Genomic DNA, 56,537 nt, shown 5'->3' on the forward strand with positions numbered 1-56,537 from the left:
GTGTCTCCACTCGCGAGGACCCCCACGAGAGAACCCTCACCCGCCGCTTCGCGACGACCTCTCCCGCAAGCGGGAGAGGTGAACGGAGCCCGCAGCGACAACCATCAACCCATCGAACAAGCGTGCTCGCAGCGCTGATTGCAGCGAGCATCGCACTCCCGATCAGCGCGGAAGCACAAGAACTCGTGCCCTACACCATCGTCGGCGACGGCATTCCCGCTTCCCTCACCGGCTCGCCCGGTGATGCCGTGCGCGGACGCGCGCTGGTGCTGGCGCGCACGACGACCTGTATCCTCTGCCATTCAGGCCCGTTCCCGGAAACCCGGTTCCAGGGCGATCTCGCGCCTGACCTCACCGGCGCCGGGAACCGGTGGTCGGTGAGCCAGTTGCGGCTTCGACTGGTCGATGCCTCCAGGTTCAATCCAGAGACCATCATGCCGTCCTATTATCGCAACGACGGCCTCGTGCGCGTCGGGCGCAACTTCGTCGGCAAGCCAATCTTGTCGGCCGCGGAGATCGAGGACATCGTGGCTTATCTTGCAACGCTTCGGGACTAGGACTGCGCATGCCAACCACGCGACGACAATTTCTCAGTCTTGCCGGCAGCGTGACGGCCGCCGGCGCGATCCCGATCCTCACACTGCAGCCGGTCGAGGCGACGCCGGCCATGCTCACCGCCGCGATTCGCAATGTCGTCGGTGAAGCGCAATTGCGCACCGGCAAGGTCAAGCTCGACATTCCGCCGCTGGTCGAGAACGGCAACACCGTGCCGATGACGGTCAGCGTCGCAAGTCCGATGACGGCGGACGATTACGTCAAGTCCATCCACGTCTTCAACGAGAAGAACCCGCAGCCGAACATCGGCAATTTCCACCTCGGCCCTTCCTCCGGCCGCGCCCAGGTCTCGACCCGGATCCGCCTCGCGGACACCCAGAAGGTGGTCGCGATCGCGCGCCTGTCCGACGACACGTTCTGGCAGGTCGCCACTGAAGTTGTCGTAACGCTGGCGGCCTGCACCGAGGAAATGAACTGATGGCCGCGCTCATCAACGTTCCCGCCAAGGCCAAACGCGGCGAAATCATCGAGATCCGCACGCTGACCTCGCACATCATGGAGACAGGCTTCCGCCATACCGCGGACGGCAGACTGGTGCCGCGCAACATCATCACGAGCTTCACCTGTCGTTACAATGGCGCCGAGATCTTTCGCGCCGATCTCTTTCCGGCGATCGCCGCAAATCCCTATCTGTCCTTTTTCACGGTGGCCAAGGAGAGCGGCAAGTTCGAATTCGAATGGATCGGCGACAACGGCTATTCATCCACCGCTTCGGCATCGATCATCGTCGAATGAGCCTTCGGCGCGCGATAGCGGCGGCAACAGTCTTCGCCGCGGCCCCTGCCTTACTTGCCGGCGAAATCGCGCCCGATGCGCGCCGGTCCGGCTACTCCTTCATGGGGCCGGACACGCGCGCGATGCAGGACGACGACACGTCCAATCCGGGCATGCTGTTCGTGCTCGACGGCGAGGCGCTGTGGGGAAAGAAGACAGGTCGTGTGCAGAAGTCCTGCGCGGACTGCCATGGCGACGCCCGCGGCAGCATGAGGGGCGTCGCCGCGCGCTATCCCGCCTTCGACAAGGCGCTGGCGCGTCCTGTCACGCTCGACCAACGCATCAATCTCTGCCGCGCCGATCACCAACAGGCGACGCCGCTATCTTACGAAAGCCGCGACCTCCTGGCGCTCTCCGCCTTCGTCGCCCATCAATCGCGCGGCATTCCCATCGCCGCCGGCGACGATCCGCAGCTGAAACCCTTCGTCGAGCAGGGGCGCGATTTGTTCATGCAGCGCGAGGGGCAGCTCAATCTTGCCTGCACCAATTGCCACGACGACAATTTCGACAAGCGCCTCGCCGGCGCGCCGATCACGCAGGGACAGCCGACCGGCTATCCGCTCTACCGGCTGGAATGGCAGACGCTGGGATCGCTGGAGCGGCGGCTGCGCAGCTGCATGACCGGCGTGCGCGCCCAGGCCTACGATTACGGCTCGCCCGAGCTGGTTGCGCTCGAGCTCTATCTGATGTCGCGGGCGCGCGGCCTGCCGATTGAGACGCCGGCGGTGCGGCCTTAGGCGATCAGGCCTGGACCGGTCGTCGTCTAACCCGTCGAAGTCTTCATCGCCTCCAGCACGGCGGCCGAGTCCGCGACCCAGCCGAAGATGCCGCCCTGGGCCTTGATCATCTTCAGGCCCATCTCGTGAAACTCGGGAAAATAGGATGCGCAGCCGTCGGAAATCAGGATGCAGCGATAGCCGCGGTCATTGGCCTCGCGCACGGTGGTGTTGACGCAAACCTCGGTGGTGACGCCGCACACCAACAGGTTCTCGATGCCGTAGCTCTCCAGGACCTCGCCAAGCTCGGTGGCGTAGAACGCGCCCTTGCCCGGCTTGTCGATCACGACTTCGCTGTCGAGCGGATAGAGTTCGGGAATGATGTCGTGGCCGGCCTCGCCGCGAATGAGGATACGCCCCATCGGGCCGGGATCGCCGATGCGCAAGGATGGCGCGCCGCGCTCGATCTTCGCCGGCGGCGCGTCCGAGAGATCGGGCAGATGGCCCTCGCGGGTGTGGATCACCAGCATGCCGGTATCGCGCGCAGCCTTCAGCACCGCGCCGATCGGCTTCACCGCGCGCGCGAGCTGGCTGACGTCGTTGCCCAGCGTCTCACCGAAACCGCCGGGCTCCATGAAGTCCCGCTGCATGTCGATGATGAGAAGGGCCGTGGCGAGCCAATCGAGCTTGATCGGCTCGGGCTCGGCGTTGATGACGCCCGGTGCCGGGTTGGTCGAGTTCAAGATGATGCCCCCCGCGAGAAATGCTCCCGGTACGTTTGCAAGCGCCGTGCCATTCAGGCCGACGCTCTCCCATACAACTGCCGATACTCCTCCTCATAGGGCGCGTACGAGTCCCTCAGCGTCGCCATGTTGAGCAGCATGGTAGCGACCAGCGTATTCGCCTTGTCGAATACGCGCGTCTTGACCCAGGCGCTTTCGGTGCGGCGGCTGCCGGAGAGCGCGACCACCTCGCGCTCGACCTCGTACTCCTCGTCGACGAAGAGTGGCCCCTTCACCAGCCTGATCTCCTGATCGGCAAACAGGCCGACCGCCGGGCCCTTGGCCGGCAGCGGATCGTCCTTGGAGCGATACTGGAACAGCACGCTCAGCATCTCCATCGGGATGATGGGCCCGCGCCAGGGATTGTCGGCGCCCGAATAATACGGCGAGTTCTCGGTAATGACCGCGAGCTTCTGCCGCAGCGAAAACGGATAGAGGTCGCCCATGTTCTGGTCGAAGGCCATCCGGACCGACTGGCGCTTGCTGGTCTGGGCCACCTTCACATCGCGCAAGATGACGGGATCAGTGAGCGGCTTGAGCTCGCCAAGGCGCGCTTCGAGCGCCGTCGCTGCGTGCGGCTCGCCGACCGAGGCCGTGCCGCGCAGCACCTCGGTGCCGTCGCGCTTGACCATCTGGATCTGGCACTGGCTTGTGGCAGGCAGCGGCTTCGACAGGACCGCCTGCACCTCGTCGCCTTCGTAACAGACGCTGCGGTAATGCGCGGAGAGGCACCCCGTCTCGAACCATGCGCGCCCCCACAGCCGTTCACCGAGCGGCGCAAACTGGCTGAAATGGGTCGGGCCCTCGATGGTGCCGCCCTTGAAGCCGAGCTTCTGCGCGGTGGCATCGTCATGGATCGAGGCGTGCGCGTCATAGGTTTGCGCCTGCAGCATCTGGCGCGGCCGGCGCCACGGCCCGATCAAGGCCTCCGCCGTCTCCGTGATCTCGGTGTCGAATGCGTTAGCAGTCATGGTGCTCTCCACAGGCAGCCATGACTAGCAGGAGCGCCACGGATGCGGCCAGCGATATTGACTTCGCCGGTGCATGCTTTTGACTGTCACAATTCGCGTCGCGCAGCCGCAATCCCTTCCCGCAGCGCAAACCCCGAGAGCCAAGGACTTCCGAAATGACGCTGATGCAGGTCGAGCTGGACGATAAATACCGGCTCGAATCGAAGCGGATCTTCCTGTCCGGCACCCAGGCCCTGGTCCGACTGCCCATGTTGCAGCGCGAACGCGACCGGCTCCAAGGGCTCAACACCGGCGGCTTCATCTCGGGCTATCGCGGCTCTCCGCTCGGCATGTATGACCACGCGTTGTGGCGCGCGAAGTCGCACCTCCAGCAGCACGACATCGCCTTCGTCCCCGGCCTCAACGAGGATCTGGCGGCGACCGCGGTGTGGGGCAGCCAGCAGGTCGGCCTGTTTCCCGGCGCCAAGGTCGACGGCGTGTTCGGTATCTGGTACGGCAAGGGGCCCGGCGTCGATCGCTCCGTCGATGCGCTCAAGCATGCCAATGCAGCCGGCACCTCACGCAATGGCGGCGTGCTGGCGCTCGCCGGCGACGACCACGGCTGCCAATCCTCGACGCTGGCGCATCAGAGCGAGCAGGTTTTCGCGGCGGCGCTGATCCCCGTAATCAATCCCGCCACGCTCCAGGATTATCTCGACCTTGGTCTCTACGGCTTCGCGCTGTCGCGCTTCTCCGGCTGCTGGGTCGGCTTCAAGGCGATCAGCGAGACCGTCGAGAGCTCGGCCTCGATCTATAGCGACCCTGAACGCGTCAAGATCGTGCTTCCCGATGATTTCGAGATGCCGCCCGGCGGCCTCAACATCCGCTGGCCGGATCCGCCGCTCGAGGCCGAGAGCCGCCTGTTCGGGCCGAAGATGGCGGCGGTGCAGGCCTTTGCCCGCGCCAACCAGCTCGACCGCATCGTGCTCGATTCCAAGCCGGCTCGGCTCGGCATCGTCGCCACCGGCAAAGCCTATCTCGATTTGCGCCAGGCGCTGGCCGACTTGGGCATCACCGACAAGGACGCGCAGGACCTCGGCTTGCGCATCTACAAGGTCGCGATGACCTGGCCGCTGGAGGAAAGCGGCGCCAAGCGTTTCGCCGAGGGTCTTCAGGACGTGCTGGTGGTCGAGGAAAAGCGCGGCTTCATCGAAGACCAGCTGATGCGCATCCTCTACAACATCGATGCCTCGAAGCGTCCGACCGTCACGGGCAAGCGCGACGAGACTGGCGCGCCGCTCTTGCCGAGCGAGGGCGAGCTGACGCCGACCATCGTGGCGGGCGCGCTGGTGGCGCGACTGCGCAAGCTCGGTCATCACAGCCCGGTGCTGGAGCAGCGCCTCGCCCGGCTCGAGGCCTTCGACAATCCCGTCACCACGAGCACGCCCATCAAGCTCGCGCGCACGCCGTTCTTCTGCTCGGGCTGTCCGCACAACACCTCGACCCGGGTGCCGGAGGGCAGCCGCGCCATGGCCGGAATCGGTTGTCACGGCATGGCCCTGAGCATGCCGACCCGCCGCACCGATCTGATCTCCCATATGGGCGCCGAGGGCGTGAACTGGATCGGCCAGTCTCCCTTCACCAGCGAGACCCACATCTTCCAGAATCTCGGCGACGGCACTTATACCCATTCCGGTCTTCTGGCGCTGCGCGCTGCGTCCGCCGCCGGCATCAACATCACCTACAAGATCCTCTACAACGACGCCGTCGCCATGACCGGCGGCCAGCCAGCCGAGGGCGCCTTCAACGTCGCGCAGATCGCGCATCAGGTCTGGGCCGAAGGCGTCAAGCGGCTTGCGATCGTGTCGGACGATCCGAGCAAGTACCCGCAAGGCAACTACTTCCCGCAAGGCGCCACCATCCATCACCGGCGCGAGCTCGATGCCGTGCAGCGCGAGCTGCGTGAGATCAAAGGCCTCACCGTCATCATCTACGACCAGACCTGCGCTGCGGAAAAGCGCCGCCGCCGCAAGCGCGGCCTCTATCCCGACCCCGCCAAGCGCGCCTTCATCAACGAGCTGGTCTGCGAAGGCTGCGGCGACTGCTCGCAGGCCTCGAATTGCGTCTCGGTGCAGCCGCTGGAGACCGAGTTCGGCCGCAAGCGCCAGATCGACCAGTCCAACTGCAACAAGGACTTTTCCTGCGTCGAGGGCTTTTGCCCGAGCTTCGTCACCGTGCATGGCGGCAGCCTGAAGCGCATGAAGACGTCGGCCGTCGATTCCGGCCAATTGTTCGCCGACCTGCCGCTGCCGCCGGCGCATGAGCTGGACGCCCCCTACAACATCCTCGTCACCGGCATCGGCGGCACCGGGGTCATCACCATCGGCGCCCTGCTCGGCATGGCCGCCCATGTCGACGGCCGCGGCTGCTCGGCGCTCGATTTCACCGGCCTGTCGCAGAAGAACGGCGCGGTGATGAGCCATGTCCGCATCGCCCCGAGCCCGGAGGACATCTCCGCGGTCCGCATCACCACGGGCGGCGCCGACGTCATCCTGGGCTGCGACATGATCGTCTCGGCCGGCCCGACCGCGCTCAGCCGCGCCGAGCGCGGCGTGACGAAAGCGTACATCAACGCCGATTTGCAGCCGACCGCGAGCTTCGTGCAAAATCCCGATCTCGACTTCGAGATGGGTGCGATGCAGACCGTGCTGCGCGACGCTATCGGCGACAAGAACCTCGACATCATCGACGCCACGGGCATTGCCGCGGCCCTGATGGGCGACAGCATCGCCACCAATCCCTTCATGCTCGGCTTCGCCTTCCAGAAGGGCGCGATCCCGCTCTCGCTGGAGGCCCTGCTCCGCGCCATCGAGATCAACGGCGCCGCGATCGAGATGAACAAGCTCGCCTTCACCTGGGGGCGCCTTGCCGCCCACGATATGTCGCGCGTGCGCAGCGTGCTGCAGTTCAAGAACAGGGCATCGGCGCCGACCAAGTCGCTCGACGACGTCATCGCGACGCGCGCCGAATTCCTGACCGGTTATCAGGACAAGGCCTATGCCGACCGCTACCTCGCCGCCGTCGAGAAGGTGCGCAAGGCGGAGAGCATGGCTTCGCCGGCGTCCACGGAGCTGACCGAGGCGGTCGCGAAGAACCTGTTCAAGCTGATGTCCTACAAGGACGAATATGAAGTCGCGCGGCTCTATACCGACGGCAGCTTCGCCAAGAAGGTGTCGGAGAAGTTCGACGGCGAGTTCACGCTGAAGTATCACCTTGCACCCCCGATCTTCGCAAAGCGCGACAGGGCGACCGGCCGGCTCCAGAAGCAGGAGTTCGGCGGCTGGATGATCCATGCCTTCCGCGTCCTCGCGAAGCTCAAATTCCTACGCGGCAGCGCGTTCGATCCGTTCGGCCGCACCGAGGAGCGCCGGAGCGAGCGCAAGCTGATCGAAGGCTATCTCGGCATGATCGACCAGCGGATCGCCGGGCTGAAGGCAGAACAGATCCCGCTGCTGTCACGCCTCGCGCGCGTGCCCGAGACGATCCGCGGCTTCGGCCACGTCAAGGAAGCCAATATCAAGCTGGCGGCCGCCGAGACGGCGCGGCTGGAAGCGGAGCTGGAGAACAGCCGTTTTGCAGTTGCGGCGGAGTAGCGGAGGCGCGACGCTTTCTCCGCGGGTCATTGCGAGGAGCCCTTGCGACGAAGCAATCCAGAGTCTTTCCGCAGAGACAGTCTAGATTGCTTCGCTTCGCTCGCAATGACGAGATCGTGGGACGTGCTTACCACCCATTCTGTGTCATTGCTTAACTGGGCGATTGGTACGGCTTAGCGCGCCGGCTTGCGCTCCACCGGATCGATATCGATCGCCCGCAGGCGGCCCAGCCGCAGTACGTCCATGGCCAGCCGCCGGCCGATGCGGTCGCGGTCGAGCACGCGGATCAGATCGTCGACGCCGTTGATCTCGATGCCGTCGAGCCTGATCACGACGTCACCGGACAGCAGGCCCGCCTTGGCCGCCGGCCCGTCCGGCTCGATCTGCATCAGGAGCGCGCCCATCTTGTTCTCAACCCCAGCCAGCACCGCATGCCGCCGCGGAACGGGCGCGGTCTGCCCGGCGACGCCGATATAGGCGCGGCGGACATAGCCGTGGCGGATGATCTCCGCCAGCACGAACTGCGCGGTGTTGCTGGCGACCGCAAAGCAGATGCCTTGCGCGCCGTTGATGATGGCGGTGTTGATACCGATCACCTCGGCATTGGACGACACCAGGGGCCCGCCGGAATTGCCGGGATTGAGCGCGGCATCGGTCTGGATCACGTCCTCGATGGTGCGCCCGCTGACCGAGCGGATCGAGCGCCCGAGCGCCGAGACCACGCCGGCGGTCACGGTCGACTCGAAACCGAGCGGATTGCCGATCGCGATTACGAGCTGGCCGCGTCTCAACGTCTTGGAATTGCCGAGCGCGGCGTACGGCAGATGGCGCACGCCATTGGCGCGTAGCAGCGCAAGGTCGGTGTCGGGATCGACGCCGAGCACCTGGGCGTCGCCGACATGGCCCTCGACGTCGCGCAGCCGGATCTCCCTGGAGGAGCCGACCACGTGGCTGTTGGTGAGCACGAGTCCATCCGGCGAGATCACGATGCCGGAGCCGAGCCCGCCGCGCTCGCGTCTATCAGGCACTTTCGGCCCGGTCTCGACGCGCACGACCGCAGGTCCGACGCGGTCGGTCACGTCGATCACGGCATTGGAATAGGCATCCAGCAGGGCCCGGTCATCGACCGGCGCAGGCGCCGTCGTTCGCGATGACGCTGCGTCATCGGCGATATCTGAGGTGAAGTCCAGCATGGCAAGAGTCCTTGAAGGCTCACACAGATGGTGGCCTGCTCCCTGCCGCGCAAGGTGCGCGGCGGGAAGCGCAGGGCTGGACTGCCCAGATGGCTAGGGCGCCCGCCTCAGCGAGCCGCCTCTTGCCTTGACCGGGTCGAGCAGCGACCAGTCCCCGTCCGGAAGCACATGGCCCTTCGGGAATGGCGCGCGCAGCTCGATCCCGAGCGAGCCCAGCACGCGGTCGTCGCGGTAATAGCATTGCAGCACGACGCGGACGAGCGTGACCGCGGCAGCACCGCCGCTCTTGCGAAACTCCTGCGCCACCGCATCGCGCGTGGCGGCATCGAGCTCAGCGAGCGGCGCTCCGGCGAGCCGCGCCAGATGATCCAGTGCCGCAACCACCAATTTGGTGTCGCGGCCGAGCGTAGCGACTATGTCGCCCTGGATCGCGGGATCGTCAGCGCCCGGCACCTTGTACGCGTCGCTGGCGGGAATGATCATCGCGGCGATGGTACGCAGGTCGTCGCGCTGCCTGCGTGTCAGTTGGTCGTCTGCGGACATCACAGCCTCAATCGAACAAATTGGCGAGGCGCTGCTTCATCTGGTCGGCGATGTAGAGCGCGAGGGCCTGGATGGTGGAGGTCGGGTTCACGCCGCCCGAGGTGACGAAGATGCTGCCGTCGACGATGAAGAGGTTCTTCACGTCGTGGGTGCGGCCCCATTCGTTGACGACGGAGCGTTCGGGGTCGGTGCCCATCCGCGCGGTGCCGAGCAGGTGCCAGCCGCCCCAAGGGATCGGCGAGTTGACGCAGATGTCGGTTGCGCCCGCGGTCTCCAGAATTTCGCGGCCGCGCGCCAGCGCATAGTCCATCATCTTCTGGCTATTCTCGCTGATCGTGTAGCTGATCTTCGGCGCGGGAATGCCGTGGCTGTCCTTGAGCACGGGGTCGAGCGTGACCTGGTTGTGCTCCTCCGGCAGGTCCTCGCAGATCGCGGAGAATCCCAACCGATGGCCGTTCAGCTTGCGGAACACGCGGTGATGATCTTCGCCCCAGGGCAGAATGCCCTTTTGCTCGCTGACGACGGCCTCGAACACGGGCCCGGCGCCGCGCACGAACTGGACCCCGAAGCCGCGCACAAAGCCGCGCGACAGATCCGTGTCATACCATTCCTTGCTCCACAGGCAGGTCGGCGGCGCGCGGTTGCTGTCGGTCGGCTCCTTCACATAGCCGTAGATCTGCGCATAGGGATGGAACATCAGGTTCTTGCCGACGAGGCCGGACGAATTGGCAAGGCCGTTCGGAAAGCGCTGGGACGCCGAGTTCAGCAGCAGCCGCGGCGTGCCGACGCCGTTGCAGGCGATGATGACGACGTGCGCGGGCTGAAACTGCTCGACACCGTCCTTGTCGTAATAGACCACACCCGAGGCCATGCCGTTCTCGTCGGTGGTGATCTCTCGCACGCGGCAATGCGTGCGCAGCTCGACCCCGGCGCGGATCGCCTGCGGCCAATAGGTGATGTCGGTCGAGGATTTCGCGCCTTGCGCGCAGGCCGGCGTGCAATGGCCGAGATTGATGCAGCGCGCCCGGCCCTCATAGTCCATGGTCGCGACCGTCGTGTCCGATGGCCACCAGTGCCAGCCGAGCTTGTTCATGGACTTGGCGATGATGGCGCCGGACAATCCGAGCGGCTGCTGCGGCATCGGCGGATGCGTCAGCGGCGAGAGCGGATCCCCCGACAGGCCCGAGGTGCCCATGATCCGGTCGTTCTCCTCGAAGAACGGTGTCAGCGCGTCGTAATCGATCGGCCAATCGTCGGCGACACCGTCGAGCGTCTTCACCTTGAAATCGGAGGGATGCAGCCGCGGCCAATGCGCGGTGTACATCACCGTCGAACCGCCCACCGCATTGTAGTTCACCACCTTGATCGGCGAATCGTCGTCGTTGATCGGATAGTCCTCCGGACGGCCTCGAACATTGGGGCTCGACGACCACTCGCCATAGAACTTGGCCTCCCAGTCGCGGCCCGTGCTGGGATATTCCGCCGGCTTCATCCAGCCGCCCTGCTCCAGGCAGAGAATGTGCATCTTGGTTTCGGCCAGCGACCACGCCACCGCCGCGCCGGAAGCGCCGGCGCCGATGATCAGGACGTCCACGGGGTCTTTCATCGCAACCTTTTCCTCCCCCTCGCCGCTTTCCGGGCGATTCGGCCTTTCGCGGTCCGCAAAGGCCGGCGAACGATAGGATCAGAGCAATGGTTGAGTAAAGCCGCGAGGCCGGAATGTCACACTTCGCGGGGCGCAGACCATTGGTATCGCCCCATCCGGATGCTAGGAACAGGGCGCCCGCGCCATCGATAGCGAGACCGTATGTCCTTCCAGAATTTCTTTGCCGCCGCCCGCGCTTTTGCGCTCGTTTCGTTGTTCGCCTCGTCCGGATTTCTGGCCTCAATCGGGCCGGCCTCCGCGCTGACCGGCGCCGCGACGGTCCGCGACGGCAACTCGGTCCAGGTCGGCGACGTCACCTACCGGCTCGACGGTGTCGACGCGCCCGAGCTGGACCAGGTCTGCATCGACAACCAAGCCGATTCCTGGACCTGCGGCATCGAGGCCCGTGACCAACTGTCCAAGCTCATCAGCAAACGAACGGTGCGCTGCGACGATGTCGGACCGGAAAAGAGCTTCGGCAAGCGGCACCGTGCCATCTGCACGGCCGAGGGCGACAAGGCCAGCCTGAACGAGCAGCTGATCAAGCTCGGCTTCGCGCTCGCGCGCGAGCCGGTTAGGGTCAACGTCAAGCCGGCGGCTACCGAGGCCAAGACGGCGGCGGCGGGCATCTGGAAGGGCTGCTTTGTTGCACCGCAAGATTTCCGTAGCGGCAAGAAGGACGCTGCCCTGCTGGGCGCTGCCTGCCGGCCGGACCGCGACAAGGAAATCCGCGCCGTGCTGTTTCCGGAGGAGCTCGTCATGCCGCCGAGTTGCAGCATCAAGGGCAAGCTCGCGGTGCGCGCGCGCGTCACCGGCAACATCGGCATCTATCATCTGCGGGGCTGCCCGAGCTATCCGGCGACCACCAAGCCCGACCGCTGGTTCTGCTCGGAGGACGACGCCCAGGCGGCCGGCTTCCGCAAGGCCTATAATTGCCGCCGGCCGAAGTGAACAATTCCTCACGCATCCGTGAGTGGTAGTCCGAGACCGTATTGATCCGGAATTGAACTCCTTGGCGAGTTGCTGCACTTATGAACATACGCAAGCGCTTCGCGCGAGCGTTTCCTTGGCAGCAATCCGGCTTCGGTCCGATTGCCTTGCTCGGGCGTTTCCTCCCTAGACTTGGGCCGCTTGTCATCACAAGCGGCTCTTCTTTTTTGTGCCCAGCTCCAAATCGAGCCGGGCCATGACGACGCAGAGACGTCGTCGCTTAAGTGCCCTCGTGGCCTTGGCACGCTTGTTCGATGCTATCACTGCATCCGCATGATGTGGTCCATCGGCGCCATGTTGGCATTCATATTCGCCATGATCCAGACGCTGCCTCCGATCACGAGGAAAACGACGAAGAGGCCGAAGGCGAGAGCCAGCACATTGTTGGTGTTGTCGGGGCCGGTGGTGATGTGCAGGAAGAACACCAGGTGCACGCCCATCTGCGCAATCGCCAGCACGATCAGTGCGACGGGAATCGATGGTTGCCAGACCAGATCCGTGCCGGCGATGAAGAACGACGTCGCCGTGAGCAGCAGCGCCAGGACGAGGCCGACGACATAGCCGAGGATGCGGGTGCCGACGCTGTGCTGTTCTTCCTCGCCCGGTGCGAGGTCACGGTCGGTCCGTGCGTGCGCCTGATCGCTCATACGCCACTCCCAAGCAGATAGACAACGGAGAACACCGCGACCCAGATGATGTCGAGCGCGTGCCAGAACAGCGCAAAGCACGTCATCCGGCGCAAAATGTCGGCACGGAAGCCCTTTGCGAACACCTGGGCCATCATGGTGAGCAGCCACAGCACGCCGGCCGAGACGTGAAGGCCATGGCAGCCAACCAGCGAGAAGAACGCGGTCAGAAACGCACTTCGCGACGGGCCATAACCACGCGCAATGAGATCGGCAAATTCGCGAAACTCGAGGACGAGGAATATCAGCCCGAGCACGCAGGTCACGCTCATGCTGAGATAGAACCAGAACCGGTTGCGCACATCGGCCGCGATGCTGGCCATGCCGCAGGTGAAGCTCGACAGCAGCAGGCAGACCGTCTCGATCGCGACGTATCTCGGCTCGAAGATCTCCGCACCCTTCGGGCCCCCGGCAGTCTGGCCGACCAGCACCGCGTAAGCTGCGAAGAAGCAGGAGAACATCACGATGTCGGAGAGCAGGAATATCCAGAAGCCGTAGGCGGTCACGATCCGCTTCGGCGCCGGACCGGGATGCTCGATGACGAGCCCGATGTGATGGGGATCGGCGTGCGCGTGGCCGGCGGTCGCAGTCATCGCCATCAGACTGTTCCCGCCATGCTGACGAGGCCGCGCCGCTCCTCGAGATTGACCCGGTCTATCGCCGCGACTTCGGCGGCCGGAATGACGTATTCATCGTGGTCGCGCCAAGCGAACACGACGAAGGTCGCCCACGCGCCGAGGCCGCCCAGGATCACCATCCACCAGATGTGCCAGATCAGCGCAAAGCCCATGATGGTAGCGAAGAACGCGCAGACGAAACCGGTCGGCGAGTTCCGGGGCATTTCGATGTCCTGATATTCCGGCCTGTCGGCAGCGAGCGCTTCATTTCTGGCTTTGGCCTTCATGTCCCAATAGGCGTCCTCGCCGCGCACGTCCGGATTGAAGGCGAAATTGAACACTGGCGGCGGCGACGACGTCGCCCATTCCAGCGAGCGCCCGTCCCAGGGATCGCCGGTGCGGTCGCGCAAGGCCTCACGGTTGCGGACGCTGACGACGATCTGCACGATCTGACAGATCACGCCGATCGTCAGCACTGCCACGCCGACCGCCGCAACGATCATCCACGGCCGCCATGCCGCGACGTCGTAATGCTGCATCCGCCGCGTCATACCCAGCAGGCCGACGATGTAGAGCGGCATGAAGGTGACGAAGAAGCCGGTGAAGGTGAACCAGAACGCAGCCTTGCCCCAGCGCTCGTCGAGCCGGAAGCCGAACGCCTTCGGAAACCAGTATTCGAAGCCGGCGAAGGCGCCGAACAGCACGCCGCCGATGATGACGTTGTGGAAATGCGCAACCAGGAACATACTGTTGTGGAGGATGAAGTCGGCCGGCGGCACCGCGAGCAGCACGCCCGTCAATCCGCCGATGATGAACGTCACCATGAACCCGATCGCCCACAACATCGGCGTCGCGAAGCGGATGCGGCCGCCATACATCGTGAACAGCCAGTTGTAGATCTTCACGCCTGTTGGCACCGCGATGATCATGCTGGCGATGCCGAAGATCGCGTTGACGTTGGGCCCTGCGCCCATCGTGAAGAAATGATGCAGCCAGACCATGAAGGAGATGACGCAGATCGCCATGGTGGCCAGCACCATCGAGCGGTAGCCGAACAACGCCTTGCCGGAGAAGGTCGAGACCACCTCGGAGAAGATGCCGAAGGCCGGCAGTACCAGGATGTAGACCTCGGGATGGCCCCAGGCCCAGATCAAATTCATGAACATCATGACGTTGCCGCCGGCCTCGTTGGTGAAGAAGTGGAAGCCGAGGTAACGATCGAGCAGCAGCATCGCGAGCGTGGCAGTCAGGATCGGGAACGCCGCGACGATCAGCAGGTTCGAGGCCAGCGTGGTCCAGCAGAACATCGGCATGCGCAGGTAGTTCATGCCCTTGGTGCGCAGCTTCAGCACCGTCGTGACGAGGTTGATGCCGGCCACGAGTGTCCCGACGCCGGAGATCTGGAGCGACCAGGCGTAGTAATCGACGCCGACACCCGGCGAGTAGGACAATTCCGACAGCGGCGGAAAGGCGAGCCAGCCGGTGCGTGCGAATTCGCCGACCACGAGCGAGATATTGACCAGCAGTGCGCCGGTTGCGGTCAACCAGAAACCGACCGAATTTAGCGTCGGGAATGCGACGTCGCGCACACCGAGCTGGAGCGGCACGATCAGGTTCATCAGCCCGATCACGAACGGCATCGCCACGAAGAAGATCATGATGGTGCCGTGCGCCGAGAAGATCTGATTGTAGTGCTCGGGCGGCAGATAGCCCTGCGACTGGTAGGCCACGGCCTGCTGGATCCGCATCATGATGGCGTCGCTGCCGCCGCGCAGCAGCATCACCGAGGCCAGCAGCACATACATGACGCCGATGCGCTTGTGATCGACGCTGGTGATCCATTCGTTCCAGAGATAGGGCAGATGTCCCTTCACAACGACCCAGGCCAGCACGGCAAGGATCGCGACCAGCACCACCCCGCCTGCGACGAGGGGGATCGGCTGATCGAACGGGATGGCCGACCAGTCGAGCTTACCGAGCATCGTGGCCTCCGCTGTGCGACCGGCCTGCTTCGGATGCGAGCTCCGGTCCTGGCCCCGGCGGAATGTGCTGGGTCGCGATCAGGTCGAACAGCCGTGGGTCTTCGAGACGGTAGACCGGCCGGCCCTTCTCGATGCCCTGCTGCATCAGCTTCTTGTAGCTGTCCTCGTTCAGGACGGCATCCGTCTTCGCCGTGGTCGCCACCCACTCCGGAAAGGCAAGCGGCGAGACCACGTTGACGTCGAACATCATGTCGGGGAAGCCGTCGCCGGAGAAATGCGCCGACAGGCCCTGCAGCTTGCCCTCATTGTCGGCGCGCAGGTTCAGCTTCGTCACCATGCCGTTCATGGTGTAGATCATGCTGCCGAGCTGCGGGATGAAGAACGTGTTCATCACGCTCGACGACGTCAGCTGGAATTTCAACTCGGCACCGGCCGGCACCGTCAAGGTGTTGATGGTCGCGATGCGCTGGTCCGGATAGATGAACAGCCATTTCCAGTCGAGCGAGACGGCCTGGATCCGCACCGGGCTGCCGGTGCCGGGCACAGGGGCAGCGGGATCGAGCTGGTGCGAGCCGATCCAGGCGACACCGCCGAGCAGGATCACGGTGAGCGCGGGAATCGACCACACCACCATCTCGACACGGCCGGAATAGACGAAGTCGGGTTGGTAGCGCGCTCTTGGGTTCGAGGCGCGAAACCAGAACGCAAACCCGAGGATCACGATGATCGTGGGCACCACGATCACGAGCATGATGAAGACTGAATCGATCAGGATGGTGCTGTTGCCCGCAGCCACGGGCCCTTGCGGATCGAGCAGATTCATCGACAAGCCACTAGCGGTTGGGAATCCCCGGAGACAGAGCCTAGCGCGGGAAAGGCTCGGCGACAAACGCCGCGACGACGCAACGGTTCCTCGGCAGCAAAGGGCCGCCATGCGCGACGGGCCAACCGCAACATGCAATTCCATGTGATCTCAATGACATGAACGCAGGATTGGCGGCCTTCTCTCCGAATGGGGCGATTGCTAATCTGCACGAAAATAATCAGGGAGTGAACCGGGATGCGCCTCAAGGACAAAGTTGCGATCGTGGTCGGCGCCGGCCAAAGCCCCGGCGAAGGCATGGGTAACGGCCGCGCCACGGCGCTCACCTTCGCGCGCGAGGGGGCGAAAGTCTTGTGCGTCGATCATCATCTGGAATCGGCTCACGAAACGGTCGCGATGATCACGGCGAAGCAGAGCACGGCCGCGGCTTTCAAGGCCGACGTGACCAAAGCTGCCGAGATCAAGGCAATGGTTGCGGATGCGCAGTCGCGCTGGGGCCGGATCGACGTGCTGCACAACAATGTCGGCGTCAGCCTGTCCGGCGGCGATGCCGAATTGCTGCAACTGACCGAGGAGGCGTTCGACCGCGTCGTCGCCATCAATCTCAAGAGCTGCATCCTCGCTGCGAAAGAGGTGATCCCGATCATGCGCGCGCAGAGAAGCGGCGCCATCATCAACATCTCCTCGATGGCGGCGATCACGACCTATCCTTACGTCGCCTACAAGGCGACCAAGTCGGCGATGATCGCCTTCACCGAACAGCTCGCCTACCAGAACGCCGAATACGGCATCCGCGCCAACGTCATCCTGCCCGGGCTAATGAACACGCCGATGGCCGTCGACACCCGCGCCCGCGAATGGTCCAAGACCCGCGCCGAGGTCGAAGCCGAGCGCGACGGCAAGGTGCCGCTGCGCAAGAAGATGGGCACGGGATGGGACGTCGCGAATGCCGCGCTGTTCCTGGCGTCGGACGAGGCGAACTTCATCACCGGGGTGACGCTGCCGGTGGATGGCGGGGCCAGCGTGAGACGGGGATAGGTCGCTCTTCCTCCTCGCTCACCGCGCCGCGCGCGTCACGCGCCAGATCGTGCCGTTGCCGTCCTCCGACACCAGCAGCGATCCATTCTTCGCCACCGCCACGCCCACCGGCCTGCCCCACACTTCGCTGTCGTTCACTACGAACCCCGTCACGAAATCCTCATACTCGCCGGTCGGCTTGCCGTCCTTCATTCGGATGCGGATCAGCTTGTAGCCGGTGCGCTTCGACCTGTTCCAGGAGCCGTGCTGAGCGGCGAAAGCATCGCCCTGGTATTCGGGCGGAAACTGCGCGCCTTGGTAGAAGGTCATGCCGAGCGAGGCCGAATGCGGCTGGATCAGCACATCCGGCACCGTCACCTTGTCCTTAAGGTCCGGCCGCGCGCCGGCATGGCGCGGGTCTTCATTGTTGCCGATATAGAACCAGGGCCAGCCGTAGAAGCCGCCCTCCTTCACGCTGGTCACGAAGTCGGGCACGAGATCATCGCCAAGCCCGTCGCGTTCATTGTTCGAGCACCAGGGCATGCCGGTCTGGGGCTGGATTGCAAGGCCGACGCAATTGCGGATGCCGGTGGCGTAGAGCTTGCGCTCCTTGCCGTCAGGGGTGAAAGCGAGCACGGCGGCGCGCTCGGTTTCGCTGGCCCATGTGGCGCCGAGCGGTTGCGCTCTCGACCACGCCTCCAATCCGCCCGGCGGCGTGCCCATGCCCTCGGCGACGTTGCTGAGCGAGCCGACCGACACCAGCATGCGCCTGTTGTCGGGCGTGAAGACGATGTCGCGGGTGGAATGACCGCCATCGTGCGGCAGGCTCGCCACGACCGTTTCCGCCTTGCCGCGCGCCTTGAGATCGCCGGCCTGGTAGGGAAAGCGGACGACGCTGTCGGTGTTGGCGACGTAGACCCATTGGGGATTGTCGCCGTTCGGGAAGAAGGCGATGCCGAACGGCTGTCTCAGTCCGCTGGCGAACACCTCGTTGCTCGCGACCTTGCTGCCCTCACCTGCACGAAGTACGCGAATGGTGCCGGCCCGCGTCTCCGCAACGAAGACATCGCCGTTGGGCGCGACCCTGACGATGCGTGGCGCCCGCAGGCCCTCGGCGAACAGCTCGATCTTGAAGCCGGCCGGCACCTGAGGCTCCGCGTCCGGCGGACGCGGCACCACACGCGACGAGCTCGCGACCGACCGCGTCGCGCCGGGCCTGACCAGATCCTGCGGCCGGATCAACCTGACCGTGCCGGGCTTATCCGCCCGCCAATCGCCATAGGCGTCCTTGCCTTGCAACACCGGTTCGGCCTGCGCGCCGGCCGCAATCGCGACCAGCACCACTGCCGATGTCGCTGCGGACGAAATCCTGCTCTTCACGTCGCCCTCCTCCCCACCTCTAGCTGCCGACCATCAACGCCGATCATCTGCAAACGCTCTACCGCAACTCGGGCCTGCCGCATCCCACGTCAGCTCATGCCCGCACGATGTGCATCGGGTGCGCCCCATCGTACTGGAAAACACCGCAGATAGATGCGACACATTGTAAGGGCGGAAGTTGCGGTCATCAAAGCTGCGGCATCGCTGTCGCGACTGTTGGGAAGATCATGTGGGGATCCGTCATATCGGAATGGGCGAGCCTGCTGCTCCGCTGGCTGCACGTGGTTGCCGCGATCGCCTGGATCGGCAGTTCCTTCTATTTCATCGCCCTCGATCTGAGCCTCAGGCCCAAAGCCGATCTCCCCAATGGCGTGCAAGGCGAAGCCTGGCAGGTGCATGGCGGCGGCTTCTACCGGATCATGAAGTACCTGGTCGCGCCTTCCCAGATGCCGGACGAGCTGACCTGGTTCAAATGGGAGGCCTACACCACCTGGCTGTCCGGCTTCGCCCTGATGGTGGTGGTGTATTATCTCGAGGCCGATCTGTTCCTGGTCGACAAATCCATCCTCGACCTCTCGCCATTGCAGGCCGGCCTGTTCAGCTTCTGCAGCCTCGCGCTGGCATGGCTGCTCTATGAAGCCGCCTGCCGCAGCGGGCTGGCGCAGCGCGAGTTGCCCTTCGCCATCGGCGGCTATTTGTTCCTGGTCGCGCTGACCTACGCCTTCACCCATGTGCTGAGCGGCCGCGGCGCTTTCAACCAGATCGGCGCGATCATCGGCACCATCATGGTCGCCAACGTCTTCGCGCTCATCATCCCGAACCAGAAGAAGATCGTGGCCAGCCTGATCGCGGGACAGGCGGCGGATCCGAAGCTCGGCAAGGCCAGCAAGGAGCGCTCGGTCCACAACAATTATCTGACGCTCCCCGTGGTCGTGCTGATGATCAGCAACCACTATCCCCTGCTTTACGCCACGCGTTACAACTGGATCATCGTCGCCATCATCCTGGCGCTCGGCCCGGTGATCCGCCATTTCTTCAACGAGCGACACGCGGGCCGCAAATCGCCGTGGTGGGTGTGGGGCGTCGCGGCAATCGGCGTGATCGCGATCCTCTTCCTCTCCGCGGCCGGCCCGCGCGAGATCAAGTCCGCCGCACTGCCGGCACCACCGACGCTTGCCAATGTCGAGGACATCGTGATGTCCCGCTGCAGCATGTGCCACGCCGCCGAGCCGGTCTGGGCCGGCATCGTCACCGCACCGAAAGGCATCCTGCTCGATGCGCCCGAGCACATCCATCGCAACATCCGCCTGATTGGCCGTGTCGCCGCCTGGTCGAATGCCATGCCGCCGGGCAACATCACCGAGATGACCAGCGAGGAGCGCGCCATCCTCGCCGCTTATATCGAGCAGGCCCGTTGAGGCCGCCGCGCGTCGACGGATCATTTCGCGGAATGAAATTCCGCATCTGCCGCTGAATTGAAAATGACTTGGCCGTCCATCCGGCGTAGACAGGAGCCGTCGCCGCTGCCGCGGCCAGAGACTCAGCTTGCAAGTGCGGGAAAGAACAGTGGCCCTCAAGAACGTCATTGGTATCGACCACGCCGTGGTCATGGTGAAAGACCTCGACAAGGCCGCCGAGAATTATCGGCAGCTCGGATTCACCGTGTCCCCGCGCGGCACCCACAGCGTCCACATGGGCACGGGCAATTACACCATCATGTTCGATCCCGACTATATGGAGCTGCTCGGCGTGCTCGCCCCAACCGAGCTCAATGCCCCCGCGCGCGCCTTCCTCGACAAGCGCGGTGAAGGCATCGAGCGCATCGCCTTCACTGCAGTCGATTCCGCTGCCGGCGCCGAGGAGATCCGTGCACGAGGCCTGGAGCCGATCGGCCCGACCGATTTCGAGCGGCCTGTGACGCTGCCCGATGGCAGGGTCTCGGCGGCAAAATTTCGCACCTTCATGTGGCCGACCGCGGAAGCGCCGGGCGGCGTGCGCATCTTCGCCTGCCAGCACAAGACCCGCGAGACCGTGTGGATTCCCGAACTGATGAGGCATGCCAATGCGGCGAAGCGGATCAGGCAGACGCTGATCGCAACGCCCGAGCCTGCGAAGGAAGCCGCGCATCTGGCACGCCTGATCGACCGTGAGCCGACGACCGATGCGGACGGCGCGGCCACCGTGCCTTCCGGCGGAGATCGCGCCGACTTTGTCTATCTAACGCTGGACCAGCTCGGCAGACGCTATCCCGGCGTGCCGCTGACCGGTCTCTCCGAACGCGGCGGCGCGGCGCTGGTGCTGGTCAGCGGCGATCTCCCAGCAACCGAAACGGCGCTCGGTTCGGCCGCCATGCGCAGTCGGAACGCGATCTGCGTGCCGCCGGCCAAGGCCAACGGCACCCTGCTCGCCTTCGTTGCTGGCTGACTCAACTTGATACTCGACGCGTGTCACGAGATTCGATGCGCAAGAGGACTAGTTCGAGGCGCGCTTCGCCGCGGGCGCGCCCTGCTGCCTTGAGGACGTATCGGTCGGTGCATCGAGGAAAACCACGGGGGTGCCGCGCTTGACGTTCTCGCCGAGCACACGCGCGTCCCAATTGGTCAGCCTGACGCAGCCGTGAGACGCCGACTTGCTGACCCTGTCGGGTTCGGCCGTTCCGTGAATGCCATAGCCCTGCGCCGATAGGCCGATCCAGTACGATCCCACCGGATTGTTCGGCCCCGGCTTGATGTCGAACGGTCTCTTGGATTTCACGCCTTTGAACTTGTACTCGGGATTGTAGCGATAAGTCGGCTGCTCGTGGGCGGCAGTGACCTTCAGTGCCCCCGTTGGTGTCGGACGATCTGCACTGCCGACTGACGCCGGATAATAAGCGATCAGCCGGCCGGTCTCATCAAACGCCTTGAGCGTTTCGCTCGCTTTGTCGATCTCCACCCGCGCAATGCGTGGAAGCTCCCGTCGCGCCGGAATGTTGGCCACGATGATCGTCTCGCCCGCCTTGTCGAAAGCCTTCTTTGGATTGAGCGCCTTCAACAGCTCCTCGCTCATGTGGAATTTCTCCGCGAGCCCTTCGAGCGGACTGGTGTAGCTCAGCGCCTCCAGCGACTTCATGTCCTCGAGCTTCGTCGGCAGCTTCTTGAGAAATGGCCCCTTAACATCTGCGTCGGTGATTTTGTAGTCGACGAGAACAGACCCTTCGCTCGCAGCATTCAGCTTGTCCCAGAGTTCGGGGGCGATCGTCTTGTCGAAGCCGAGACCGTTCTGCTCAGCGAACGCCTTCAACGCCTTCTGCGCGTTTTCTCCGAACTTGCCATCGATCTGACCGGGGGAGAATTGCGCACGATCGAGCAGGATCTGAAGCTTCGCCGTGGATGCGCTGATCTTGTCCGTAGCCGGCGGCTTTTCGGAGCGCGCCGCATCATTGACAGCTTTCGCATCGAGATTGCCCGCGAGCACCGGGCAGATGAACCACAGCAACATCACCGCGCCAAGCATCCATCGCATCATGATCATTCGTCCCGATTCACAAATGATGACCGCAAAGCCGCGGACAGTTTCTCATTGGGAACACCGTAGTAACACCGAAGGAACCGACGAGATCGCAGCTTTGCCGCAATCAGACGGTTAACAGCTTCCTATCGCCGGCGCATCGCTGGCAGTTCACCCCACAGTTCGAGGTTGCCCCAGCAAATGCGATTTGTCGTCGCGGCTTGCGCCGCGTTTCTGATTCTGATGTGCGACCTGAATTCGTCGGCGTCCCGGCAAACATCGATTGTCGATCGCACCGTCCTTGTGAACACTCAGGTCTCGCCACTAGTTCCAGTGGTCGAACTCTTCCTTGTCAGTGTGCAGGCCATCGAGGTCGCCAACGCTCGTGCAGCGCATGAGCAGGTGATCGAGCCTCCACGCGCAATCGAGCCTGTCGCCGAGGGGCCGGTTTCACCGACAGACAAATTTTGTCATGCGCTTCGCGGGGCCGCCGAGGCCAGCGGCATTCCGGTGCCGTTCTTCGCGCGCCTGATCTGGCAGGAGAGCCGCTTCAAATCCCACGAAGTCAGCCACGCCGGCGCGCAGGGCGTCGCCCAGTTCATGCCGGAGACCGCCGCCGAGGTCGGGCTCGACGATCCCTTCGATCCGATGAAGGCGCTGCCGGCATCGGCAAAATTCCTGCGCAAGCTGCGCGACGATTTCGGCAATCTCGGCCTTGCCGCAGCCGCCTACAACGCCGGCCCCGGCCGCATCCAGAAGTGGCTCGCCAAACAGAGCGAACTGCCGCGCGAGACTCGCGACTATGTGCGCATCATCACGGGCACAAAGGCCGAGGACTGGACCGAACGCGCCGAAGCGCTTGCGATCCGGATCGACCTGCCGCGCGAGGCGCCTTGCGAAGGCATCGGCAGTCTTTCGAAGGCCAAGGATGTCGCCTGGGTTCCGGTCAACCTGACCCCTTCGGTGGTGACCATCATCCGCAAGTCCGAGCAGCTTGCCGCGCGCCAGACGACGAGCGCAGCGCGGAAGCGGTTCGCATCGCTGCTTCGGAAGAATGTCACCGCGAGCAACAAGGCGCGCAGCATGATCGCAGCGCGCGCTGCCGGAAAGAGCGCGAAAGCCCGCGCCGTTCGCCTCGCATCACGCGAACGGCCGTCGGGTTAGCGTTCGGAGCCGCCAGGTCTGGCGGCTCCGATATCCGCTGCGCTAATCGATCTCCTCGATCACGCGACGCTCACGCGGCTCGATGACATAGGTCCGGGTGTCGCGGTGGATGTAGCGATACTCGCGCAGATCAGGCGCATCGCGATAGACCGTGGTCGGGAACTCCTCGACCTCGACACTTTCGGGAAGACGGTCACCGACGCGGATTTCACTGCGCGCGGTGCTGCCGGTGGTCCGCACTTCCTTGCGCCCCTCGGTACGGGTTTTCGCATGCTTGCGGATGGCTTCGCGATCGCGGTCCGAGAACTTGCTGGCGCTGCGCTCGCGCGTGGTCGTCGTCGTTGCCGTGGACTGTCCCGAATAGGGCAGCACCGTCACGATCTTGTACGTCGCGGGATCGACCACGACGATCTCATCCTTCACCAGCGCAAAGCTGTAGCCGCGATATTGCGGCACGATCTCGACGACGTCGGGCGGTAGTGTCGACAGATGAATGTCGCGCGGCACCACCGTGCCGACATTCAGCGAGAAATTGACATTGGTCACGGGCCGGACGTTCAGACGCGAGATCGAGGTGCTGATCCTGGTCTCCTGCTGCTTGTTGAGGTTGACGTCGGTCTGCGCGGCTGCTTGTGAGTTGGCTCCGGACCGTTCACCCTGCGCCTGGTTGCTGGTCGGCGCCTGCTGAGCCTGATTGGTTCCGGATGCGGCGGGCGCCTGCTGGGCCTGATTGCTATTGGCCGGCGGTGGATTGGACCGATCCTGCGCCTGGTTCGTGCTCGCGGGCGGGGGGTTGGCGCTCTGCTGGGTCGCGGGTTGGTTACCGGTGGTGTTCGAGCTAGCGGTGCCGCTCTGCGGCCGCGATGTGTCCGAGTTGTTCGCGGCATTGTTGGAGGTGCCGGAGCCGGAATTGGCGGTCCCGGTGTTCTGCGTATTCTGCGCCGAAGTTCCCGTCGCCGGTGATTGCTGCGGCTGCGATGTGGTCTGCTGCGAGGCAGATGGCGAGGCCGTCGAAGGCGCCGTGGAATTCGATGGGGATTGCGGGGCCTGCTCGGGCTTGGTCGTCGTGCTCGGCGATTGCGCATAAGCGGCGCTCGCCAGCACCAGCCCTAATGCGGTGGTTGCCAACAGGCGGATCATGGTTCACTCCCTTTCATCAAATGAAACTTGGCTACTAACCTGCGCTAAAACGCCAAGTTCCACTTTTTCCCGAGAGGGCGGACCGCTTCTGCAGGAAACTTGCGATGCCATCGAAGAGTGCCGGGATCCTCGCCTATCGGAAGCGGGACAGGCTCGAAGTTCTCCTGGTTCATCCCGGGGGGCCGTTCTGGCGCACCAAGGATCTCGGCGCCTGGTCGATCCCGAAGGGCGAGTATGCGGATGAGGAAGATGCGGAGATCGCCGCGCGGCGAGAGTTTGCCGAAGAGCTCGGGCTCGAGCTGACCGTGCCGCTGATGACCCTAGATCAAATCAAGCAGCGCGGGGGCAAGCGCGTCACCGCGTTTGCCGCCAAATTCGACATCGACACGAGCAGCATTCGCAGCAACACATTCGAGATGGAATGGCCGCCACGCAGCGGCAAGCGGCAGGTTTTCCCGGAGGTCGACCGGGCCGAATGGTTCACGCTCGACGAGGCACGGAAGAAGATCAACGCCGGACAGCGCCCGCTGCTCGATCGGCTGGCGCAGATGATCGGCGATGAATAGGAACGTCGTTCCGGCCTGCGCTCGCCGCCCTCGCCTCACTCCGCCTTGATGTTCGCCGCGGCCACGACCTCGGCGAGATCCTTGGTCTCCTTGGCGATCTTGGCGGCGTACTCAGTGGGACCGAGCACCGATACGACGCCTTGCGAGCCGAGCTTCTCCTCGGCAGCCGGATCCTTGGCGGCCGCGACGATCTCCCGGTGCAGCGTCTCCAGGATCGGCGCGGGCGTTGCCTTCGGCATGAAGAAGCCGACCCAGAACGAGATGTCGAAGCCCGGATAGCCGGCTTCCGCCACCGTCGGCACGTCGGGCAGCGCCGGCAGCCGCTCGGCCGACGACACCGCGAGCGCGCGCAGCTTGCCGGCCTTGACCAGCGGCACGGCGGAGAGCGGATCGAACACCGCCAGCACCTCCTGCGCGAGAATGCCAACCTCGGCCGCCGAGCCGCCGCGATAGGGCACGTGGATCATCTTGATGCCGGCCTTCTGGCTGAGCAGCTCCATGGCGAGATGGGCGAGATTGCCGTTGCCGCCCGAGCCGTAAGCGAGCGCGCCCGGCGCGGCCTTCGCCGCGGCGACGAGATCGGCGACGGATTTGATGTTCGCCGTCTTGGGATTCTCGGGATTGACGACGAGGACGAGCGGCGCCGACACGACTGTGGTGAGCGGCGCAAAATCGACTTGCGGATCGTAGCGGATGTCCTTGAACAGTGTCTTGTTCAGCGTGATCGTCGACGAGTTGCAAGCGAGGATGGTGTAGCCGTCCGCATCCGCACGCGCCACGCCCTCGGCTGCGATCATGCCGTTGGCGCCGGCGCGGTTCTCGACCACGAAGGGCTGGCCGAGCTTGTTGCTGAGCCGATCAGCGACGATGCGCGCGACGACGTCGACCGGGCCGCCCGCGCTGAAGCCGACCACGATCTTGGCCGGCCGTGCCGGATATTTCTGCGCGAGGGCCTCTGTCGTCACGCACAAGGCGGCGACAATCGCCAGCAGGCGAAGCGTTCGTTGCATTCGTTCCCTCCCTAGGCCTCACCGCGCCGCCTGTGCATGCTTGTTGGTGCGGCGCGTCGACGATCATGAATAGCGGTCGTGCCGAAATTCGCAATCGCGTTTGTGTGCCCGCATTCCGCCGCGCGGCACGAGAGTGCAATTCTCAAACACGAAGTGCGAAAACAACCCCATGCACAGTAGCCGACCACTGTCGAATCAATGACTTGCGAGTCTTTCGGATACGACGAACCTAATTTGACTCGTCGGGCAATACAGGGGCATAATGCCACCATCGCAACAAGCGCCTGCGTCCCCGCCGCCCGGCCCGCGGATGCCTCGGCCTGGTGCGCGCAACCCCTCCATCAATATCCGAAATTCGCATTCGCGCGCGACGGGCGAAGGCTCGTTCGCACGCCTGCGCCTGCAAAGGACAAGAGCCATGACGATATCTCCGAACCGCCAAATCACCTCGCCGCTTGCGGCCGACAATCGCAGCCTTCCCGCCGCGCGCCCACGGGTAAAACTCTACAAGCATCGCATCGCGATCAGCCATGCCGACCCGCAAAGCGCCGAGCAGCTGCTGGCTGAGACGCTCGGCGCCGCCGATCGCGACGCTCTGCACGGCATGCTGAGGCAATTGGCCAAGGCGAGCGCGGTCGCGCAGAAGCCCGATGAAGCCAATCTCGCCTTCATGATCTCGATGATCGGGAGCATCGCGCCGAAGGATTCCATCGAGGCCATGCTGGTGTCTCAGATGGTCTCCATCCATGTGGCGGCCATGCGCTGCGCCTGTCGCCTCGCCTGCACCGAAGATCCGTTGCAGCAGGAAAGCCTCACGCGCGCATTGACGCGGCTCTCCCGCACCTTCTCCGCTCAGGTCGAGGCGCTGAGCCGTCACCGCAACAACGACGCGCGCGCGATCACGGTGCAGAACCTGTCCGTGCAGGACGGCGGACGCGCCATCGTCGGCAACGTCACTCAGCATGCCAGCATGATCGTTGCGGAGACCGGCGCGGCAGAGACCGATGCCAAAGCTGCTGCAGACCGCAAGAGTCATCGCGGCAACGACCGGCTCCATGTGGAACACGGCGCCGGCGCATGAGCAGCGATCACGTCCGTAACACCGATGCCATGCAGTCGAGCCCGCGCTGCGGTGCGCGAACGCGCGGCGGCACGATTTGTCGCGCGCCAGCGTTGCACGGCAAGGCCCGCTGCCGCATGCATGGCGGCGCACGGCGATCAGGCGCTCCGCGCGGCAACCAGAATGCCCGGAAGCATGGAATGTTCGCCAAGGATCGGACCACCGAGCGACGGCAAATTCGGGACTTGCTGGATGAATCCTGGAAGCTTCTGGACGGGTTGAAGTAGCTCGCGGCGTGTTCCAAGTCACGACCGTCCATCGCGAGGTCGCCGTTCAACTCCCGTTTCATGGCGACCATCGCTCGTGCTCCTCGCGATAGGCCTGCTCGTTAAGACGTTCGGCGATCTCTTTGGCCACGGGTGTGCTTTCGGCGTCTGCGAGTGGCTTGCCGTTGTTGGTCGTGACAGTGGTCTCGTTCGCTTCGACCGGGAAATCGTCAGGATGGATCGTAGGCTTCATGACGATCTCCTTTGCCTATTGGTTTCATGTCGACGCCCGGCGCGGCCCGTGCCTACTCAATCCGACGCAATCCTTGCCGAATCCGCCCGGCTCTCCGCCCCCCATCGCTGTTGTCCAGCCGATAGAGCGCAGCGGCGCCGGCGAGGACCAGCGCGATGACGAGAACTGCAATGACATTCATGCGGCTCAAGGGAGCCTCGTTTGCTTGTGCTGTGCTGCTCATCAATCGGCCACGCTTGCGCCGCGTTCCGTGCAGTTTCCATGACTTGCAACCCGAGGACAGTCGAGCTGACGTATTCACGACATCGGAACTTCCGGTGACGGCGTCTCATTGAATTCGGCAACCGAAAGAGTTCGCCATGACCACAGAAACGGAACTCAAATTTCGCATTGCGCCACGCAAATTATCGTCAATATTGCTAAGCGGCGGCGCGAGCAGGCGGCGTCCGGACGTGTCCAGGCAGTCGCTGATCTCGACCTATTACGATACGACCAAGCACAAGCTCAGACGCCATGGCCTGACGCTGCGCGTCCGTAAGGTCGAGGACCGCTATGTGCAGACCGTGAAATCAGGCGGCACCGGCGGTGTGACACGCGGCGAATGGGAGCACGAAGTTTCCGGTGCACGGCCGGACCTGAAGAAGACGAAGCATACGCCGCTGCGAGACCTTGCGACCCGAAAGTTTCCTCGCAAGCTGAGGCCTGTGTTTCAGACCGACATCCATCGCACGGCGCAGGCACGACGCGTCCGGAAGAGCCAGATCGAACTTGCGGTCGACCGGGGCCGCATCAGCGCCGGGCGACGGACGCGGGCCGTCGCCGAGCTGGAGCTGGAACTGAAGTCCGGACATGTTGCAGACCTGTTCCGGCTTGCACGCGATCTCGTGCGCAAAACGGGGGCAGAGCTCGATCTGCGCTCGAAGGCCGAGCAGGGCTATCTGCTCGTCGCCGGCGCCGCCGGCGCGCAGCATGCCGAGCCAATCGCGCTGAAGGCCGAGCTCTCGCCACACGAGGCGTTCCGCCTCATCGCGCATGCGACGCTGCGGCACGTCGCGACGAATTCCGATCCGGTGCGCGACATGGACGCCGAAGGCGTTCATCAGATGCGCGTCGGCCTGCGGCGCCTGCGAGCGGCCATCTCGCTGTTCGCCGATATCCTGCCGCGGGCGAGCACCGCGCGGATCAAGGCCGAGCTGAAATGGCTCACGGGCGAACTGGCGCCTGCCCGAGAAATCGACGTGTTCCTGACGGAGAGCATCCAGCCGATCACCGCGCAGGGCGTGCCGAAGCGCGGTGCCCGCGCGATCCGCAAGAGGTTTTCGGGGCAACGCAGCGCGGCATTCGAGCGTGCACGCGAGGCGATCATGTCGGCTCGTTACCGCCGGCTGCTGATCGACATGATCGAGTGGATCGAAGGCGAACGACCTCATGCCCGGAACGGCCGCACGATCGCCGCCTATGCTGCTGACATGCTCGATCGACGCATCAGAAAAGCGCGCAAGCAGGGCAAGCACGTGAACGACCTCGAGCCGATTGAGCGCCACAAGCTGCGGATCAAGATCAAGAAGATTCGCTATGCCGTCGACTTCTTCGAAAGCCTCTACGGCGACGACGGCCGGAAGGAGCTTGCAGCCCTGTCCGGCCGGCTGAAGCGGATCCAATCCGCGATGGGAAAGCTGAACGACTTCATGTCGCACCGCGAGCTGGCCACGGAGGCTGCGCTGACGGCGCCGCCCGCCCACCGCCGCGCCCAGGCTTTCGCATCGGGCGTCATCGTCGGCCAGGAACGCAAGGCCGCCGACGGCCTGATGAAGGACGCAGCAAAGGCGCTGCACCGGTTGCGCCGGTTGCGCGCGGTGCCGAACGGGGGAGCCTAGGAGAGCGAAGTAGCCCCATTCCGGAATGAGGGGGTCCCGCTGCGGTCATTGGCGCCCGGCCCGCGATCATGTAGGCCGATCCAAACCTTCTCGGGACGGGACGCTCATGACGGCCGCTACCACGGATGAAGCGGGACACGCCACCCGCGCGCTGATCTTTGCGCTGCTTGCGCTGGCCTGCGGGCACATGCTCTCGACCTTGCTGCGCACGATTCCCGCGGTCAGCCTCGATCTGATGGCCGCGGACTTCCACATGGAGCCGCAGGCCCTCGCCAGCCTCACCTCGGTCTATCCCTTTGCCTTCGCCGCAGCTCAGATCCCGGTCGGCGCGGCGATGGATCGTTTTGGCGTGCGCCCGGTGTCGCTCAGCCTGCTCGCGGGAACCGTGATCGGGGCCATCGCGTCGGGGTTTGCAAGCGGCCCCGCCAGCTTTGCGCTCGGGCAGGTGCTGCTTGGCGTCGCCACCTCGGGCATGCTGATGTGCCCGATGACGCTGGCGGCCAAGCAATTGTCGGCAGCGCGATTCGGCCTGTGGTCGGGCGCGATCCTCTCGATCGGCAATATCGGCATGCTGCTGTCGTCGAGCCCGCTCGCTTTCGTGGTCGACGCCTGGGGCTGGCGCGCAGGGTTCTGGCTCTCCGCGGCCGGCGGCGTCGCGGTTGCGCTCGCGGTGTTCGCGCTGGTGCCGCACCAGGCGGCCGAGCACAAGGACGACTCCTCGCCGTTGTCGCAGATGATCGAGGTGCTCAGGCTCGGCCTATCGCGGCCCTTGCGCGGCTTGATCGCGCTCGCGCTGGTGTCGCTGGCGACCTCTCTGGTGCTGCGCGGCCTGTGGGGCGGGCCATGGCTAATGGAGATCAAGGGATTGTCGCGGGTCGAGGCCGGCAACCAGCTCGGCGCGTTCACGCTGGCAATGATCGCCGGCCCGCTGTGCATCGGCATCATCGACCGCAGGCTCGACCGCCGCCGCGCGCTGGTGGCAGCCACGCACATGGTCGGGGCGCTGTTCCTGGCGCTGATGGCGCTGGGCGCGCCGGGCTACGCCGTCTCCATGCTGTTCGGCTTCTCGGTGATGCCGCCGCAATACGACCTCGTGATGTTCGTGCTGATCGGCCTTGCGACCTCCGCCCAGCCGCTGATCTTCGGCATGTCCCGGCAGCTGGTCGATGCGCAGACAGCGGGCAAGGCGCTTGCGGCGGTGAACCTCGCCTTCTTTCTCGGCGCGGCCTTGATGCAGTCGGTGACCGGCGCGGTGGCGGCACTCGCGGGGCTGCCGGCGGTGCTGCTGTTCATGGCTGCGATGCTGGCCCTCGGCGTGCTGATCTTTTTGGCTTACACCTCGCCGAGCCCATAGAAGCGGGCCGTCATCGGCAGCAGTTCAGCGGCCATGACCGCATCGCAGCCCTGGCGGGGACTATGAACGGTCACTGCGCTGCAAGAACCTTGGATGTCTTCCGGGGTATCCTGTCGACCACGTCCAGCTCACCGCTGTCGACGACACCCTCGTCTTGACGATCGCCGTGTCGATCCGGACTGAGCCATTGCGAGACGCGGTCGAGATAAAGATAGACCACCGGCGTGGTGAAAAGCGTCAGGACCTGGCTGACCAAGAGACCACCGACCATGGCGTAGCCGAGCGGTTGACGGAGCTCCGAGCCGGTCCCGTGGCCCAGCATCAGCGGCACGCCCCCCAGCACCGCCGCCATCGTGGTCATCAGAATCGGACGGAAGCGCAGCAGGCATGCCCGGCGAATGGCTTCGACCGGTGACATGCCCTGATCCCGTTCCGCCACGATCGCAAAGTCGACCAGCATGATGCCGTTTTTCTTGACGATGCCGATCAGCAGAACCAGCCCGATCAGCCCGATCAGGCTGAAGTCGAAGTGGAAGATGAGGAGCGTCGCCAAAGCGCCGACACCGGCTGACGGCAGGGTCGACAGGATCGTCAGAGGGTGGATGTAGCTCTCGTAGAGCACGCCGAGGATGAGATACACCACGATCAGTGCCGCCACGATCAAGAGCGGCACCGAGGAGAGAGACTCCTGGAACGCCTTTGCCGTTCCCTGGAACGTCGACGTGATGGCGGCCGGCACGTTCATTTGCCTTTCCATCGCGTCGATCGCCTGCGTCGCCTCGCCCAGGGCGACATTGGGAGCGAGGTTGAAGGAGATCGTCACCGCCGGAAACTGGCCCTGATGATTGATGGCCAGGGGCCGCACCGGGGCCGTGGTCCACTTCGCGAACGCCGACAACGGCACCTCACCGCCCGTCGTCGGGGAACGCAGATAGATCTGCTCCAGCGTAGACGGATTCTTCTGCAGCGAGGGCAGCACCTCGAGGACGACGTAATAGGTGGACAGTTGCGTCGAATAGGTCGCGATTTCCCGCTGCCCGAATGCATCATACAGCGTCGCGTCGATGACGTCGGGGGTGATCCCGAAACGCGCGGCCTGATTGCGGTCGATCGTCAGCGTCAGCGTGGTGCCCGACGCCTGCTGATCCGAAGCGACGTCGCGCAATTCGGGCATCTGCTTCATCTTGTCGAGCAGCCTGGGGGCCCATGTGCTCAGCTGGTCCATGTCGGTCGACTGCAGGGTGAACTGAAACTGCGTGCGGGAGGCCCGGCCGCCGACGCGAACGTCCTGTGCCGACTGTAGATAAAGACGCGCGCCCTGAACCTTCGCCGTCTGCACCTGCAGGCGACGGATGACCTGGTCGGCCGACGCGTCACGCTCATCGCGCGGCTTCAACGTGATATACATGTTGCCGTCGTTGAGCGTATTTCCGCTGCCGCCCATGCGCATGGCCATGTGGTCGATCGCCGGATCCTTCAGCACGATCGCTCCCATCTCCTGCATGTGTTTCGCCATGTCCGCGACCGACACGTCCTGCGACGTTTCGACGATCCCGGTGATCAGCCCGGTATCCTGCTGCGGAAAGAATCCCTTGGGGATGATCACGAACAGGTAGACGGTCAGGGCTATCGTCGCGAAGAACACCATCAGGGTCGCGAAGCGAAAGCGCAGCACGAGGTCGAGGCCGCGTTCATAGCCGTCCACCAGGCCCTGGAACATCCGCTCGCTGAGCATATAGAGCCTGCCGTGATGCTCCTCGTCGTGCGATTTGAGGAAGCGCGAGGCCATCATCGGCGTCAGCGTCAACGACACAAAGGCCGACACGACGATCGTCATCGCCAGTGTCACCGAAAACTCCCGGAACAGGCGGCCGATGATGCCGCCCATCAGCAGCAACGGAATCAGGACCGCGATCAGCGAGACGGAGATCGAGATGATCGTGAACCCGATTTCGCCCGCGCCCTTGACCGCGGCGGCCATCGGCGTCTCGCCTTCCTCGATATACCGGGAGATGTTCTCGAGCATCACGATGGCATCGTCGACCACGAAGCCGACCGCGATGGTGAGGGCCATCAGGGACAGATTGTCGAGGCTGTAGCCGGCCATCCACATCAGTGCGCAGGCGCCGAGCAGCGCGAGCGGCACCGTGATCGATGGAATGATGGTGGCCCACACGCTGCGAAGGAAAACGAAGATCACCATCACGACGAGGCCGATCGTCAGGAGCAGGGTGAATTGCACGTCCTTCACCGCCGCACGGATGGTCTGCGTGCGGTCCGACAACACCTGGATGTCGATGGCAGGCGAGATGCCTGCCTTGAGGTGCGGCAGCTGCTTCATCACATTGTCGACGGTGTCGATGACGTTGGCGCCGGGCTGCTTGAAGATGACCAGAAAGACGCCGGGCTTGCCGTCGGCCCAGCCGTACTGCGTATTGTCCAACGGCGCGCTGACGGCATGGCCGATGTCGCCGACGCGGACGGGACTGCCGTTGCGATAAGCAATGACGATGTCGTTCCAGGCCTCGGCCTTGGTGAACTGGTCATTGGCGTAGACGGTGTATGTGCGGGTATCTCCGTTGAGAGTGCCCTTGGGATTGTTGACCGATATCACCGAGAGCGGGGTCCGGATGTCTTCCAGCGACAGGCCTTTGGCGACCAGCTTGGCGGGATCGATCTGGACCCGGATCGACGGCGCCTGCTGCCCACCGACACTGACCTGGCCAACCCCGCTGATGTGGCTGATTGCTTGCGCGAGCTTGGTGTAGGCTTCGTCCGACACCTGGGTCATCGGCAGCGTCTTCGACGTGGCGCCAAGCAGGAGAATGGGCGAGTCCGCCGGATTGACCTTCCTGTAGGTCGGGGTGCTCGGCATCGTCTTGGGCAATTGCCCGCTCGCGGCATTGATGGCGGCAAGCACGTCGGACCCCGCACCGTCGATGTTGCGCGACAGATCGAACTGCAGGACGATCTGGGTCGAGCTGGTCTGGCTCGACGACGTCATTTCCGAGACGCCGGGTATCAACGCGAACTGCGATTCGAGCGGTTGCGCCACCGAGGACGCCATGGTCTCGGGATCCGCGCCGGGAAGACTGGCGGAGACCTGGATGGTGGGGAAGTCGACTTCCGGCAGCGGCGCCACCGGCAATTGCGGATAGGCGATGATCCCGACGAAGAGGATACCGACCATCAGCAGCGACGTCGCGATCGGGAGGCGAATGAAGGGAGCCGAGATGCCGCCAGCCATGTCAGTCAGCCGATCCGGCCTTGCCGACCTTGGCCTGGTTTGCGGCGGCGCTCGCATCCGTCGTCGGCGCGGCCGCAGCGACCAGCGGCTTTTCGTCCACCAAGGCGCCTTCGAACAAGCGCGATTGCCCGGCCACCACGATCCTGTCGCCAACGTTCAAGCCCTGGGCCACCACGGCATTCGCATCGCCGCTCTCACCGACCTTGATCGGCCTGCTGCTGACCTTGCCATTGTCGCCGATCACATACGCGAACAGGCCGGACGGCCCGTGCTGCACGCCGTCCTGCGGCACGACGACGACCTGCCTGAGCGTGTCGACCAGCATCCGCGTGTTGACGGACAGGCCGGGCCACAGCGCGTTGTCCTTGTTGTCGAAACGCGCTTTCAGACCGATGGTCCCGGTCGACTGATTCACCGAATTGTCCATGATCGCGAGCCTGCCGTGCGACAATGTCCGCGCTCCGTCCGATGACAGCGCCTCGACGGGCACCTCGCCGGCTTCAAAGGCCTTGGCGATGGCCTGCAACTGGTCTTCCGGCTCCGTGAACTGCACGGCGATCGGCTGCAGCTGGGCGATGGTGACGATGCCCGTCGTATCCGCGGCATGCACGATGTTGCCGGGATCGACCAGCCGGAAGCCCATGCGTCCGCTGATCGGCGCCTTGATGGAGGTGTAACCGAGATTGGTCTGCGCGTTGTCGATGGCGGCCTGGTCGCCCTTCACCTGCGCCGTCATCTGATCGACCAGCGCCTGCTGGGTATCGAGATTTTGCTGGGTCTCGAATTGCTGTTTGGCGAGCTTCTGAAATCGCTCCAGGTTTAACTGGTCGTTCCTCAGGCTGGCCTCGTCTTGTGCCTTCTTCGCTACGGCCTGCTCCAGAGCCGCGGTGAAAGGGCGTTGATCGATCTGCAGAAGCGGATCGCCCTCCTTCACCATCTGCCCCTGCTTGAAGAACACCTTCGTGATCTGACCGTCGACACGGCTCCTGACCGTCACCGTCTTGAACGGTGAGACGACTCCAAGACCGTAGATGTGCACGGGAAAGTCGCTCTTCTTCACCTCGAAAGAGGTCACGGGAATCTTGACAGCAGACTGACTGGAAGCGCTTTGAGCGGCCGCTTCGACCGGCTTGACGCTCCCGAGGAGCTCAACCCACAAGCCGTAGCCTGTCGCGGCTAGTACAAGGATTCCAAGCAGCGTGGCGCTGAGCTTCGGTCGCCTTGTCAGATTGATGGCCATCCAACTCTTCGATTTCACATGAACGCGCTGCTTTGGATGGAAAGTATCGCGGACAACATCTCGGCCTCAAAATAACGATTGCGTGCGACATTCTGTACAAACCGTCATGTTCGCTCGTGCGTAAATTCGAGCACCGATCATTCGAGCACGCTGATCTTCCGAGTCGGAAGACATTCAACGGAGGCGAGCAACAGACAGAAACAATATGCGCGCGCGCCGACGATCTCCGCGGCATCACGCTGAATTGCGCCAGCATCCGAGAATTTCTGGAACGTCCACCAAGAGCCGGGCCTATCATCAAAATCTTGATGGCGACGCGAACTGTTGTTTGAGGCGCAAGATGAAAGCCGATCGGCCTGATCATCTGGGAAATGTCATACCGTTTCGAAAACGATCAGAGACCGGCGGAGCTCCGGCCGATGATGTGCGGACCGACGACGTTCTTCGCATACTCGATCTCTCGAAGTTCGAGAAAGATCGCCGCGCTGCGAATGGCCCCAGCATGCGCTTGAACATCGCCGCAATGGTGCTGCTCGGGTTTCTCGTATTCGTCGCGACCGAAAATTTCTCCAAACTCGAGCAATCGAACGTGTGCTCACACAATTCGGAATGCAGGAATTAGAAAGCGCAGAAGCAACCGATTCGCGCCGCCGGGTACGCGCTTGCGCCGGCAGATCACGACAGCCGTCGCCGCATCGGGACCATGCGCGCCCGGCAACGCAGCGCCGTCGCTCATGCGTCGGGGCGAGCTTGCATAACGTGGTGCGGCGGGGGATGCTGACAGGCATCGCATCAAGGGAAATGAGATCCATGCCTGTCGACACCAAAGCTGCCACCGATCGCCTCATGCGCTTCCTGTCCGTGGAAGGCGTCACCGGACAGGAGGCGGCGATCGGGCGTGAGCTCACGGCCGCGCTGAAGGAGAGCGGCGTGCCGGCGAAGGCGATCCGGCTCGACGATGCCAACAGCCGCATTCCCGTGCCGACCGAGACCGGCAACCTCATCGTCGACCTGCCCGGCCGCGGCGCGCTGCACAACCAGCCGCGCATCATGTTCATGACCCATATGGACACCGTGCCGCTCTGCGCCGGCGCCAAGCCGAAGAAATCCGGCCGCAAGATCGTCAATGAAGCGAAGACTGCGCTCGGCGGCGACAATCGCTGCGGCTGCGGCGTGCTGGTGACGTTGGCCGCCGAGCTTGAAAAGCAAAAGCTCGACCATCCGCCGCTCACGCTGCTGTTCTGCGTGCGCGAGGAGAGCGGGCTCTACGGCGCGCGCCACGTCAAGCTGGACGAGCTCGGCTCGCCGGTGATGGCCTTCAACTATGACGGCGGCTCGGCCTCCAACGTCATCATCGGTGCGGTCGGCGCCGATCGCTGGACCGTCGAGATCTTCGGCCGCGCCTCGCATGCCGGCGTCGCGCCCGAGCGCGGCATCTCCTCGACCATGATCATGGCGCTCGCGCTCGCCAAGGTGAAGGCCGGCGGCTGGTTCGGCAAGGTGCTGAAGGGCAAGGGCGCGAGCGCCCGGCAGGGCACCAGCAATGTCGGGCCCGTCACCGGCGGCGAGGGCCGCCCGGCGGGCGATGCCACCAATGTCGTCACCGATTACGTGCATGTGCGCGGCGAAAGCCGCAGCCATGACGGAAAATTCTTCAAGGAGATCACCAAGGCCTACAAGGCCGCGTTCGAGAAGGCGGCCAAGAAGGTGACCAACGCGCAAGGCAAGTCCGGCAAGGTCAAGTTCAAGGCCGAGACCGACTATTATCCATTCCGGATGAAGGAGAGCCTGCCCGTGGTCAAACGCGCCATCGAGGCAGTCTCGGCCGTGGGTGGCACTCCGAACGTGCGCGCCGCCAATGGCGGCCTGGACGCCAATTGGATGGTCCGCCACGGCATTCCGACGGTGACCTTCGGCGCCGGCCAGAACGAGGCGCACACGATCGACGAATGGATCAACCTCGACGAATACGACCGCGCCTGTGCGCTGGCGGTGCAGCTCGCGACGATGCGGTGAGGTGCCTTGCGCGGCGCGCGCTTGTCGGGCGCTGCGCATCGTCCTAGCCTGCAACAAAACAGCAGGAAGGAACGCAGGAAGGAACAATGCCACGCATCGCAAGCATCGAGACCGGGCTCTACCGGATCCCCCTCCCCGTCACGCTCTCCGATAGCACCCATGGCGAGATCACCGCGTTCGAGCTGATCACCTGTCGCATCCGTGATGCCGACGGCGCCGAGGGCGTTGGCTATACGTACACGGTGGGCCGCAACGGCGGGGCGACTGCCGACATCCTCAAGCGCGAGATCGCGCCGCTGGTGGAAGGGCGCGAGGCCGAGGACACCGAAGCGATCTGGCATCACGTCTGGTGGGCGCTGCATTATGGCGGGCGCGGCGGGCCGACCGTGCTGGCGCTCTCCGCGCTCGACATCGCGCTGTGGGACCTGAAGGCGCGGCGCGCCAAGCTGCCGCTGTTCCGCCTGCTCGGCGGGTTCGATTCGCGCGTGCCATGCTATGCCGGCGGCATCGACCTCGATCTCTCGGTCGATGCGCTGCTCAAGCAGACCGACGGCAATCTCGCCAAGGGATTTCGCGCCATCAAGATGAAAGTCGGCCGGCCCGATTTGAAAGTGGACGTCGCGAAAGTCTCCGCGATGCGGCAGCATCTCGGCGACGGTTTTCCGCTGATGGCGGATGCCAACATGAAATGGACGGTGGAGGAGGCCATTCGCGCCGCCCGTGCCTTCGTTCCCTACGACCTCACCTGGCTCGAGGAGCCGATCATTCCCGACGACGTCGCGGGCCACGCACGCATCATGCAGGCCGGCGGCGTGCCAATCGCGGCGGGGGAGAATCTGCGCTCGCTGTGGGAGTTCAAGAACTACATTGCCAGCGGCGCGGTGTCATATCCCGAGCCCGACGTCACCAATTGCGGCGGCGTCAGCGCCTTCATGAAGATCGCGCGGCTGGCGGAGGCCTTCAACCTGCCCGTCACCAGCCACGGCGCGCACGACATCACCGTGCACCTGCTCGCGGCCTGCCCGAACCGGTCGTATCTGGAGGCGCATGGGTTTGGGCTGGACACATATATCGAGCATCCCCTGGTGCTGAAGGACGGCATGGCGCTCGCGCCGGACCGCCCCGGCCATGGCATCAGTTTTGACTGGAAGGGGCTGGCGAAGCTGGCGGCTTAGGGCTCTGCCTTACCTCTCCCGCTTGCGGGAGAGGTCGCGCCGCAGGCGCGGGTGAGGTTTTTTCCACGCCGGGAGTATCCCATCGCGGAGGCACCATCTCCCCAGCCCTCTCCCGCAAGCGGGAGAGGGAGCTCACCGTCTTCTTGGCTGCTATCAAGCGCGAATATTCCGCTATGGTGGCGGCAACCGACATCTTCCGAAAGAGCCTCCACCTTGACACCCGAGTTGCACCAGAAACTGACCGCGTGGCGCCAGCACCTGCATGCGCATCCCGAGCTGTCGCTGCAGGAAAAGGCGACTGCCGCCTTCGTGCAGGACAGGCTCACCGAGCTCGGCATTCCCTTCGTGGGGGGCATCGGCGGACATGGCATCGTCGCGACGTTGACGCGCGGGCATGCGATGAGGCGGGTCGGCCTGCGCGCCGACATGGATGCGCTGCCGATCACCGAGGATACCGGCCTGCCCTACGCCTCGACGACAGCAGGCGTGATGCACGCCTGCGGCCATGACGGGCACACGGCTTCGCTGCTCGGCGCAGCAGCGCTGCTCGCGACCGATACCGATTGGAGCGGCACGGTCGACTTCATCTTCCAGCCGGCGGAGGAAGGTTTTGGCGGCTCGCGCGCGATGGTCGCGGCCGGGCTGTTCGATCGCTTCCCGATGGAGCGGGTGTTCGGCTTCCACAACTGGCCGGGCCTCGCCGCCGGCACCATCGCGGTGCATGACGGCGTCGTCATGGCCTCGGGCGGGCGCATCACCATCACCATCGAGGGTCATGCCGGGCACGCCGGCATGCCGCATCTGACGCGCGATCCGGTGGTGGCGGCCGGCCATCTGATCGTGGCGCTGCAATCGATCACCTCGCGCGGCGTCGATCCGCTCGACACCGCCGTGCTCTCGCTGTGCACGATCGAAGGCGGCACCGCGCCGAATCAGATCGCCGGGCGAGTGACCCTCCGCGGCACGCTGCGGTACCATCGCGACGCGGTGAAGGACATCATCTTCAACGGGATCGAGCGCACCTGCGCGGGAATTGCGACCAGCTTCGGCGTCAAGGTCACGCCCGAGATCGTCTGGGGCGTAGGTGTGGTGGTCAATACGCCGGCCGAAGCGGAACTCGCCCGCATCGCCGCGGAGAAGGTGCAGGCTCCCGTGCGGCGCGACCTCGCGCCCAGCATGGCCGGTGAGGATTTCGCGTTCTACCTCCAGCAGCGGCCCGGCGCCTTCGTCTGGATCGGCAACGGCGAGTTGCGCGATGGCGCCGAGCTGCACGGCCCACGCTATGATTTCAATGACGCGATCCTGCCGGTGGCATCGGGCTGGATGGCCGAGGTCGCCAAGACGGCGCTGACGTCGAACTAGAGCCTCTTCAGGAGATCTCGCGCGGCAACTTCCATTCGGGCCGCGGCGCGAACGTCTCGTCCACATGCTCGGCCACCTGGGCGACGTGATAGCCGGCGGGCCGCAGGCGGCTGCCGCCTTCCTCGTCCGCAACGGGAACGTCGGTCACGAGACCCTCGATCAAGGCGGCCTCCCACACCTCTTTCTCGGTGGGAAAGGGATCGCCGATCTGCTTGTTGCCTTCGAACAGCGCGTACATCGGTTCCGGTCCTGCGTTGATCAAGCTCACGAGCAACGTATCGGCCGCACGGACGTTCCCATCCGGCAAAAGGACAATGGATGGCACGTGACCCATGGCGCGCGTTCTGATCGGCACCTCCGGCTGGCACTATGATTCCTGGCGGGGCCCGTTCTTCCCCGAAGGCCTGCCGCTGAAGCAGCAGCTGCGTTACTACGCTGACCAGTTCGACACCACCGAGCTGAACGGCGTGTTCTACCGCACGCCGACGCCGGAGGCGGTGACGGGCTGGCGGGAGCAGACCGGCCGCGATTTCATCTTCGCCTGGAAGGCGTCGAAATTCATCACGCATTGGAAGCGCCTGTCGGATCGCTCCGTCAACAGCCTCGAGCTGCTGGAGGATCGCATCTCACGGCTCGGCGGCAAGATCGGCCCGATCCTGTTCCAGCTGCCGCCGCAATTCGAGGCGAACGCCGACCGGCTCGCCTCGTTCTTCAAGCTGCTGTCGAGGAAACGGCGTTACAGCTTCGAATTCCGGCATCCGAGCTGGTATCAGCCGCGCATCCTGCGAATGCTGGCCGAGGAGAACATCTCGCTGTGCCTGTCCGACCATCACGATGCGCCCTCGCCCTGGAAGCGCACGGCGGATTTCGTCTATGTGCGCGGGCATGGCCCGGGCGGGCGCTATCACGGGCACTACACCAAGGCCACGCTCACGCAATGGGCGCGGCGCATCAAGTCGTGGAAGCGGCAGGGCTGCGACGTCTATGTCTATTTCGACAACGACCAGAAGAGCGCAGCGCCGGCCGATGCACGGGCGTTGAAGCAATTGCTGTGAGGCGCGGCGGACAGCTCACCCGTCGCGCATCCTTCGAGACGCCCGCCTACGGCGGGCCCTCAGGATGAGGACGGAGCGCGCGGCAGCAATCGATCGGCGGAAGGGCCGCTGAGCCTCATCCTGAGGAGACCGCTGCAAGCGGTCGTCTCGAAGGACGAAGCGTGCGCTCAAGCCGCCGAACGCTGCGGGATGCCGCCTTGCAGAGTCTCGAGCAGGCGCTGCTCGCGTTCGATCCTGTTACGATAAAGCTGGCGCTCGCTCTCGGTCTTCGCGCCGGCCAGCAGCACGCGATAGTGCTCGATCACCTTCTCGCTGCCGCGGATGAGCAGGGCGCGGACATCGCTCATCGTTCCGCTCCCATTGCAGCGGATGCCGACGGCATGTTCGGAAGGGTGAACGCGGCGGGGAAGACATCGGCAGCGAGGGCGTCGAGTGCGGCCTGCTCCTCGGCGAGGCGACGTTCGATGAACTGACGTTCGATCTCCGACAGCTTCGTCCTTAGCAGGCGCCGATAGCGCTGGAGGTTGTTGCGGTGCGCCCGGATGCGGGCCAAATCCTGATCGAGCATCATCGTCACTCCTGACGGTCTTTCACGGTCCTTTTGATTTCGCGATATCGGAAGAGCGATCTTCCGGGCGGAAAAATATTCAAGCCGGTCGCGCTGTCAAGATGCTCCTTCGCCGCTAGAGCGCCGCTCCGTCCGGGGGCGGGCGGCGCTAGATCACGCCGCCCTGCCGAAGCGCGGCGATCGCGGCCTCGTCATAGCCGAACTCGGTCAGGACGCGATCGGTGTGCTCGCCCAGCGTCGGCGGACGCGTTGCGATCCCGCCCGGCGTTTCAGACAGGCGGACGGCGGCGCGCGCGACCGGCGCGGACTTCGGCAGGCCGGGATAATCGACGTCCTGCATGAATCCGGCGGCGCGGATGTGCGGATGGTCCAGCGCCTGTTGCGGGCTGAGGACGGGCCCGGTCGGGATCATCGCCTGGCCCAGCGTGTCGACGGCCTCCTGCGTGGTGCGCTCGGCGCACCAGCGCGCCATCCGCTCGCTGATGACGGGGCCGTTGTTGCCCCGGCTGATGTCGTCGGCGAAGCGCGGGTCGTTCAGCCAAAACTCCTCCTCGCCCATCAACTTCGCCCAGCGCTTGAACAGTGGATTCCCCGTGACTTGGCACAGCACCCAGCCGTCCTTGGTGCGGTAGATGTCGGCCGGGGCCGAGGTCTGGCCGAGATTGCCGGTCGGCACGCGGTTGACGTTGATGACGGCCTGCTCGATCAGCGTGGCATTGGTGAAGGACAGAGCGGTTGCGAGCAGCGCGCCCTCGACGATCTGCCCGCGCCCGGACTTGCCGCGCTCGATCAGTGCGGCCAGCGTTCCGAACGCGCAATGCAGCGCCGTGCCGAAATCGACCCAGTTCACCGCGGCCCGGTACGGCGGATCGCCCGCCCCGGTCATGTAGACCGCGCCCGACATCACCTGCCCGACGCCGTCGAAGCCGACGCGGTCGGACCAGGGCCCCGGCCCGCCGAACGCGGTCGCCGTCGTCAGGATGATGTCGGGCTTGATCGCCTTCAGCGATTCGTAATCGAGCTTCATCGCGCGCAGGGTCTGCGGCGGCAGATTGGCGACGACCACGTCCGCGGTCGCGATCAGGCGGCGCATCACCTCCTGCCCCTCCGCCTTCATCGGATCGAGCGTGATGCACTTCTTGTTGCGATTGACCTGGAGGAACAGGGCGCCTTCGCCGTTCTCGCCCACCGGCGCCACGAAGCGATCCTCGCTGCCCTCGCGCTTCTCGACGCGAATGACCTCGGCGCCGAATTCGGCCAGCAAGGTCGCGCAATAGGGACCTGCGATATAGCGCCCGAAATCGAGCACGCGGACGCCTTCCAGAACTCCTCCCATCGATCCCTTCCCCCTGTGTTTTCGTCAGATTACAGGGACTGTCCACCGCAGCAAGCCGGCAATGGACATGATGCCCTGCGCGCAAGACGTGAGCGGCGCGCAGTTTCGGCGGGCGGAATGAGCCGGCCGCAAATGCCGGTGGCCGGCCTTCGCCCAGCGCTGCGACCAATCGTCGAGGGGGTGAAGCCCGAGACTTGAAGTCGTCGCCGCACATCCTAACTTCAGACGCTGCCGGCTGTGTCCGGCGAAACGAAACTCATACAGAGGATGAAAGAGCCCGCGTTCATTGCGGGCGCGTATTCGAGGGAAGTCACATGAGAAAGCTTGCTCTTGCAATCGCCGCGGCAGCAACGCTCCTCATCGGAACGATTGCGCCGGCTTCGGCTCACTGGCGAGGCCATCATCATCACTGGGGCGGGCCCGGCATCGGCCCCGCCGTCGCCCTGGGTCTGTTCACCGGAGCATTGGCCGCCGCTGCGGCGCCGCCGGTCTATTATACGCCGGTCTATGGTCCACCGAGATATTATTACGGACCCCGATATTATCGGAGCGTTCGCTATTATCCGCCGGTCGACCCCTACTGGTACGCCTGGTAATCGCTTAAGGCCCGGTCTTTGACCGGGCCTTATCGCTGCCCCGGAAACGATCGACGCGTTCCGGCGCCAGGAACGGAAGACGGAGGGAAAGGTTTCCTTCGCTACAACGCAGGTCCGGACGCGTCCCGGGCCCCCATCGCGTGCGCAACATGCGCCTCGACGCGACCCGGTGGCGCAACAACATCGGACCTGCTCCGCATGAACAAGAATGTCCGCTTCAACCTCGGCTATGCCGTTGCCGCAATCTTCGCGGTCTTCTTGATCCAGCATCTCATCTCGACGGCCAGCCAGATCGCCGTGATCCCCTACAGCGAATATCAGCAATTGTTGCGTCAGGGGAAAGTCGAGTCCGTCGGCATCTCCGACCGGACGCTGCAGGGCACGCTGAAGGAGCCGCTGTCCGGCGGACAGAAGCAATTCGTCACCACGCGCGTGGACCAGGACGTCGCGCAGGAGCTGGAGAAACACAACGTCCGCTTCACCGGGCAGATCGAGAGCACCTTTCTCCGCGACCTGTTGTCGTGGGTCATGCCCGTGCTGCTGTTCTTCGGGCTCTGGTGGTACATCGGCCGCCGCATGGCCGAAGGCGGCGGGATCGGCGGCGGGCTGATGGCGATCGGCAAGAGCAAGGCCAAGGTCTATGTCGAGTCCAACACCGGCGTCACCTTTGCCGACGTTGCCGGCGTCGACGAAGCCAAGGACGAGCTTCGCGAGGTGGTCGACTTCCTCAAGAACCCGACCGAATACGGCCGGCTCGGCGGCCGCATGCCGAAAGGCGTTCTGCTCGTTGGTCCGCCGGGCACGGGCAAGACCCTGCTGGCCAAAGCCGTAGCGGGCGAAGCCAGGGTGCCGTTCTTCTCGATTTCGGGTTCCGAGTTCGTCGAGATGTTCGTCGGCATCGGCGCCGCGCGGGTGCGGGACCTGTTCAAGCAGGCCCATGAGAAAGCGCCTGCCATCATCTTCATCGACGAGCTGGATGCGCTCGGCCGCGCCCGCGGCATCGGCCCCTTCGCCGGCGGCCATGACGAGAAGGAGCAAACGCTCAACCAGCTGCTCGTCGAGCTCGACGGCTTCGACTCGCGCTCCGGTCTCGTCATCCTCGCCGCGACCAACAGGCCTGAGATCCTCGATCCGGCCCTGCTGCGCGCCGGCCGCTTCGACCGGCAGGTGCTGGTCGACCGTCCGGACAAGCGGGGCCGTATCGAGATCCTCAAGGTCCATATGAAGAAGGTGCGCCTCGCCAAACATGTCGAGGCGGAGACGGTCGCAGCATTGACCCCGGGCTTCACCGGCGCGGACCTTGCCAATCTGGTCAACGAAGCCGCGCTGCTGGCAACGCGCCGCGGGGCGGAGGCGGTAAGCATGAGCGACTTCAACAATGCCGTCGAGCGCATGATCGCCGGCCTCGAGAAGCGCAACCGCCTGCTCAATGCCAAGGAGCGTGAGATCGTCGCCTATCACGAGATGGGGCACGCTTTGGTCGCGCTCTCGCTGCCCGGCACCGACCCCGTGCACAAGGTCTCGATCATCCCACGCGGCGTGGGCGCACTCGGCTACACCATTCAGCGCCCGATCGAGGACCGGTTCCTGATGACCAAGGAGGAGCTGGAGAACAAGATGGCGGTGCTGCTCGGCGGCCGCGCGGCCGAGCTGATCGTCTTCGGCCATTTGTCCACGGGGGCGGCCGACGATCTTCGTCGGGTGACCGACATCGCGCGCAGCATGGTGACGCGTTACGGCATGTCGGAGAGACTTGGCAGCGTCGCCTATGAACGCGACCCCGGCAACTTCCTGGCAGGCGCGGACCGCCCCTATCCGGGCCGCGAGCGCGACTATGCGGAGGAGACCGCAGCCGCGGTCGACCGCGAGGTGAAGGCGATCGTCGACCAGGTGTTTCAGCGCACGCAGGGCCTCCTGAACACACGGCGGCCGATCCTGGACCGCGCTGCGAAGAAGCTGCTGGAGAAGGAAACCCTGGAGCAGAGCGACATCGACGCGCTGATCCGGGAAATGCCCAAAGATGGGCTGCGCGCGATCTGAGGTTCGCGATCAGAAGAGCATTCGCCCCCCGGGCCGCAAGAAGGCTTTACGCGTCCCGCTTCCGCCGGAGCGCCGCTGGAAGCTCGATCATCTTTCTATTCGATGGCGAACCGTTCGAGATCACCGGCAAAGGCGGGCCTTCCCTCTTGGGGGCCTCCAATCCCATGCCGGGATCGGACTGCCTGGCGTGCCATTCGATCAAGAGATGGCCGGCCACCAACATCACGCCGGCACAAAACAGCGCGAGAGCCGCGCTGACGAGATCACGGTAATTGTCCATCCCACGAACCGAGCATGCGTGTTCGCCGCGTCCTCTTGCTAGGCAGCCAATTTGCGATCGCGTTCCGCTGCGGGAGCAGCCGACCCGGCAGCACCGATCTGCCGGGCACCTGCGCTCGGACACTCTGGCCCGGTGCGGCGATCGGCGCGGATCCGTGGGACGACGTGCAGCTCATGAACCGACGGCCCGAGCACGGTATAGTCGAGTCCCTGGCGTCGCGCATAAGCAACCGCAGCGTCCGCTGATGGAAAGGACAATTCCACCTGAGCCAGGGGATCGTCGTCCTCGGTCCAACCCATCAGAGGTTCGATCCGCAGCGGCGAGCGGCGTTCGAACAGGAGCTTCCACGGCCTTTTCCGCCGCCCGGCCGAGGTCATGACGGAAGCTGCCGCTTCGAAGATGAGTGCGTGCGCGTCGGCCGGGAAAGGCGATCTCGTCGGCGGGGTCGCGCTCTCTCGCGCCGCAGCGGTTGACTGATGTCGACGGCCAAGATTCATGGACCTCTCCACATACCAGACGCCCGGCTCCAATCCACACCAGCTTCTTTCCAGGCGATCCGGTGCATCACTAAAACCAGTGCACGCAGACCACCGCGCGCAGGGAGCAAGGTAGAATGAAGGCCTCGCAATTCAAGAGACCCGCTGCCGCAGAGAAGGGACAACGTATCTCGTTAGCCAATCGCCCGGCGTCTATCATCGACGAGCATCGTTCGGGCTGGAACATTCCTTCCATTTTCAAATTCTAGAGGCACCACCGGCCCGAGAGCGTCTGGGCGCCAAGCTGGGCTCAGACGTCGGGCGATCCGGTGGTTCTGACCATCTTGCTCTGTGGAGGATTTGGACATGAGAACGATCTGTACTCGGACTGCGCAGCCCGCCAAACGCACAGCGCTCGCGCCGCTGCTCTCGGCACGTCCCCCATCAACGCCCCGGTCTCGCTCGAACTGTCGGTGAGGAGTGTGCGATGCTAGCCGTCTCATCGCTCCCTGCGATCCATTCCGAAGCCGGACTGTCCCGCTATTTGAATGAGATCCATCGCTTTCCTTTGCTCGAGGCCCCGGAGGAAGCCGAATATGCCCGCCGCCTGCGCGATCGCGGCGACCCTGATGCCGCCTACCGCCTGGTCACCAGCCATTTGCGGCTGGCGGCCAAGATCGCGCTCCAGCATCGCCGCTACGGCCTTGCCATCGCCGACCTCATTTCCGAGGCCAATGTCGGGTTGATGCTGGCCGTGAAGCGGTTCGATCCGGAGAAGGGCTTTAGGCTCGCGACCTACGCGTCCTGGTGGATCAGGGCGGCAGTGCAGGAATACATTCTTAGATCATGGTCGCTCGTCAAGCTCGGCACCACGGCGGCGCAGAAGAAGCTGTTCTTCAACCTTCGCAAGCTGAAGAGCAGGCTCGGCGTGTCCGAGGACGGTGATCTGCGCGCCGACCAGCTCAAGCAGATCGCCGGCAGCCTCAACGTGAGGGAAGGCGACGTGATCGAGATGGATGGCCGGCTGCGCGGCGACATCTCGCTCAACGCGCCACTCAGCATCGATACCGAAGGCGAGGAATGGCAGGACCGCCTCGTCGATCCCTCCCCCGATCCCGAAAGCCTGCTGCTGGAGGCGAGCGATCGCGAACGCGAGAAAACCGCCATCGCGGACGCCCTTGCTGTGCTATCGCCACGCGAGCACAGCATCATCAAGGCGCGCTATCTGGACGAGCCGCAGAAGACGCTGGAGGACCTCGCCGGCAAATTCGGCATCTCGCGCGAACGCATCCGGCAGATCGAGCAGCGCGCATTGCAACGGATCAGGGCGAAGGTCTGCGCACACCTGGCCGATCCGAACCCCGCGGCCTCACACTAGATCGGAAGATCAGCGCAAATCATGTGCTGACCGGCCAAGGCCGGTCAGCATCCTCTACAGATGCTCGGGACGATACGCTCGGCCGAAAAGTCAGCGCCTCGGCGCCGATCTTGCCGGCCTCTTTCGACATCGTCCCGTGACGTTGCCGCGGAATTGGTCGCGAGTTGCCCGGCGGGCACGGCCGAACTGCGCGCGTCGCTGCGCAGCGTGGCCGCCTCTTTGGCCTGGAGCGCATTGACCATGCCCAACAGGGCAACCGCAGCGATAAGGCCTCTCATCTCTGATCATCCTCCTTTCAGACTTGCGGGAGCAGCAAGGCCCGACTCCAACCCTGAGAGCAAACCGGAGCGGCCTCGCCGGGGCCGCTCCATGTCAGCTCATCGCAGGCTGTGGCCGGTCCCGATGCGGCGGCGTGACATCGAGACGGATGCCCGATGGCCCCAGAACCGGCGACAGCAGCGTATCGACCTTGATGGTGGCGTTCGCCCGCTCCCAGTTCGCCCATGGCATCGTGTCGAGATATGGGATCGGCGGCAGCGTCAACCGTTCGAAAGTGTCGGCTGTGCTCCGGCCAGAGCTGGGGCTCTCGGCGCCATAGGCTGCAAATGGCACCAGCGAAAGGCCGGCACCGACGGCCATGGCTGCCAGGTGCCGCAGCATGTTGCGGGTGTTCTCCGCGCGAGCGGAGAAAGTATGATTCTCGGTCATCTCCATCCTCCTATCGTTCGAAAACAGATCCGGTTGAGAGTTCGGGAAAGAGCCCGGCCGTTCGGCCGGGCTCTTTCGTCTCAGAAGTCCATGGCGGGAGCGCTCGCCGCTTCCGCCTTCTTCGGCTTGTCGGCGACCAGCGCTTCGGTCGTGATGAGCAGCGAAGCCACGGAGGCCGCGTCCTGCAAGGCGGTGCGCACCACCTTGGCAGGATCGATCACGCCGGCCTGCACCATGTCCTGGTACTCGCCGGTCGCGGCATTGAAGCCCCACGTGTAGGTTTCGTTTTCAAGCAGCTTGCCGACGACGACGGAACCGTCCTCACCCGCATTCTGCACGATCTGGCGGGCGGGCACCTGGATGGCGCGGCGCACGATGTCGACGCCGGCCTTCTGGTCGGCATTGGCGGTCTTGACCCCGTCCAGCGCCTTGAAGGCGCGCAGCAGCGCGACGCCGCCGCCAGGCAGGATGCCTTCCTCGACGGCAGCCCGCGTCGCATGCAGGGCGTCGTCCACGCGGTCCTTGCGTTCCTTCACCTCGACCTCGGTCGCGCCGCCGACACGGATCACCGCGACGCCGCCCGCGAGCTTGGCCAGGCGCTCCTGAAGCTTCTCGCGGTCGTAGTCCGAGCTGGTTTCCTCGATCTGAGCCCTGATCTGCTGGCTCCTCGCCTCGATGTCCTTCTTGGCACCGGCCCCGTCGACGATGGTGGTATTTTCCTTGTCGATCACGACCTTCTTGGCGCGGCCCAGCATCTTCACGGAGACGTTCTCGAGCTTGATGCCGAGGTCCTCGGAAATCACCGTGCCACCAGTGAGGATCGCGATGTCCTCCAGCATCGCCTTGCGGCGGTCACCAAAGCCGGGCGCCTTGACGGCGGCAACCTTCAAGCCGCCGCGCAGGCGGTTGACCACCAGCGTCGCCAGCGCCTCGCCCTCGACCTCTTCGGCGATGATCAGCAGCGGCTTGCCGGATTGCACGACCTGCTCGAGCAGCGGCAACATCGTCTGCAGGCCGGACAGCGTCTTCTCGTGGATCAGCACATAGGGATCCTCAAGCTCCACCCGCATCTTCTCGGCGTTGGTGACGAAGTAGGGCGAGACGTAGCCGCGGTCGAACTGCATGCCCTCGACCACCTCGAGCTCGGTGTTCAGGCTCTTGGCCTCCTCAACCGTGATCACGCCCTCGTTGCCGACCTTCTGCATGGCCTCCGCCAGGAAGCGGCCGATCTCGGTATCGCCGTTGGCGGAGATGGTGCCGACCTGGGCGATCTCGTCGTTCGAGGTGACCTTCTTGGCGTGCGACTTGAGATCGGACACGATGGCATCCACGGCAAGGTCGATGCCGCGCTTGAGATCCATGGGGTTCATGCCGGCCGCGACGGCCTTGGCACCTTCCTTGACGATGGCCTGCGCCAATACGGTCGCCGTGGTGGTGCCGTCTCCGGCGAGATCATTGGTTTTCGACGCCACCTCGCGGACCATCTGAGCGCCCATGTTCTCGAACTTGTCCTCCAGTTCGATCTCCTTGGCGACGGTGACGCCATCCTTGGTGATGCGGGGCGCACCGAACGATTTCTCGATGACGACGTTGCGTCCCTTTGGACCGAGCGTGACCTTCACCGCATTCGCCAGTGTGTCGACGCCCCGCAGCATGCGCTCGCGGGCCTCGGTCGCGAACTTCACGTCCTTGGCAGCCATGTTTGCAAACTCCTTTCTATGCGATGACTGTCAGTGTTACGCAGCCTTCTTCAGCGTGCCGGCCTGTTCGGCCACGCCGAGAAGATCGCTTTCCTTCATGATCAGGAGCTCCTCGCCGTCGATCTTGACCTCGGTGCCCGACCACTTGCCGAACAGCACCCGGTCGCCGATCTTGACGTCGAGTGGCACGAGCTGGCCTTGCTCGTTGCGCCCACCTGGGCCAACGGCGAGGATCTCGCCCTGCTGCGGCTTCTCCTTGGCGGTATCCGGAATGATGATGCCGCCGGCGGTCTTTTCCTCGGCATCGATGCGGCGCACGAGCACACGGTCGTGCAACGGGCGGAAATGCATGCACATCCTCCTTGAGTAGGTTCAGCGATGTCCAAAATCCGGGTCCGGAACCGGCCCCCGGGCGGAAAACGAACTAGGAGCGGGTCAATTTCCGTTCAAGAGGGCTCGCCAAAAAATTTTTGCCTCGCTTGAGCGGCTAGGGAGGAGCGGGTTTCGGCTGGCGGAATTTCTGCTCTAGTATGAGCTGCATCGGCCCCCAGCGAGAAGTGCCCAGCCATGCCGCAAAAGTTCGATCGCTCCGCAGAAGATCTCGGCAACGCGATCCATTTCGAGCACGTCAACGTCCAGGTCCCGGACCAGCGCCTGGCCGCGCTGTTCTACGTCGCCGGGCTCGGGCTCACCCGCGATCCCTATCTGATGGTCTCCGACACCAATATGTGGATCAACGTGGGGCGGAGCCAATTTCATCTGCCGAGCGGCAGGCCGCAGGTGCTGCGCGGTCACATCGGGCTGGTCATCGCCGGCCGCGAGGCGCTGCTGGCGCGGCTGTCGTCGGTCGCAAAGAAGCTCGAAGGCACGGCCTTCGCCTTTGCCGAACATAACGACCATGTCGCGGCGATCTGCCCCTGGGGCAACCGCCTGCGCTGCTACGAGCCGGACGCCGCGCGCTTCGGACGCATCGCGCTCGGCATTCCCTATGTCGAGTTCGACGTGCCGGTGGGCTCGGCCGCCGGCATCTGCGCGTTCTATCCTGAGATCATGGGCATGCCCGCGAGTTTGCTAGACGGCGACGGCAGGGTTGCCGCGGTGCAGACGGGCCGCGACCAGCACCTGCTATTTCGCGAGACCGACCGGCCGCAGGGCGACTATGACGGCCATCACGTGCAGATGTACATCACCGACTTCTCCGGCCCCTACAAGAAGCTGCTGGCGCGCGAGCTGATCTCCCGCGAGGACAACCAATACCAGTACCGGTTCTGCGACATCGTCGAGCTCGACAGCGGCAGGCATCTCTTCACCGTCGAGCACGAGGTGCGCAGCGCCACCCACCCGATGTTCATGCGTCCGATGGTCAACCGCAATCCGGGGATCAACAACCGGAACTATGCGTTCGGCCACGATGAGGCATCGTGGGCGATGGGTCCTGATCAGTACGAGGGATAGGCAGCGCGGCCCCCGTGATCGCGAACGGGCCGCTCGCAACGGATTTGGCTCACCGCCCCTGAAACACCGCGGGCCGCCGCTCGATGAAGGACTGAATGCCCTCGCGCGCGTCGGCGCTCTTGAGCACGCGGTCACGGATCGCCGGGATGCAGGCGATTGCGGCCGCCTCGCCCTGCTCGGTGTATGTCGCAGCCGCCTCCTTGGTGACCTGAATGCCGAGCGGTGCGTTGCGGGCGATGATCCCCGCGATCTCCATGGCGCGGGCGACCTGCTGCCCCGCCGGCATGATCTCCTGGACGAGGCCGATCTCACGGGCACGCTGCGCGCGCCAAGAGACGAGAGCCGCGGACGTCAACGTCATGCTCCCCGTCGAGCGCCACCAGTTCGCGCTCTCCATAGCGCCGGCAAATGATTTACCGTTCGATCAGATCACGCGTATGTCACCGTCACGCTGCCGAAAGGTCCGAAATCAGCGACGAACGTCTCGCCGGCCTTCGGCCTCAACATTCCCGTCAACGTGCCGGTGCTGATCATCTGCCCCGCCTTCAGGCCGATGCCGGTCCGCGACAGTTCGTTGGCGAGCCATGTCACCGGTACGATCGGATGATCCAGCGCGACCGCCGCACTGCCCTTCCGCCGCAGTGTCCCGTTGCAGGTCAGCACGACCTCCTGGTCGGCAATATCGCGCCCCCGCCAGTTCTCGATCGGCGGACCGTATGCAACCGTCCCGCTGCCGGCTCCATCCGCGAGGATGGCGGGCAGAGGAGGAAACGCGGCATCATGTACGAAGCGACACTCGGCCAACTCCACGCCCGGATGCAGCGAAACGACGGCCTCCTCGACTTCGGCGACACTGTAAGGCGCCTCTCGCGGTGGAAGATCCGTGCCGAGCCGCGCCTGGTATTCGACTTCCGGAATGGGACTGCACTGGCGTGCATGTTCGACCGTCACTGGCGATGGCTTGATGCCTGGAGCATAAACCCGGCCAAAGATCGGCGAGTCCGTGCGCAGCTCGCGCTGCAACCCCTCCTTCATCGCCGCAATCTTCCAGCCCGCAACGGTCCAGCCGAGCTCCTCCTCGACCATGCGCGCGATACGATAAGCGGTCGGCTTGTCCGGCGGCACGAGGCGCTGGTCGAGGCCGCTCTGCTGGCGCCCTTCGCGGCGCAGGGTTGCGAGCAGGCGGGCAAGCTCACGTTGGGCCAGTTGGTCCATCTCGTTTACCTCACCAGGAGCTCGGCCGCGCGCGACAGCGGCACCGGGGCATCATCCAGCAGCAAGTCGATGGCTTCGTCCTCCCAACGCTGGCCCTCCAGGTTCAGCACGTTCGTCTCTTGCAGGCGATGCTCCAGCACGACGCGGGCGAGCAGCAGGCGGCGGGCATCGCCGCCGGAAGCACCGAGGCGCAAGCCCTCCTGGATGAACAGCGCGGCGGTGACGGCATGATAGAGCTTGCCGGCAGCGGCACGGCAGAAGCGCTCGTTCTCCTTACGGGACGCGACCTCTTCCGCGAAACGCAGCGCGCCATTGATCGCACCGTCGAGACGCGTGCGGAATTGACCGGGAATGCCTTGCATGTCACCGAGCCGGGAGAGGAGATCGCCACGCAAGGCGGCATGCGCGCCGACCTTTCCAACCGCACGCTGCACGGCATCGAGCGCATTGATGTTGCTGGTGCCTTCCCAGATCAGGCCGAGATGGGCATCGCGCACCAGCCGTGCATTCGGCCAGTCCTCGATATAGCCGTTGCCACCGCGCGCCTCCATCGCACCGGTCGCCACCGTGACGTTGTCGCGGCAGGCCCGGTATTTGACGATCGGCGTCAACAGTCGCAGCACCTGCTCCGGAGCGGTCGCCGAATAGAGCAGCGCCGACAGCGCCTGCTCGGTCGGCACCATCAGCTTGACGAGCTGCCGGCGCATCAGGGGATGATCGATCACCGCGCGGCCGAAGGCGTTGCGGTGACGGGAGGCCTGCAGCGCCTCGTTGAGGCAGCGACGCATCATGCCGGCGGCACGTGCCAGATGCGAGACGCGGCTGGAGTTCACCATCACCAGCATGTGCTTCAAGCCCTGGTCGAGTTCTCCGAGCTGATAGGCCACCGCGCCGTCGAACACGATCTCGCCGCTCGCCATGGTGCGGCTGCCGAGCTTGTCCTTGAGCCGCATGATCCGGTAGGCGTTGCGGCTGCCATCCGGCAGCGTCTTCGGCATCAGAAACAGGCCGAGGCCGCGGCCGCCGGCCACTGCGCCCTCCGGCCGCGCCAGCAGCACGGCAAGCTCCGCGTCCGCATTGGAGCAGAACCATTTCTCGCCATAGAGCTTCCACTGCGCGCCGTCGCGCACGGCGATCAGTTCGGCCGCGCCGACGTCGGAGCCGCCGGCCTTCTCCGTCATGAACTGCGCGCATTTGAGCAGCGTGGCCGGATCCTGGCTCCACATCCGCGAAAGATAGCGCTCGTGAAGCTCGGCGCTGCCGAAACGGCGGACCAACTCAGAAGAACTGTCGGTGAGGTTCACCGGGCAGAGCAGACCGAACTCGGCCTGGGCGAACAGGTAGTGAAACACATATTTCGCGATCGGCGGCATCGCCGCAGGCCAGCCCAGCACGCCACCGCGGTTGCACATCGCGTGCATGCCGAACTGTCCGAACGCGATCCGTTCCATTTCGCGATAGGCCGGATGATACTCGACCCACTCCTCGTCGCGGCCATAGAGATCGCGGGAATGCAGGACGGGTTGATGGCGCTCGGCTTGATCGGACAGGTCGTGAAGCCTGCTGCCGGCGAGCGCGCCGAGCTCGTGTAGATGCGGCTGAAGATGCGCCAGCAATGGCGCGTCCATGTAGAGAGGAAGCAGGTCCCGAGCGCTCCGGTCGATGGAATAGTAATTCAGCCCACGACAGGTCGGCGCCAACGCCATCGAGCGCTTGGACGACGCTTCGCGACGGGCCAAAACGGCATGAACGGTCATGAGCTTCCTCTCCGGACTGACGTATCTTGGGCGGGGCGGACCCCGGGCCAGCGTTCGGGTATGGCTTGACAGCGCTCGGCGCAAACGACTTCTTGGGCGGGCGCCTTGAGCGAAACTCAAGGCGACCATCCCGCGAGGCGCACGATCATGGCTTCACGACGACTTCCTCCACTGCATGCCGTGCGGGCATTCGAAGCGGCCGCACGACATCTGTCGATCACACGCGCCGCCGACGAGTTGAACGTGACGGTCGGTGCGGTCAGCCGGCACGTGCGCGCGCTCGAAGTGCGCATGGGCACCGCGCTGTTCCTGCGGGGATCACGCGGCCTGGTCCTGACCTCGGCCGGCAAAGCCTTCGCCGATTCCACCCGCGAGGCGCTCGACCGCATTGCGGATGCCGCCGAAGGCCTGCACCTGCGGCAGTTCAGACGACTGTCAGTCGGCGTCTACGGTTTCTTCCTGTCGCGTTTTCTCCTGCCGATATGGCCGGCGCTCATGGCCGCGCATCCCGAGCTGGAGATCGATCTGCACACCAGCGCCAATCCGGTCGATCTTCTTGCCAGCCGCTACGATGCCGTCATTGCCGTCTCGGACGGACAACCGCGGGCCGGGCTCGTCACCCGGCCGCTGCTGCCGATCGCCACCGTGCCGGTCTGCTCGCCAACTCTGCTAAAGGATGGCGCGCTGGACTTCACGTCCGTTCCGCTGCTGCACAACAGGCCGCGGCCGGACGATTGGCGCCGCTGGCTCGACCACGCCCAGCTCACGAAAGTACCGGTCCGGGCCGGCAGCAGCTTTGAGAACCTCGGCCTCGCCATCGAAGCTGCGGCCGCCGGGCTCGGCGCGGTCATCGCGATCGAGAGCCTGCTCACAACCGATCTTGCGCAGCTCGATCTCGTCAAGGCACATCACGTCGTCCGCCCGACGCGGCGTCTCTTCGTGCTCGAGTACGAACAGCGCATGGCGGACGACCCCGCCGTCGCCGCATTCACCACATGGCTGTGCGAAGCCTGCAACCAGCAGAGCACGAAGAAGGCGCCAGCCAGGAAATCCACTCGAAAGCGCGCGCCCGGAGGCCCTCCTATTTTGGCGTGAACCGGTTTACTTGGCCTTCATCGATCTCTTGACTTGGGAACGAGCGCTACTTCGGGACCGCGAACCGCCTGCCTTGCTCTTGTCGGCAGGCATTAGATGTCCCAGCGGCAATTGGGACGTCTGCTTCAACCGATTGAGAACGATGGACGAGCGCACATGCGCAACGCTGTCGTGCGGCAGGAACACTTCGTTGAGCAGGCGTGACAAAGCCTTCAGGTCGGTGATCGTCACCTTGATGAGGTAGTCCGCCTCGCCAGTGAGAGCGTACGCCTCCTGCACCTCCTCGAGGCTCTCGATCAGCTTGAGGAAGCGCCTTGAATTGTCCGGTGAGTGCGTTGCGAGCGTCACCTGCACGAAGACGACGATGCCAAGCCCGAGCGCTTCACCATCGAGATGAGCATGGTAGCTTTCGATCGTACCGGCATTCTCGAGCGCGGCGCGGCGGCGCGAGCATTGCGAGGCCGACAAGCCGACGACGTCGGCCAGCTCGAAATTCGACAAGCGGCCGTCGGACTGGAGCGCCTGCAGCAATTTGACGTCGAACTGATCCATGCGTGATCCATGCAGCTAGCAGCAATTCCTTGCATGATTCACGCATAGTACGTCTTTGTCGAGCAGATTTTGCGGAGATCGTGCAGCAGGCCGGCAGTATATTTCTCACCGGATCAATCCCTTTTCAGGAGCGCGACATTGGGCCCCTTCCCGCACGATGCCCCACCCGCCACGATTTCGGCAGCCAATCCGGCCGGCACGGACGGCTTCGAGTTCGTCGAGTTCGCCCATCCGGAGCCGCAGAAGCTCGCCAGACTGTTCGAGCAGATGGGCTACACCGAGGTCGCCCGGCACAAGACCAAGGACATCTCCGTCTGGCGCCAAGGCAAGATCAATTACGTCCTGAACCGGGAGCCGAACTCCCACGCCGCGCGCTTCGTCGCCGAGCACGGACCTTGCGCGCCGGCGATGGCATGGCGCGTCGTCGATGCCAAGCACGCCCTGAAGCGCGTCCTCGAACTTGGCGGCACAGAATATACCGGCAACGACAAGTCACTCGACGTGCCGGCCGTCGTCGGCATCGGCGGATCGCTGCTGTACCTGGTCGAGACTTATGGCGCGAAGGGCTCGCCCTATTCGACCGAATATGACTGGACCGGCGAAGTCGATCCGACCCCGAAGGGCGTGGGATTCTATTATCTCGATCACCTCACCCATAATGTCATGCGCGGCAACATGGACACCTGGTACAAGTTCTAGAGCAGGACGTTCAATTTCCGCGAGATCCGCTATTTCGACATC

The 56,537-nt window shown here is 64.5% G+C and carries 53 protein-coding genes and 1 pseudogene (1 of these 54 running past the window's edge); 26 read left to right on the plus strand and 28 right to left on the minus strand.

The window, feature by feature from the left end:
- Positions 1-122: 122 nt before the first annotated feature.
- The 4 genes from soxX to soxA are packed head-to-tail and all read left to right on the plus strand — an operon-like array spanning position 123 to position 2,126.
- The gene (gene soxX / locus SE91_RS22140) at positions 123-557 is read left to right on the plus strand and encodes a sulfur oxidation c-type cytochrome SoxX (RefSeq protein WP_061849106.1); all 435 of its coding nucleotides are present in this window, start codon (positions 123-125) and stop codon (positions 555-557) included.
- Positions 558-565: 8 nt separating this feature from the next.
- Positions 566-1,033, plus strand: coding sequence for a SoxY-related AACIE arm protein (locus SE91_RS22145; RefSeq protein WP_061849107.1), 468 nt, complete (start codon positions 566-568; stop codon positions 1,031-1,033).
- Complete coding sequence (gene soxZ, locus SE91_RS22150; RefSeq protein ID WP_061849108.1) at positions 1,033-1,350, plus strand: thiosulfate oxidation carrier complex protein SoxZ; 318 nt, start codon at positions 1,033-1,035, stop codon at positions 1,348-1,350. Before SE91_RS22145 ends, soxZ begins: the two co-directional genes overlap by 1 nt.
- The gene (soxA, locus tag SE91_RS22155) at positions 1,347-2,126 is read left to right on the plus strand and encodes a sulfur oxidation c-type cytochrome SoxA (protein WP_061849109.1); all 780 of its coding nucleotides are present in this window, start codon (positions 1,347-1,349) and stop codon (positions 2,124-2,126) included. The genes soxZ and soxA overlap by 4 nt, the downstream gene beginning before the upstream one ends.
- A 26-nt stretch (positions 2,127-2,152) precedes the next feature.
- Here the strand turns inward: soxA and SE91_RS22160 are convergent, their stop codons facing one another.
- The gene (locus tag SE91_RS22160) at positions 2,153-2,851 is read right to left on the minus strand and encodes a cysteine hydrolase family protein (RefSeq protein WP_061849110.1); all 699 of its coding nucleotides are present in this window, start codon (positions 2,849-2,851) and stop codon (positions 2,153-2,155) included.
- A gap of 50 nt (positions 2,852-2,901) precedes the next feature.
- Positions 2,902-3,858: a hypothetical protein gene (locus tag SE91_RS22165; protein WP_061851243.1), complete on the minus strand. Its 957-nt coding sequence runs from the start codon at positions 3,856-3,858 to the stop codon at positions 2,902-2,904.
- Positions 3,859-4,013: 155 nt separating this feature from the next.
- Between SE91_RS22165 and SE91_RS22170 the strand changes: the two genes are divergently transcribed.
- Positions 4,014-7,490 carry an indolepyruvate ferredoxin oxidoreductase family protein gene (locus SE91_RS22170; protein WP_061849111.1) on the plus strand — a complete coding sequence of 1,159 codons (3,477 nt, stop codon included), beginning with the start codon at positions 4,014-4,016 and terminating at the stop codon, positions 7,488-7,490.
- A 173-nt stretch (positions 7,491-7,663) separates the two neighbouring features.
- On the opposite strand, the gene SE91_RS22175 is transcribed toward SE91_RS22170, so the two are convergent.
- The 3 genes from SE91_RS22175 to SE91_RS22185 form a co-directional block, all read right to left on the minus strand.
- Positions 7,664-8,683 (minus strand): S1C family serine protease, encoded by a 1,020-nt coding sequence (locus SE91_RS22175; RefSeq protein WP_060735396.1) that lies wholly within the window; start codon positions 8,681-8,683, stop codon positions 7,664-7,666.
- Positions 8,684-8,776: 93 nt separating this feature from the next.
- Positions 8,777-9,226 carry a hypothetical protein gene (locus SE91_RS22180; protein ID WP_061849112.1) on the minus strand — a complete coding sequence of 150 codons (450 nt, stop codon included), beginning with the start codon at positions 9,224-9,226 and terminating at the stop codon, positions 8,777-8,779.
- A 7-nt stretch (positions 9,227-9,233) separates the two neighbouring features.
- Positions 9,234-10,832 carry a GMC family oxidoreductase gene (locus SE91_RS22185; protein WP_061849113.1) on the minus strand — a complete coding sequence of 533 codons (1,599 nt, stop codon included), beginning with the start codon at positions 10,830-10,832 and terminating at the stop codon, positions 9,234-9,236.
- A gap of 201 nt (positions 10,833-11,033) precedes the next feature.
- Here SE91_RS22185 and SE91_RS22190 point away from each other — a divergent pair, with 201 nt between their 5' ends.
- Positions 11,034-11,822, plus strand: coding sequence for a thermonuclease family protein (locus tag SE91_RS22190; RefSeq protein ID WP_061849114.1), 789 nt, complete (start codon positions 11,034-11,036; stop codon positions 11,820-11,822).
- A 299-nt stretch (positions 11,823-12,121) separates the two neighbouring features.
- Here the strand turns inward: SE91_RS22190 and cyoD are convergent, their stop codons facing one another.
- The 4 genes from cyoD to SE91_RS22210 are packed head-to-tail and all read right to left on the minus strand — an operon-like array spanning position 12,122 to position 15,969.
- The gene (gene cyoD / locus SE91_RS22195; protein WP_060735393.1) at positions 12,122-12,508 is read right to left on the minus strand and encodes a cytochrome o ubiquinol oxidase subunit IV; all 387 of its coding nucleotides are present in this window, start codon (positions 12,506-12,508) and stop codon (positions 12,122-12,124) included.
- Entirely contained in the window at positions 12,505-13,146 is a 642-nt protein-coding gene (locus SE91_RS22200; protein ID WP_061849115.1) for a cytochrome (ubi)quinol oxidase subunit III, read from the minus strand. Before SE91_RS22200 ends, cyoD begins: the two co-directional genes overlap by 4 nt.
- A complete protein-coding gene (gene cyoB / locus SE91_RS22205; protein WP_061849116.1) occupies positions 13,146-15,146 on the minus strand; it encodes a cytochrome o ubiquinol oxidase subunit I in 2,001 nt (666 codons plus the stop codon). Before cyoB ends, SE91_RS22200 begins: the two co-directional genes overlap by 1 nt.
- Positions 15,136-15,969, minus strand: a complete 834-nt coding sequence (locus tag SE91_RS22210; RefSeq protein ID WP_061849117.1) for a cytochrome ubiquinol oxidase subunit II family protein — start codon at positions 15,967-15,969, stop codon at positions 15,136-15,138. The genes cyoB and SE91_RS22210 overlap by 11 nt, the downstream gene beginning before the upstream one ends.
- A gap of 237 nt (positions 15,970-16,206) precedes the next feature.
- Here SE91_RS22210 and SE91_RS22215 point away from each other — a divergent pair, with 237 nt between their 5' ends.
- Positions 16,207-17,007 (plus strand): SDR family NAD(P)-dependent oxidoreductase, encoded by an 801-nt coding sequence (locus SE91_RS22215; protein ID WP_061849118.1) that lies wholly within the window; start codon positions 16,207-16,209, stop codon positions 17,005-17,007.
- An 18-nt stretch (positions 17,008-17,025) separates the two neighbouring features.
- Here SE91_RS22215 and SE91_RS22220 read toward each other — a convergent pair whose 3' ends face one another.
- Positions 17,026-18,366, minus strand: a complete 1,341-nt coding sequence (locus SE91_RS22220) for a PQQ-dependent sugar dehydrogenase (protein WP_061849119.1) — start codon at positions 18,364-18,366, stop codon at positions 17,026-17,028.
- A 227-nt stretch (positions 18,367-18,593) separates the two neighbouring features.
- Here SE91_RS22220 and SE91_RS22225 point away from each other — a divergent pair, with 227 nt between their 5' ends.
- Both SE91_RS22225 and SE91_RS22230 read left to right on the plus strand, forming a co-directional pair.
- Positions 18,594-19,784: a urate hydroxylase PuuD gene (locus SE91_RS22225; RefSeq protein ID WP_061849120.1), complete on the plus strand. Its 1,191-nt coding sequence runs from the start codon at positions 18,594-18,596 to the stop codon at positions 19,782-19,784.
- 148 nt (positions 19,785-19,932) lie between these two features.
- On the plus strand, positions 19,933-20,790 hold the full coding sequence (locus SE91_RS22230; RefSeq protein ID WP_061849121.1) for a VOC family protein: 858 nt from the start codon (positions 19,933-19,935) through the stop codon (positions 20,788-20,790).
- Positions 20,791-20,838: 48 nt separating this feature from the next.
- On the opposite strand, the gene SE91_RS22235 is transcribed toward SE91_RS22230, so the two are convergent.
- Entirely contained in the window at positions 20,839-21,873 is a 1,035-nt protein-coding gene (locus tag SE91_RS22235; protein WP_061851244.1) for a L,D-transpeptidase family protein, read from the minus strand.
- A 183-nt stretch (positions 21,874-22,056) separates the two neighbouring features.
- Between SE91_RS22235 and SE91_RS22240 the strand changes: the two genes are divergently transcribed.
- Entirely contained in the window at positions 22,057-23,019 is a 963-nt protein-coding gene (locus SE91_RS22240; RefSeq protein ID WP_061849122.1) for a lytic transglycosylase domain-containing protein, read from the plus strand.
- Positions 23,020-23,061: 42 nt separating this feature from the next.
- Here the strand turns inward: SE91_RS22240 and SE91_RS22245 are convergent, their stop codons facing one another.
- A complete protein-coding gene (locus SE91_RS22245) occupies positions 23,062-24,159 on the minus strand; it encodes a DUF1236 domain-containing protein (RefSeq protein WP_061849123.1) in 1,098 nt (365 codons plus the stop codon).
- Between the two features lie 104 nt (positions 24,160-24,263).
- Between SE91_RS22245 and SE91_RS22250 the strand changes: the two genes are divergently transcribed.
- Positions 24,264-24,725 carry an NUDIX hydrolase gene (locus SE91_RS22250; RefSeq protein WP_061849124.1) on the plus strand — a complete coding sequence of 154 codons (462 nt, stop codon included), beginning with the start codon at positions 24,264-24,266 and terminating at the stop codon, positions 24,723-24,725.
- 35 nt (positions 24,726-24,760) lie between these two features.
- On the opposite strand, the gene SE91_RS22255 is transcribed toward SE91_RS22250, so the two are convergent.
- Positions 24,761-25,735, minus strand: a complete 975-nt coding sequence (locus SE91_RS22255) for a Bug family tripartite tricarboxylate transporter substrate binding protein (RefSeq protein WP_061849125.1) — start codon at positions 25,733-25,735, stop codon at positions 24,761-24,763.
- 418 nt (positions 25,736-26,153) lie between these two features.
- Between SE91_RS22255 and SE91_RS22260 the strand changes: the two genes are divergently transcribed.
- A complete protein-coding gene (locus SE91_RS22260) occupies positions 26,154-26,816 on the plus strand; it encodes a hypothetical protein (RefSeq protein WP_245318490.1) in 663 nt (220 codons plus the stop codon).
- 29 nt (positions 26,817-26,845) lie between these two features.
- Complete coding sequence (locus tag SE91_RS38075; RefSeq protein WP_283806316.1) at positions 26,846-27,082, plus strand: HGGxSTG domain-containing protein; 237 nt, start codon at positions 26,846-26,848, stop codon at positions 27,080-27,082.
- 58 nt (positions 27,083-27,140) lie between these two features.
- On the opposite strand, the gene SE91_RS37195 is transcribed toward SE91_RS38075, so the two are convergent.
- Positions 27,141-27,314 (minus strand): hypothetical protein, encoded by a 174-nt coding sequence (locus tag SE91_RS37195; RefSeq protein WP_197489499.1) that lies wholly within the window; start codon positions 27,312-27,314, stop codon positions 27,141-27,143.
- A 359-nt stretch (positions 27,315-27,673) separates the two neighbouring features.
- Between SE91_RS37195 and SE91_RS22265 the strand changes: the two genes are divergently transcribed.
- Positions 27,674-29,191 carry a CYTH and CHAD domain-containing protein gene (locus tag SE91_RS22265; RefSeq protein ID WP_061849126.1) on the plus strand — a complete coding sequence of 506 codons (1,518 nt, stop codon included), beginning with the start codon at positions 27,674-27,676 and terminating at the stop codon, positions 29,189-29,191.
- A gap of 106 nt (positions 29,192-29,297) precedes the next feature.
- A complete protein-coding gene (locus SE91_RS22270; protein WP_061849127.1) occupies positions 29,298-30,545 on the plus strand; it encodes an MFS transporter in 1,248 nt (415 codons plus the stop codon).
- A 70-nt stretch (positions 30,546-30,615) separates the two neighbouring features.
- On the opposite strand, the gene SE91_RS22275 is transcribed toward SE91_RS22270, so the two are convergent.
- Together SE91_RS22275 and SE91_RS22280 are read right to left on the minus strand one after the other, a co-directional pair.
- Positions 30,616-33,792 carry an efflux RND transporter permease subunit gene (locus SE91_RS22275; protein WP_061849128.1) on the minus strand — a complete coding sequence of 1,059 codons (3,177 nt, stop codon included), beginning with the start codon at positions 33,790-33,792 and terminating at the stop codon, positions 30,616-30,618.
- A gap of 1 nt (position 33,793) precedes the next feature.
- Entirely contained in the window at positions 33,794-35,032 is a 1,239-nt protein-coding gene (locus SE91_RS22280) for an efflux RND transporter periplasmic adaptor subunit (protein ID WP_061849129.1), read from the minus strand.
- Positions 35,033-35,372: 340 nt separating this feature from the next.
- On the opposite strand from SE91_RS22280, the gene SE91_RS36440 reads away from it, so the two are divergent.
- The 4 genes from SE91_RS36440 (at position 35,373) to SE91_RS22300 (ending at position 39,585) form a co-directional block, all read left to right on the plus strand.
- Entirely contained in the window at positions 35,373-35,654 is a 282-nt protein-coding gene (locus SE91_RS36440) for a hypothetical protein (protein WP_156489723.1), read from the plus strand.
- Positions 35,655-35,842: 188 nt separating this feature from the next.
- Positions 35,843-37,048 (plus strand): M20/M25/M40 family metallo-hydrolase, encoded by a 1,206-nt coding sequence (locus SE91_RS22290; protein ID WP_061849131.1) that lies wholly within the window; start codon positions 35,843-35,845, stop codon positions 37,046-37,048.
- 86 nt (positions 37,049-37,134) lie between these two features.
- Positions 37,135-38,223, plus strand: coding sequence for a mandelate racemase/muconate lactonizing enzyme family protein (locus SE91_RS22295; protein ID WP_061849132.1), 1,089 nt, complete (start codon positions 37,135-37,137; stop codon positions 38,221-38,223).
- A 213-nt stretch (positions 38,224-38,436) separates the two neighbouring features.
- Positions 38,437-39,585, plus strand: a complete 1,149-nt coding sequence (locus tag SE91_RS22300; protein WP_061849133.1) for an amidohydrolase — start codon at positions 38,437-38,439, stop codon at positions 39,583-39,585.
- Between the two features lie 7 nt (positions 39,586-39,592).
- On the opposite strand, the gene SE91_RS22305 is transcribed toward SE91_RS22300, so the two are convergent.
- On the minus strand, positions 39,593-39,853 hold the full coding sequence (locus SE91_RS22305) for a hypothetical protein (RefSeq protein WP_245318491.1): 261 nt from the start codon (positions 39,851-39,853) through the stop codon (positions 39,593-39,595).
- Between the two features lie 64 nt (positions 39,854-39,917).
- Here SE91_RS22305 and SE91_RS22310 point away from each other — a divergent pair, with 64 nt between their 5' ends.
- Entirely contained in the window at positions 39,918-40,640 is a 723-nt protein-coding gene (locus SE91_RS22310) for a DUF72 domain-containing protein (RefSeq protein ID WP_061849134.1), read from the plus strand.
- Positions 40,641-40,807: 167 nt separating this feature from the next.
- Here SE91_RS22310 and SE91_RS22315 read toward each other — a convergent pair whose 3' ends face one another.
- From SE91_RS22315 to SE91_RS22325, 3 genes are all read right to left on the minus strand, one after another.
- Positions 40,808-40,987 (minus strand): hypothetical protein, encoded by a 180-nt coding sequence (locus SE91_RS22315; protein ID WP_061849135.1) that lies wholly within the window; start codon positions 40,985-40,987, stop codon positions 40,808-40,810.
- A complete protein-coding gene (locus SE91_RS22320) occupies positions 40,984-41,211 on the minus strand; it encodes a hypothetical protein (protein WP_349540755.1) in 228 nt (75 codons plus the stop codon). The genes SE91_RS22315 and SE91_RS22320 overlap by 4 nt, the downstream gene beginning before the upstream one ends.
- A 145-nt stretch (positions 41,212-41,356) precedes the next feature.
- Positions 41,357-42,544, minus strand: coding sequence for a CaiB/BaiF CoA transferase family protein (locus tag SE91_RS22325; protein WP_061849136.1), 1,188 nt, complete (start codon positions 42,542-42,544; stop codon positions 41,357-41,359).
- Between the two features lie 314 nt (positions 42,545-42,858).
- On the opposite strand from SE91_RS22325, the gene SE91_RS22330 reads away from it, so the two are divergent.
- Both SE91_RS22330 and ftsH read left to right on the plus strand, forming a co-directional pair.
- A complete protein-coding gene (locus tag SE91_RS22330) occupies positions 42,859-43,140 on the plus strand; it encodes a hypothetical protein (protein ID WP_061849137.1) in 282 nt (93 codons plus the stop codon).
- A gap of 198 nt (positions 43,141-43,338) precedes the next feature.
- The gene (gene ftsH, locus SE91_RS22335; protein ID WP_061849138.1) at positions 43,339-45,180 is read left to right on the plus strand and encodes an ATP-dependent zinc metalloprotease FtsH; all 1,842 of its coding nucleotides are present in this window, start codon (positions 43,339-43,341) and stop codon (positions 45,178-45,180) included.
- A 318-nt stretch (positions 45,181-45,498) separates the two neighbouring features.
- On the opposite strand, the gene SE91_RS22345 is transcribed toward ftsH, so the two are convergent.
- Complete coding sequence (locus tag SE91_RS22345) at positions 45,499-45,957, minus strand: NADH dehydrogenase ubiquinone Fe-S protein 4 (protein WP_061849140.1); 459 nt, start codon at positions 45,955-45,957, stop codon at positions 45,499-45,501.
- Between the two features lie 466 nt (positions 45,958-46,423).
- Here SE91_RS22345 and rpoH point away from each other — a divergent pair, with 466 nt between their 5' ends.
- Entirely contained in the window at positions 46,424-47,314 is an 891-nt protein-coding gene (rpoH, locus tag SE91_RS22350) for an RNA polymerase sigma factor RpoH (protein ID WP_061849141.1), read from the plus strand.
- A 372-nt stretch (positions 47,315-47,686) separates the two neighbouring features.
- Here the strand turns inward: rpoH and SE91_RS22355 are convergent, their stop codons facing one another.
- The 3 genes from SE91_RS22355 to groES all read right to left on the minus strand — a co-directional run bounded on the left by SE91_RS22355 (position 47,687) and on the right by groES (position 50,073).
- The gene (locus SE91_RS22355; RefSeq protein WP_156489725.1) at positions 47,687-48,022 is read right to left on the minus strand and encodes a hypothetical protein; all 336 of its coding nucleotides are present in this window, start codon (positions 48,020-48,022) and stop codon (positions 47,687-47,689) included.
- A gap of 80 nt (positions 48,023-48,102) precedes the next feature.
- Complete coding sequence (groL, locus tag SE91_RS22360) at positions 48,103-49,722, minus strand: chaperonin GroEL (RefSeq protein WP_061849143.1); 1,620 nt, start codon at positions 49,720-49,722, stop codon at positions 48,103-48,105.
- Between the two features lie 36 nt (positions 49,723-49,758).
- Positions 49,759-50,073: a co-chaperone GroES gene (groES, locus tag SE91_RS22365; protein WP_061851246.1), complete on the minus strand. Its 315-nt coding sequence runs from the start codon at positions 50,071-50,073 to the stop codon at positions 49,759-49,761.
- A gap of 216 nt (positions 50,074-50,289) precedes the next feature.
- Here groES and SE91_RS22370 point away from each other — a divergent pair, with 216 nt between their 5' ends.
- Positions 50,290-51,177 (plus strand): VOC family protein, encoded by an 888-nt coding sequence (locus tag SE91_RS22370; protein WP_061849144.1) that lies wholly within the window; start codon positions 50,290-50,292, stop codon positions 51,175-51,177.
- A gap of 49 nt (positions 51,178-51,226) precedes the next feature.
- On the opposite strand, the gene SE91_RS22375 is transcribed toward SE91_RS22370, so the two are convergent.
- From SE91_RS22375 to SE91_RS22385, 3 genes are all read right to left on the minus strand, one after another.
- Entirely contained in the window at positions 51,227-51,538 is a 312-nt protein-coding gene (locus SE91_RS22375; protein ID WP_245318492.1) for an enoyl-CoA hydratase-related protein, read from the minus strand.
- A gap of 68 nt (positions 51,539-51,606) precedes the next feature.
- The gene (locus tag SE91_RS22380) at positions 51,607-52,392 is read right to left on the minus strand and encodes a 2-keto-4-pentenoate hydratase (protein WP_061849145.1); all 786 of its coding nucleotides are present in this window, start codon (positions 52,390-52,392) and stop codon (positions 51,607-51,609) included.
- 5 nt (positions 52,393-52,397) lie between these two features.
- Complete coding sequence (locus tag SE91_RS22385) at positions 52,398-54,149, minus strand: acyl-CoA dehydrogenase family protein (protein WP_061849146.1); 1,752 nt, start codon at positions 54,147-54,149, stop codon at positions 52,398-52,400.
- Positions 54,150-54,296: 147 nt separating this feature from the next.
- Here SE91_RS22385 and SE91_RS22390 point away from each other — a divergent pair, with 147 nt between their 5' ends.
- Positions 54,297-55,244: a LysR substrate-binding domain-containing protein gene (locus tag SE91_RS22390; protein ID WP_082813781.1), complete on the plus strand. Its 948-nt coding sequence runs from the start codon at positions 54,297-54,299 to the stop codon at positions 55,242-55,244.
- A 6-nt stretch (positions 55,245-55,250) separates the two neighbouring features.
- On the opposite strand, the gene SE91_RS22395 is transcribed toward SE91_RS22390, so the two are convergent.
- On the minus strand, positions 55,251-55,796 hold the full coding sequence (locus SE91_RS22395) for an Lrp/AsnC family transcriptional regulator (RefSeq protein WP_063921309.1): 546 nt from the start codon (positions 55,794-55,796) through the stop codon (positions 55,251-55,253).
- A 138-nt stretch (positions 55,797-55,934) separates the two neighbouring features.
- On the opposite strand from SE91_RS22395, the pseudogene hppD reads away from it, so the two are divergent.
- A pseudogene (gene hppD, locus SE91_RS22400) lies at positions 55,935-56,537 on the plus strand (4-hydroxyphenylpyruvate dioxygenase) (it continues 501 nt past the right edge of the window).

The organism is Bradyrhizobium sp. DOA1 (genome assembly GCF_001593325.1).
Lineage (GTDB): Bacteria > Pseudomonadota > Alphaproteobacteria > Rhizobiales > Xanthobacteraceae > Bradyrhizobium.

Coding starts and splice junctions, on each gene's coding strand:
- SE91_RS22145 (WP_061849107.1), top strand. CDS start 566: ATGCCAACCACGCGACGACAATTTCTCAGTCTTGCCGGCAGCGTGACG.
- soxZ (WP_061849108.1), top strand. CDS start 1,033: ATGGCCGCGCTCATCAACGTTCCCGCCAAGGCCAAACGCGGCGAAATC.
- soxA (WP_061849109.1), top strand. CDS start 1,347: ATGAGCCTTCGGCGCGCGATAGCGGCGGCAACAGTCTTCGCCGCGGCC.
- SE91_RS22165 (WP_061851243.1), bottom strand. CDS start 3,858: ATGACTGCTAACGCATTCGACACCGAGATCACGGAGACGGCGGAGGCC.
- SE91_RS22170 (WP_061849111.1), top strand. CDS start 4,014: ATGACGCTGATGCAGGTCGAGCTGGACGATAAATACCGGCTCGAATCG.
- SE91_RS22175 (WP_060735396.1), bottom strand. CDS start 8,683: ATGCTGGACTTCACCTCAGATATCGCCGATGACGCAGCGTCATCGCGA.
- SE91_RS22180 (WP_061849112.1), bottom strand. CDS start 9,226: ATGTCCGCAGACGACCAACTGACACGCAGGCAGCGCGACGACCTGCGT.
- SE91_RS22185 (WP_061849113.1), bottom strand. CDS start 10,832: ATGAAAGACCCCGTGGACGTCCTGATCATCGGCGCCGGCGCTTCCGGC.
- SE91_RS22190 (WP_061849114.1), top strand. CDS start 11,034: ATGTCCTTCCAGAATTTCTTTGCCGCCGCCCGCGCTTTTGCGCTCGTT.
- cyoD (WP_060735393.1), bottom strand. CDS start 12,508: ATGAGCGATCAGGCGCACGCACGGACCGACCGTGACCTCGCACCGGGC.
- SE91_RS22200 (WP_061849115.1), bottom strand. CDS start 13,146: ATGGCGATGACTGCGACCGCCGGCCACGCGCACGCCGATCCCCATCAC.
- cyoB (WP_061849116.1), bottom strand. CDS start 15,146: ATGCTCGGTAAGCTCGACTGGTCGGCCATCCCGTTCGATCAGCCGATC.
- SE91_RS22210 (WP_061849117.1), bottom strand. CDS start 15,969: ATGAATCTGCTCGATCCGCAAGGGCCCGTGGCTGCGGGCAACAGCACC.
- SE91_RS22215 (WP_061849118.1), top strand. CDS start 16,207: ATGCGCCTCAAGGACAAAGTTGCGATCGTGGTCGGCGCCGGCCAAAGC.
- SE91_RS22225 (WP_061849120.1), top strand. CDS start 18,594: ATGTGGGGATCCGTCATATCGGAATGGGCGAGCCTGCTGCTCCGCTGG.
- SE91_RS22235 (WP_061851244.1), bottom strand. CDS start 21,873: ATGATGCGATGGATGCTTGGCGCGGTGATGTTGCTGTGGTTCATCTGC.
- SE91_RS22240 (WP_061849122.1), top strand. CDS start 22,057: ATGCGATTTGTCGTCGCGGCTTGCGCCGCGTTTCTGATTCTGATGTGC.
- SE91_RS22245 (WP_061849123.1), bottom strand. CDS start 24,159: ATGATCCGCCTGTTGGCAACCACCGCATTAGGGCTGGTGCTGGCGAGC.
- SE91_RS22250 (WP_061849124.1), top strand. CDS start 24,264: ATGCCATCGAAGAGTGCCGGGATCCTCGCCTATCGGAAGCGGGACAGG.
- SE91_RS22255 (WP_061849125.1), bottom strand. CDS start 25,735: ATGCAACGAACGCTTCGCCTGCTGGCGATTGTCGCCGCCTTGTGCGTG.
- SE91_RS22260 (WP_245318490.1), top strand. CDS start 26,154: ATGACGATATCTCCGAACCGCCAAATCACCTCGCCGCTTGCGGCCGAC.
- SE91_RS38075 (WP_283806316.1), top strand. CDS start 26,846: ATGCAGTCGAGCCCGCGCTGCGGTGCGCGAACGCGCGGCGGCACGATT.
- SE91_RS37195 (WP_197489499.1), bottom strand. CDS start 27,314: ATGAAGCCTACGATCCATCCTGACGATTTCCCGGTCGAAGCGAACGAG.
- SE91_RS22265 (WP_061849126.1), top strand. CDS start 27,674: ATGACCACAGAAACGGAACTCAAATTTCGCATTGCGCCACGCAAATTA.
- SE91_RS22270 (WP_061849127.1), top strand. CDS start 29,298: ATGACGGCCGCTACCACGGATGAAGCGGGACACGCCACCCGCGCGCTG.
- SE91_RS22275 (WP_061849128.1), bottom strand. CDS start 33,792: ATGGCTGGCGGCATCTCGGCTCCCTTCATTCGCCTCCCGATCGCGACG.
- SE91_RS22280 (WP_061849129.1), bottom strand. CDS start 35,032: ATGGCCATCAATCTGACAAGGCGACCGAAGCTCAGCGCCACGCTGCTT.
- SE91_RS36440 (WP_156489723.1), top strand. CDS start 35,373: ATGAAAGCCGATCGGCCTGATCATCTGGGAAATGTCATACCGTTTCGA.
- SE91_RS22290 (WP_061849131.1), top strand. CDS start 35,843: ATGCCTGTCGACACCAAAGCTGCCACCGATCGCCTCATGCGCTTCCTG.
- SE91_RS22295 (WP_061849132.1), top strand. CDS start 37,135: ATGCCACGCATCGCAAGCATCGAGACCGGGCTCTACCGGATCCCCCTC.
- SE91_RS22310 (WP_061849134.1), top strand. CDS start 39,918: ATGGCGCGCGTTCTGATCGGCACCTCCGGCTGGCACTATGATTCCTGG.
- SE91_RS22315 (WP_061849135.1), bottom strand. CDS start 40,987: ATGAGCGATGTCCGCGCCCTGCTCATCCGCGGCAGCGAGAAGGTGATC.
- SE91_RS22320 (WP_349540755.1), bottom strand. CDS start 41,211: ATGATGCTCGATCAGGATTTGGCCCGCATCCGGGCGCACCGCAACAAC.
- SE91_RS22325 (WP_061849136.1), bottom strand. CDS start 42,544: ATGGGAGGAGTTCTGGAAGGCGTCCGCGTGCTCGATTTCGGGCGCTAT.
- SE91_RS22330 (WP_061849137.1), top strand. CDS start 42,859: ATGAGAAAGCTTGCTCTTGCAATCGCCGCGGCAGCAACGCTCCTCATC.
- ftsH (WP_061849138.1), top strand. CDS start 43,339: ATGAACAAGAATGTCCGCTTCAACCTCGGCTATGCCGTTGCCGCAATC.
- SE91_RS22345 (WP_061849140.1), bottom strand. CDS start 45,957: ATGAATCTTGGCCGTCGACATCAGTCAACCGCTGCGGCGCGAGAGAGC.
- rpoH (WP_061849141.1), top strand. CDS start 46,424: ATGCTAGCCGTCTCATCGCTCCCTGCGATCCATTCCGAAGCCGGACTG.
- SE91_RS22355 (WP_156489725.1), bottom strand. CDS start 48,022: ATGACCGAGAATCATACTTTCTCCGCTCGCGCGGAGAACACCCGCAAC.
- groL (WP_061849143.1), bottom strand. CDS start 49,722: ATGGCTGCCAAGGACGTGAAGTTCGCGACCGAGGCCCGCGAGCGCATG.
- groES (WP_061851246.1), bottom strand. CDS start 50,073: ATGCATTTCCGCCCGTTGCACGACCGTGTGCTCGTGCGCCGCATCGAT.
- SE91_RS22370 (WP_061849144.1), top strand. CDS start 50,290: ATGCCGCAAAAGTTCGATCGCTCCGCAGAAGATCTCGGCAACGCGATC.
- SE91_RS22375 (WP_245318492.1), bottom strand. CDS start 51,538: ATGACGTTGACGTCCGCGGCTCTCGTCTCTTGGCGCGCGCAGCGTGCC.
- SE91_RS22380 (WP_061849145.1), bottom strand. CDS start 52,392: ATGGACCAACTGGCCCAACGTGAGCTTGCCCGCCTGCTCGCAACCCTG.
- SE91_RS22385 (WP_061849146.1), bottom strand. CDS start 54,149: ATGACCGTTCATGCCGTTTTGGCCCGTCGCGAAGCGTCGTCCAAGCGC.
- SE91_RS22390 (WP_082813781.1), top strand. CDS start 54,297: ATGGCTTCACGACGACTTCCTCCACTGCATGCCGTGCGGGCATTCGAA.
- SE91_RS22395 (WP_063921309.1), bottom strand. CDS start 55,796: ATGGATCAGTTCGACGTCAAATTGCTGCAGGCGCTCCAGTCCGACGGC.